Genomic DNA, 53,175 nt, shown 5'->3' on the forward strand with positions numbered 1-53,175 from the left:
GTTCAGGTAGCGTTCGGCGCGACCCAGGGCATCGCCGATCTGGCGATTGCCGTGGTGGGCGTCCTGCAACTCCTGGTTGGCGGCCAGGTTGCTCTGGGTCGACTGCCGGTAGATTTGCAGCGCTTCGTGCGCGCCGCCCCAGAGGTCGCGGTAGCGTACCCGGCTACCGGGCTGCACCACTCCGGTGGAATCCAGGTCGTGCAGGCTCATCATCACCCGCGGGGTGAGGCTGTAGAAGTCGCCGGCGCGGTCCGGCTCGTAGGTCAGCACGCGGGCGATGCGCAGGGACTTGCGGCCGATGTCGACGCTGTCGCCGATCTTCAGGTCGAGGCTGGCGAGCAGGCGCGACTCGACCCAGATGTCGCCCGGTGCCGGGCGGCCGCCCTCGACTTCCGGCTGCAGGGGGGCAGGCGCGCTCTTCAGTTCGCCACGCAGGGGATAGCTGTCGCCGACGGCCTTCACGCTGCTCAGCTGGATACCATTGTCGGTGGCCACCACGCTGGAGAATTCCACGCTCTGCGCGTGCTGCAGGCCGAGCTTGAGGCCGCGGTCGATCTGTTCCCGCTGCGCCGGCTGGGTGCCGGTGAGTACCAGGTCCGCGCCGAGGAATTCTGCGGCGCGCACCAGCATGGCGCCGTTCAGGCGCGCGCTGAAATAACCGATGGCAGAGCTGGCCGCCACCGCCACCAGCAGGGCGAAGAACAGCACGCGCAGCTCGCCGCTGCGCCCCTCGCGCCATAGCTGGCGCAGGGACAGGCGGAACAGGTTGGGCAGCGACAGTGGCTTCATCGGCTCTCGTCCGTCAGGGTTCGACGTGGTCGATCAGGTGGCCGCTTTCCAGGCGGATATGGCGCTGGCAGCGGTGGGCGAGGCGTTCGTCGTGGGTCACCAGGACAAGGGTGGTGCCGCGCTCGCGGTTCAGTTCGAAGAGCAGGTCGCTGATGCGCTCGCCGGTGTGGGTGTCGAGGTTGCCGGTCGGTTCGTCGGCGAACAGTACGTCCGGTTCGGCGGCGAAGGCACGGGCGATGGCGACCCGCTGTTGTTCGCCACCGGAGAGCTGGCGCGGGTAGTGGGTCAGGCGCTGGCCGAGGCCGACGCGTTCCAGCAATTCGCGGGCGCGCTGCTCGGCGTCTTTCCGGCCGTCCAGCTCCAGCGGCAGCATGACGTTCTCCAGCGCATTGAGGCTGTCGAGCAACTGGAAGGATTGGAAGACGAAGCCTACGTGGGCGGCGCGTACGCGCGCGCGCTGGTCTTCATCGAGGCTGCCGAGGGTGTGGCCGAGCAGGACGATCTCGCCGCCGCTGGGTAGATCCAGCCCGGCGAGCAGGCCGAGCAGGGTGGATTTGCCCGAGCCGGAGCTGCCGACGATGGCGAGACTGTCACCGCGGACGAGGTCGAGGGAGAGGTCGTGAAGGATGGTCAGCTTGCCTTCCGCGCTGGAAACAACCTTGCTAAGGTTCCGCGCGGTGAGAATGCTTTCGCTCATGGAGAATCCGATGCGTGCATGGCTAAAGGGCGGCTGCCTGGCGTTGCTTCTGATCACGCAGCAGGCCGCGGCGCAGACGCTGTTGGTCGTCGGCGATAGTATCAGCGCCGGTTTGGGACTGGATACCAGCCTGGGATGGGTCAACCTGCTGGACAAGCGTCTGAAGGAGCAGGGTTTCGACTACCAGGTGGTGAATGCGTCGATCTCCGGCGACACCACCGCAGGAGGCCTGGCGCGGCTGCCGGCGCTGCTTTCGGAGCAGAAGCCGAAGCTGGTGGTGATCGAGCTGGGCGGCAACGATGGCCTGCGCGGAATGGCGCCGGCGCAATTGCAACAGAATCTTAGCGGCATGGTGGAGCAGTCGCAGAAGTCGGGCGCCAAGGTAATCCTGCTCGGCATGCGCCTGCCGCCCAACTACGGGCAGCGTTACACCGACGCGTTCGCCAAGGTCTTCGACAGCGTGGCGAGTGAGCAGAAGATTGCGCTGGTGCCGTTCTTCCTTGAAGGGGTAGGGGGTGTGCAGGACATGATGCAGGCCGACGGCATCCATCCGGCGGTGGCGGCGCAGCCTAAGCTGCTCGACAACGTGTGGCCGACGCTCAAGCCTTTGCTGTAATAGCTTGGAGCGCGAGAAACCACAGAATCGAGGCTTCCCCGCGCCCGGCCTTTCGGCTATGTTTGCGCACCCTTCTGGAACCCCCTATGTCGCGCCCCGCCTGGACCCTCTTCGCCTACCAGCTGATCGAGCCCGATGAGCAGCTGGACCTGTTCGCCTGCCGCGAGGTCCGGGTTCATCTGGTCGCACGCCAGCTGGAGCTGGGAACCCCTGCAGACCGCACGCTGTGCGGCAGCCTGCTGCCGGCGCAGCCGATGTGGCGCGGAGCCGAGAAGCCTCTGCTGCGCGATCGGCGCATCTGCGCGGCCTGCCTGAAACAACTCGAAGAGGAAAAGCGCGGCGCCCGCAGTTCCTGGCTCGTCTGATATCTCCCGTTGACGGGGCTTGCGGTGGTAAACTGGTCACCCTTTGCTCATTGCCCACGTCAAGGATCCTCGGATGTTGTCGCGCGTCATTGCCGCCTGCTCGCTGTCCCTCGCCGCGCTGCTCTCGGCCGGCCCCGTTTCCGCCATTGAATTGCCGCTGCCGGCGCCGGGCGACGATATCGTCGGCCAAGTCCAGGTGATCAAGGCCAAGTACGAAGACACCTTCGCCGACCTGGGCGAGAAATACGGCCTCGGCTACTCCGAGATGATCGCCGCCAACCCGGGCGTCGATGCCTGGCTGCCGGGCGTGGGCACCGAGGTCATCATTCCGACCCGTTTCGTCCTGCCGGCCGGTCCGCGCGAAGGCGTGGTGATCAACCTCGCCGAGTACCGCCTGTACTACTTCCCCAAGGACAAGAACGTCGTCTACACCTACGCCCTGGGTATCGGTCGTGAAGGTTGGGGTTCGCCGGTGGGCAGTACCAGCGTGATCGCCAAGACCAAGGACCCGGCCTGGTACCCGCCGGCGTCGATCCGCGCCGAACACGCCGCCGATGGCGACCCGCTGCCGACCGTTGTGCCGCCCGGCCCGGACAACCCGCTGGGGCCGTACAAGATGAGCCTGGGCTTCCACGGCTACCTGATCCACGGTTCGAACAAGAAGTTCGGCATCGGTACCCGCACCAGCCACGGTTGCTTCCGCATGTACAACTGGGACGTGACCCAGCTGTTCTCGATGATTCCGGTGGGCACCAAGGTGCGCATCATCAACGAGCCGTACAAGTTCGGTCGCAGCGAAGGAAAGATCTACCTTGAAGCCCATGCGCCCATCGATGACAACGGCGACCCGTCCGTGGTCGACAAGCACACCGCGGTGATCAACGCCCTGCTCAAGCGCGAAGACATCGCCAGCCAGATGCAGATGGACTGGAACGTGGTGCGTGAAGTAGTTGCCGCCGAAGATGGCCTGCCGGTCGCCATTGCCCAACCGCAGCAAGTGCAGCAGGGTGGCTCGGTTGCTGCCACTGTTGACCAGGATGCCGTGCCGCTGCAGTAACTCGCAGCGTGCACTAAGAAGCCCGCCGACCGTTATCGGTCGAGCGGGCTTTTTGTTGCCCGCCTGTTTGTCGCGGAGACAAACTGCGGGCATAAAAAAACCGACCCCGAGGGGTCGGTTTTTTCGAACAGATCCGAAGATCTATTACTTGCGGCTGGCTTTGTCCAGCATACGCAGGGCGCGCTCGTTAGCCTCGTCAGCGGTCTGCTGGGCTTTCTGAGCAGCGGCCAGAGCTTCGTCAGCCTTGCGATAGGCTTCATCGGCACGGGCTTGAGCGCGAGCAGCGGCGTCTTCAGTAGCGGTCAGACGTGCTTCGGTTTCTTTCGAGTGGCTGCTGCAACCGGTGGCCAGAACAGCAGCCAGAGCCAGAGCAGAGAATTTCAGAACGTTGTTCATCGTGTTCCCCTTAAGGTGGACATTTCCATTAAAAGCAATCTCCCATGACTGGGAAATTAGCCGGACTACATAGTACCCATTACTTGTAGTAAGTAAACTGACCAAGCGCAAGTACGGCACTTTTTTTTCATGTTACGGGTGCTGTTAGCAGTTGTGCGAGGCCGATTTGGGCAAAAACTGTCCAATCTGGCAAAGGAGTGTTGCTAACAGGTGTCAAGCGGGGCCTGGGGCGAGTTTCCGGGCTGCGGAACCATGCTGTCAGAAGACTGTCGACAATGGTCGAACAACTGTTTAATCGCCGTTGCGCATTTGTCCTTCTGACAACTTGCAATTAGGTCGCAACAGGTGAAGATAGTGTGAAGGGAAAAACGAAAAAGCCCGGCTAATTGCTTAGCCGGGCTTTTTCATGAATCTGGCGGTGAGGGAGGGATTCGAACCCTCGATACGATTTCTCGTATACACACTTTCCAGGCGTGCTCCTTCAACCGCTCGGACACCTCACCAGATTTCTCGACAGCGCTGTGTCTGTCGAGGCGCGCACTTTACTCAAAGGTTTCCTCCTTGGCAAATCTTTTTTGAAAATTTTTTCCAAGGGATTCATCGGCTTAAGGAGCATGATCGGGATCGCGGGTATACTGGCGCCTTCTGAGACATGCTCAGGTACGTAGGAAAGCGCATGGCCAGCTGGGACATCTTCTGCAGCGTAGTCGACAACTATGGCGATATCGGCGTCACCTGGCGGTTGGCCCGCCAACTGGCCGGAGATCATCGCCAACAGGTGCGCCTGTGGGTCGACGACCTGGCGGCCTTCCTGCGCATCTGCCCGACAGCCGATGGCGCGGCTGCTTCGCAACAGCAATCGGGTGTGGAAGTTCGGCTGTGGCCGAAACCCTGGCAGGACTCTCCCGCGGCGGACGTGGTGGTCGAGGCCTTCGCCTGCGAAATGCCGGCTGCCTATATAGAGACGATGCGCGAGCGACAGAGGCCTTCCCTATGGCTGAACCTGGAATACCTCAGTGCCGAGTCCTGGGTGGAGTCTTGCCATGGCTTGCCGTCGATGCAGGCCAACGGGCTGCAGAAGTACTTCTATTTCCCTGGCTTCACTGCTGCGACCGGCGGGCTGCTGCGCGAGCGCGACCTGATTGCCCGGCGCAATGCCTTCCAGGCCGATCCAGCGGCCAGCCTGCGTTTCCTTGAAGGTCTCGGTGTGCACCCGCAGGACTACGAGCGGCGCGTTTCCCTGTTCGCTTATGAGAATGCCGCGCTGGCTGGCTGGCTGGATGCGTTGGCTGGAAGTACTACCGCCACCTTGTTGTTGGTGCCAGAGGGCAGGGTGCTTGCTGATGTCGAGCGCTGGGCGGGGCAGGCTCTGGGAGTTGGGGAGCAGTACCGTAGGGAGGCGCTGCGGGTGCAGGTGCTGCCGTTCGTGCGTCAGGAAGACTACGACTCGCTGCTGTGGAGTTGCGATTTCAATGCGGTGCGCGGCGAGGATTCGTTCGTGCGGGCGCAGTGGGCAGCGCGGCCATTCGTCTGGCACATCTACCAGCAGGACGAGGATGTCCACCTGGAGAAGCTGGAAGCTTTCCTGGCCCTGTTTGGCGAAGGAATGGACGAAACGCTGCGGGTGGAGCTGCAGTCGTTCTGGATGGCCTGGAATGGCCAAGGTGACGTCGGCGATGCCTGGCAAAAGCTGGAAAACCGGCTGCCGGAGTGGGCGACGTGGATTGGCGATTGGCAGCGCCGATTGACCGAACAAACCGATCTTGCTGCGGGGCTGGTGCGTTTTTATACAAATTGGCTATGATATGGCCCCTGATTTTTGTCTCCAATCCAATCGGATAATCGTATGAAAACCGCACAAGAGTTCCGCGCTGGCCAGGTTGCCAACATCAATGGCACCCCCTGGGTAATCCAGAAGGCCGAGTTCAACAAATCCGGCCGTAACTCTGCGGTCGTCAAGATGAAGCTGAAGAACCTGCTGACCGGCGCCGGCACCGAGACCGTGTTCAAGGCCGACGACAAGCTGGAGCCGATCATCCTCGATCGCAAGGAAGTGACCTACTCCTACTTCGCGGACCCGCTGTATGTCTTCATGGACACCGAGTTCAACCAGTACGAGATCGAAAAGGGCGACCTGGAAGGCGTGCTGACCTTCATCGAAGACGGCATGACCGACGTCTGCGAAGCCGTTTTCTACAACGAGAAAGTCATTTCCGTTGAACTGCCGACCACCATCGTTCGCGAAATCGTCTACACCGAGCCGTCTGTCCGTGGTGACACCTCCGGTAAAGTGATGAAGACCGCCCGCCTGAAGAACGGTGCTGAAGTCCAGGTTTCCGCCTTCTGCGAAATCGGCGACTCGATCGAAATCGATACCCGCACTGGCGAGTACAAGTCCCGCGTCAAGGCCTGAGCCTGATCCGAGACAGAAAAAAGCCCGGCTTATGCCGGGCTTTTTCGTTTCTGCGGTTTGGGATCGTGAGCGCTGTATCAGACGCTGACGTTCAGGCGCACGTCGATATTGCCGCGAGTAGCGTTGGAGTAGGGGCAGACCTGGTGGGCCTTGGCGACCAGCTCTTCGGCCTCGGCCTGGTCCAGGCCCGGCAGGTTGATGTTCAGCTCCACTTCCAGACCGAAGCCGCCGGGGATCTGGCCGATGCCGACCTTGCCGGTGATCGAGGCGTCCGCCGGGATCTGCTTCTTGCTCTGGCTGGCAACGAACTTGATGGCGCCGATGAAGCAGGCCGAGTAGCCGGCAGCGAACAGCTGTTCCGGGTTGGTCGCTTCGCCGCCCGCGCCGCCCAGTTCACGCGGGGTGGACAGTTTCACGTCGAGGATGCCGTCCGAGGAAACGGCGCGGCCATCACGGCCTCCGGTGGCGGTAGCGGTGGCGGTGTAGAGGGCTTTGATGGTTTGCATGGTGGTCTCCGGTTCGCTGTCAGGTGTGTCTGGTCGGGAATGTCTTGCTGCTTAATATCTTGTGCGCTAATCAGTTAGTGAGGTCAAATTTAGTTCGATTTAATTTAGCGCGCAAGATAATTATTGGAAGATTTCTGACTAAGGAACCTGCAGCTTTGGCATAAGCCCCGGATTACGGGGCTTGCAGATGTCCGCGCAGGTCCACGAGCTCCTCCTGAAGGCGCTTCAGACTGCCCAACGTTAGACCGCTGCTGGCCAGGATGCAGGCCGGAATGCTCTCCGCCCGTCGGCGCAGATCACGGCCCTTTTCGGTCAGGCGCAGCTGCACTACGCGTTCGTCCGCCTGGCTGCGGGTGCGGGTTATCAGGCCTTCGGCTTCCAGGCGCTTGAGCAGGGGGGTGAGCGAGCCGGGGTCGGTGAGCATGCGCGAGCTGATTTCGCCCACGGTGATGCCGTCTTCTTCCCACAGCACCAGCATGGCGATGTACTGCGGGTAGGTGAGGCCCAGCTCTTGCAGCAGGGGTTTGTAGACCTTGGTCATCTGCAGGGAGGTGGAGTAGAGGGCGAAGCACAGCTGGTTATCCAGCTTGAGGGTTTCGCAGGTCGGGTCTTGCTGGGTCATGGCGTGCTCCTGCCCGGGGTGCTCGAAGCGAAGAGGTGATTGCGCATTAATTTAGCGCGATGGTTAATTCTTGAACAGCGCTTCCGCAAGCGCAGCATCCCAGGGGGGCGGGAAACCGAAACGCTCCAGCAGGAAGGCCAGCAGACGTTCGCTGCGTGGATGCGTGCCGCGCTCCAGGCGCAATGCGTGGATGACGCCGGGCTCCGGCTCGGGAAGGCCGTTCTCGCAGAACAATGGCAGGAGCTGGCCGCTGATCAGGTATTCGCTGCATAGCCAGGTGGGCAGGTGAGCGAGGCCGATGCCTTGCAGCGCACCTTCCACCAGCGTTTCGGCATTGTTGGCGGTCATGCGCAGTCGGCGTGGACGCAGGTGCTGCAGCTTGCCGTCGATGAGAAAACGCCAGGCCAGCGGCGGCGCCAGGCCTTCCCAATCGAGGCCGATATGCTCCGATAGCTCCAATGGTGAGGCCGGTCTGGCGTGCTGCTGCAGGTAGGTGGGGCTGGCGCAGACGATACGCCGCATGGGCGCCAGACGCGTGGCAACCAGGCGGCTGTCGGGCAGGGTGCCGATGCGCAGCACCAGGTCGACCTGGCCGAGGTTTTCCCCGCGGGTGTCGGTGAAGCTGTCGATCAGCCGCAGTTGCACGTCCAGGCCGGGGTTGGCGGTGAGGAAGTCCGCCAGCGCCGGTGCCAGGTGGCGGCGACCGAAGGGCACCGGCGCGTCGATGCGGATCAGGCCTTCCGGCGCGGTGCTCAGGGACACCGCTTCCGCTCGCGCCTGGCGCAGCTCATTGACTATCCGCCGCGCCCGCTCGGCGAACGCCAGGCCTGCCGGCGTGGCGCGCACGTTGTGGGTGCTGCGCACCAGCAGGGTGGAACCCAATCCCTGCTCCAGTGCGTCCATGCGCCGTGCCACAGCGGAAGGGGTGAGTTGGCGCAGGCGGCCGGCGGCGGAGAAGCTGCCGTTGTCGAGCACGTCCAGGTAGAGGTCGAGCTGGTCTTCGAGGCTGGAAGGAGTCATGGTGCGTTGTGGTTTTGCGAAAAAGACAAAGCCATTGTGCTGCGCTTTGCGTTTCCCATCCAGCCGGAGTTTTCTAGCATGGACGCCTCGTTGTGGAGGTGCGTCATGTGGGATCTGGTCTTGGACTTTCTGCTCGGCGTCTTACTGGGCAGCCTGGGTGGACTGTTTGGTATCGGCGGCGGGCTGCTGGCGATTCCGGCGCTGGGCGTGCTGTTCGGGCTGGATCAGCAGCTGGCGCAGGGCACCGCGCTGGTGATGGTGGTGCCGAACGTGCTGCTGGCGATCTGGCGCTATCACCAGCGCAATCGAATCGATTTCGCTCCGGCCGGCGTCCTGGCGCTGACCGGCCTGGTCTGCGCGTTCTTTGCGTCCAGCATTGCGGTGAACCTGGATGCTCGCAGCATGCGTGCCGCCTTTGTGGTCTTCCTCGTGCTGCTGGCGCTGTATCTGCTGGTGCGTCTGTTCCAGCGCGTTCCCCTGGGCGGCAGCACGCCGCGCTACGGCTTGCCGTGGATCGGCGTGCTGGGGCTGGGTGCTGGTTCTCTCGGCGGGCTGTTCGGCGTGGGCGGTGGTGTGCTGGCGACACCGGTGCTGACCTCCGTCTTCGGCCTGACCCAGGTGATTGCCCAGGGTCTGGCGCTGGCGCTGGCGGCGCCCAGCACGGGGGTAGCGTTGGCGACCTATGCAGCGCATGGCCACGTGGACTGGCGCATGGGCAGCGCGCTGGCGCTGGGCGGACTGGTGAGCATTTCCTGGGGCGTACGCCTGGCCCATGCGCTGCCCGAGCGTCAGCTGCGTCTGGCCTTCAGCGCTTTCCTGATCGTCTGCGCAGTGCTGCTGGCAGTTCGTTGAGCCGTGTTACGAACGGAAGCCTTCGACGATGTACTCGGCCAGCTTGTCGGTCACCGGGGTCATCTTCTGCCCGCGTAGCAGCACGATGCTGGCGTTGGGGAGCATTGGCAGGCCCTCGTCCTCGCCGATGATGCGCAGATTGCCAGTGAGCAGACTCTGCAGTTGAGCCGTGACCGCCAGCCCCGCGCTGGCCACGGCGAACAGCGCCGACAGGCTCGGGCTGCTGTAGGCGATGCGGTAGTCCACTTCCATCGCCTCCAGCGCATTGCAGGCCCAGGCGCGGCAGAAGCAGGCGGTGTTGAACATCGCCAGCGGCAGTGGGCGCTGCTCCTGCGGGCAGAAGCTCTCGGCCGCCATCCAGACGAAGGACTCCTGGCGCAGCAACTGGCCGATCTCGGTACCCGGCTCGCGGGTGACGATGGAAAGGTCCAGGTCGTTGCGCATCAGCAACTGCGCGGACGACTCGCAGTGCACTTCGACCTGCACCAGCGGGTAGGCCTCGGCGAAGCGCGAGAGAATACTGGGCAGGAAACGCATTACATAGTCGTCGGGTGTGCCGATCTTCACCGAGCCGACCATGTGTGGCTGGCGGAAGGTGTTGAACACCTCGCCTTGCAGCCGCAGGATGCGCCGCGCGTAGCCCAGCAGGATTTGTCCCTCCGGCGTCAGTCGGACTTGGCGGCCGTCGCGCTCGAACAGGCTGCGTTCCAGCACGTCTTCTTCCAGGCGTTTCATCTGCATGCTTACCGCCGACTGGGTGCGGTTGACCATCTCGGCTGCGCGGGTGAAGCCGCCGTGGTCGGCGATGGCGACGAAGGTGCGCAGCAGTTCGCTATCGATGCTGGGGAAGCTGCTCATTCATCAATCTCCGAGATGGGTCGCATAAGAATGATTCGTTGGATTGATCTTAGCGCGAGCGGGAAACTGCATCCAACCCCACAGGGAGGAAAGCATGATGAAAGGTCAACTTGGTTTCGTAGCAGCGTCCTACCATGTCCACAAAGTCTCCCCCGTTCCGCTTTGGAAGCGCGCCATGCAACGTGTCCTGCATTGGCACGAACTGGCCCGCCAGCGTCGTGAGCTGGCGACCATGAGTGATGAGGCGCTCAAGGATATCGGCCTGAGCCGCGCGGACATCCAGCAGGAAGTCGAGCGCCCGTTCTGGATGGATTATGTCCGCCGTTGAGTTGCTCCATTTGAACTGACCGGGTGGCATGGCCCTCGCCGTGTCGCCCGCGTCCATGACTGCAGAACCATGACAAGGAAGCCCATGTCCACGCCGTATCACCTCGCTCAGGTCAACATCGCCAAGGCCCGTGCCCCGTTGGATCATCCCCTGATGAAAGGCTTCGTCGACCAGCTCGATCACATCAATGCCCTCGCCGAGCGCAGCCCCGGTTTCGTCTGGCGCCTGCAGACGGAGGAGGGCGATGCCACCTCGATTCGCGTCTACGACGACCCGCTGATCATCGTCAACCTGTCGCTGTGGGAGTCGGTCGAGGCGCTCAAGGATTACGTCTACACCGGCGAGCATCTGCAGGTACTGCGCAGCAAACGCGACTGGATGGAGCGCCTGCCTTCGCCAAGCCTCGCGCTGTGGTGGCTGCCCGAAGGCGAGCTGCCGGATGTGGCGATGGCCCGCGACCGCCTGGAGCGTCTGCGGCTGGAGGGCCCCTCGGCGGAGGTCTTCACCTTCGCACGTCCCTTCCCGGTACCCACGTCGCTCGGGGAACCCGCCTGATGCAGTCAGGCGCTGCGATTGGCTTTACGCTCTAGGGCTCGCCCAGACCCGGAGTCCACGATGCCGACCGTCGAATCCCTGTCCCTCAAGCAGGCCCGCCGCCTCGCCCTGGCTGCCCAGGGCTTCACCCTGCGCAAGCCTGGCGGCGAGGTGCAGCGCCGCCATGTGCGAAGCCTGCTGGAACGACTGGGCGTCCTGCAGATCGACTCGGTGAACGCGCTGGTGCGCTCGCACTATCTGCCGTTGTTCTCGCGGCTGGGCCATTACTCTCCCACGCTGCTGGAAGAGGCTGCCTGGAGCGGCGGACGGCATCGCCGGTTGTTCGAATACTGGGGGCATGAAGCTTCGTTGCTGCCGCTGGAGCTCTATCCCCTTATGCGCTGGCGCATGCGTCGCGCGGCCGAGGGACGTGGCATCTACCAGCAACTGGCGCGCTTCGGGCGCGAGCAGCAACCGGTGATCCAGCGGGTACTCAGTGCCGTGCGCGAACAGGGCGCGCTGGGGGCCGGCAGCCTGACCACCCGCGAGGAGCGTGCCGGCCCCTGGTGGGACTGGAGCGACGAGAAGCACGCGCTGGAGTGGTTGTTCGCCGCGGGTGAGGTGACGGTCGCCGGGCGGCGCGGTTTCGAGCGTCTGTACGACTTGCCGGAGCGAGTCCTCCCGACCGACCTGCTGCAGCAACCCGAACTGCATGAAGACGAGGCTCAGCGCCAACTGCTGCTGCATTCGGCACAGGCGCTGGGCGTGGCTACCGAGAAAGATCTGCGCGATTACTTCCGCCTGGACCCTGCCGACAGCAAAGCGCGGCTGGCCGAGCTGGTGGAGGAGGGTGAGTTGTTGCCGGTGCAGGTCCAGGGTTGGCAGGCGCCAGCCTACTGTCTGGCGAACCCGGTGATTCCGCGCAAGGTGCGCGCCAGTGCCTTGCTCTCGCCGTTCGATTCACTGGTATGGGAGCGCGCCCGCACCGAGCGTCTGTTCGACTTCCGCTATCGCCTGGAGATCTACACGCCTCAGCACAAGCGGGTGTACGGCTACTACGTGTTGCCGTTCCTGTTCGACGAGCACCTGGCCGCGCGGGTCGATCTGCGCTCCGATCGCGCCTCCGGGAAGCTGGTGGTGCATGCCGTCCATGAGGAAGAAAAGGGGCTGAGCGAAGAGGGACACGTCGCGCTGGCGCAGCAATTGGGCGAGATGGCGGGTTGGCTCGGCCTGGAGCGGGTGGTGGTGAACTGCCGGCGGCCGTCCGGCGAACGCCTGCAAGAGCTGCTGGCGCGGGCCTGAAAAGAAACGGGCCTCCGCAGAGGCCCGTCGGGATCACTTGCCGCTGGCGATGCGCTGGCGGATATGGTCCGCGCGCTGCTGCGAGCCGGGGTGCGAGTCGAACATGCTGCTCTCCTTGCCGCCGCTCAACTTGGCTAATTTGTCGAAGGCGGTGGCCAGGCCTTCAAGCGGGATGCCGCGCTTCTTCAGCAGGTCGAAGGAGTAGTCGTCGGCTGCCGATTCCTGGGACTGGGAGAATTGCGCATTGACCAGTGCTTCGCCGATCTCGCCCAGCTGCGACTGCGACAACGCGGATACGGTGGCATTGCCGGAGGCGGCAGCGGCGTTGCGTGCGGCAGCGGCTGCGTAGGCGGTCTGGGTGGCCTTCTTGATGTGGCCCAGGGCGACGTGGCCGATCTCGTGGCCGAGCACGCCTTCCACCTCGTTGTCGTTCATCAGGTCCATCAGGCCGGAGTAAACGCGTACGCAGCCGTTGGCCATGGCGAAGGCGTTGACGTCGTCGGTGAGGTAGACCTTGTAGTTGACCGCGGTGCCGTTGAGCGGGTTGCCCAGAGCGGCAGCGATCTTGTCCAGGCGCTGGGTGTAGGGGCTGTTGGTCGGGGCGATCTGCGCTTCAGCGTCCTGTTTGGCGCAGGCTTCATCGGCGACCTGCTTGATTTCGGCGTCGCTCAGGGTGGCGGCTTTCATCGCCATCATGCCGGACTGCACGAGGCTGTCGGTGTTCATGTTCTGGCAGCCGGAGAGCGCGGCGGTGGCGCCGATGAGGAGCGCGAGCAGGGAGCGGTGCAGTTGCATCGGTATCTTCCTTGGTTGACGGTTTCCATGGCGCGGCGACTGCCGCGCGGGGCGCCACTCTAGGTAGGCGCCCCGGCATCGTCAATTGCAGAAGTGGTTTTAGGGCTGCTCCGAGACCTGTGTCGGATTCAGCGGCGAACCTGTTTCAGGGTTTCCGCGATGAGGAAGGCCAGCTCCAGCGACTGGTCCGCGTTCAGGCGCGGATCGCAATGGGTATGGTAGCGATCGCTCAGGCCATCCTCGGTGATCGGCCGCGCGCCGCCGATGCACTCGGTGACATTTTGCCCGGTCATCTCGATGTGGATGCCGCCGGCGTAGCTGCCCTCGGCCTGATGCACCTCGAAGAACTGCCGGACCTCGGTGAGGATGCGCGCGAAGTCGCGGGTCTTGTAGCCGCTGGAGGCCTTGATGGTGTTGCCGTGCATGGGGTCGGAACTCCACAGCACCTGCTTGCCTTCGCGCTGCACGGTCTGGATCAGGCGCGGCAGGCCGTCGCCGACCTTGTCCGCGCCCATGCGCACGATGAGGTTGAGGCGGCCGGGGTCGTTGTCCGGGTTGAGGATGTCGATCAGGCGGATCAACTCCTCGCTGTCCATGCTCGGGCCGACCTTCACGCCGATGGGGTTGCCAACGCCGCGCAGCATCTCCACGTGGGCGCCATCGAGCTGGCGGGTTCGGTCGCCGATCCACAGCATGTGCGCCGAGCAGTCGTACCAACCGCCGGTGAGACTGTCGCGACGGATGAAGGCTTCCTCGTAGTTCAGCAGCAGCGCTTCGTGGGCGGTGAAGAAACTGGTCTCGCGCAGTTGCGGCGCAGTATCCAGGCCGCAGGCGCGCATGAAAGCGAGGGTCTCGTCGATGCGGTCGGCCAGTTGCTGGTAGCGCTCGGACAGCGCCGAGTTGGCGATGAAGTCCAGGTTCCACTGGTGTACCTGGTGCAGGTCGGCGAAGCCGCCGCCGGCGAAGGCGCGCAGAAGGTTCAGCGACGCGGTGGACTGATGGTAGGCCTGCAGCAGGCGTTCCGGGTCTGGCACGCGGCTCTTCTCGTCGAAGCCGATGCCGTTGACGATGTCCCCACGGTAGGCGGGCAGGGTCACGCCACCGATGGTTTCATCGTTGGCTGAGCGCGGCTTGGCGAACTGCCCGGCCATGCGCCCGACTTTCACCACCGGACAGCCGGCGGCAAAGGTCATCACCACGGCCATCTGCAGCAGCACCTTGAAGGTGTCGCGGATCTTCGCCGCGGAGAACTCGGCGAAGCTTTCTGCGCAGTCACCGCCCTGCAGCAGGAACGCACGGCCGGCGGTGACCTCGGCGAATTGCCGGCGCAGCTCGCGTGCCTCGCCGGCGAACACCAGCGGCGGGAAGCTGGCCAGGGTGCGCTCGACTTCGCTCACGCGGTTGGCGTCGGGGTAGGCGGGCTGTTGCTGGATCGGCTTGCTTCTCCAGCTATCGGGGCTCCAGGGCAGGCTCATCGGCGGGGTCTTCGCGGCTGTGGACGGTATCCGCCCATGGTATCAGCTCGGCTTTTGCCCCGCGCGTGGTCGCTGGCGCGTGAGGAAGAGGGGGACATCCTTGTCCAGGGGAACACGGGTCTTCGCGACTCGTTGGCGCGATCAGCCGCCTGCGCAGCACGCGGGTGCGAACTGATGTGGGAAAGGGTGTCGTTGGGCGGGATCGCGAAGGGCGTTGCGCTGGAGCATGCTCGGTTGTGCCTCTTGGGCTGTTATTCTTGCGCCTTTGCCGACCGGGCGGTCGTGGCTGGCCGTCTTGATTCGAAGGATTATTGCGTGCGCGAGCCCCTGTATTTCAATGGCAATCCGTGCCGTTCGCTGCTCCTGGCGGACCGCATTGTCACGGCCGTTTCTGCCGGGAACCGGCCATGAGCGAGGAACTGCTGAGCGAAGAGTTGCTGATCGTCGAGGAGCGCGATGACTTCGGCGTAATCCGTGTCGTGGAGAGCGGCGCTTTCCGCTACCTGGAGTTCGGCGACGAGGTCGAGCAGAGCTGCGTGCTGATGGGCGATCCGAGCTGGCTGGAGTATGACTACTCGCGCGCCATGCTGGTCGGTGCGTTGTGCCATGCGCGCCCGCGCCGGGCGCTGTTCCTCGGTTTCGGCGCGGGTAGCCTGACCCAGGCCTGCCTGAAGTACCTGCCGCTGGAAGAGGTGGAGGCCATCGAGCTGCGCCCCTCCATCCCGCGCCTGGCCCGCGAGCACCTCGGGCTGGTGGAAGACCAGCGCCTGAACCTCCGCATCGGCGACGCCGTGCAGGAGCTTGCCGAGTGCGAGCCTGCGGACCTGATCTTCCTCGATCTCTACACCGATACCGGGCCGGCGCCGGCGCACATCGGCTGGGATTTCCTCGGAGCCTGTCGCGAGCGCTTGAAGCCCGGCGGCTGGCTGGTGATCAACCAGTGGAGCACCGACGATGGCCGGCCTCTGGGCGCTGCATTGCTGCGGGGGCGCTTCAACCGGCACTACTGGGAATGCCCGGTGCCGGAGGGCAACGTGATCGTCTTCGTCCCTGCCGAACTGGACCAGGAACTGAACCTGCGCGGCCTGAAGAAACGCGTCGGCCAGCTGGAGCCGAAGCTGGGCTATTCGCTGCGCACCTACATCGAGTCACTGCGCCCGGCGCAGTGACTCTCCGCATCCCTCAAGGGATCTGGTAGCTGAAGGCGAAGTTCAGCCGCGGGCTGCGCTCGTTGTTATCCAGCGCACGGTCACCGAATGGCTTGGCGACTTCCATCGATACCAGGTAGTGCTTGCGGTTGGAGAAGCGCACGCCCAGCGCCGCCGAGCCGAGCTTGCCTTCGCTCAGGCCGTCCTGGTTGTAGCGGGTGCGCGCGGTGTCGACGACGAAGTACGGCTGGATCTGGTTGAGCACCACGCTCTGCCGCAGGAAGGAATAGTTCACCTCGTAGGAGGCGCCCCAGCCCTTGTCGCCGCTGGCCTGGTCGTCCGGATAGCCGCGGCCGAAGTTGCCGCCGCCATAGGTGACCTGCTCGGAATCGGGCAGCACGTCGTCGCTCCACTGGAAGGCAGCGCTGACTACGCCCTGCCAGTTGGAGCCGAACTGGTCCTGCTGCGCGCCAAAGCCGAGCAGGCGGGTGAAGTTCTTCTTGATCGGCTCCGGCGCTTCCGCGCCCATGCCGTTAAGGCCCTGGTAAACCGCCACGCTGCCGGCGCGCACGCGCTTCTCGGCGAACTGCTGGACGACGGTTTCAATGCCCACTACGCGAAGTTTGCTCTTCTGTTCGATGCGGAAGGGGATGGCCGGGTAGACCAGGTCGTAGGTGCTGGTGTCGTTGACCGTGTAGCCGCGCAGGTTGAGGTCCCAGGTCAGGTCGCGGCGCAGTACCAGCGGGATGCCCAGGCCGGCGCTGACTCGCTCGTTCTGCCGCTTGCGCTCGAACTCCAGGCCGCTGGCCAGGCGCAGGTTCTCGCCGGGGCGCGAGTTGTACTTGCTGTAGCCGGCCAGCAGCTGCAGGCCGTTGTCACCCAGCAACTGGCTGTAGTTCCAGGCGCGGTAATACTCGTGGTCGTCGCCGGGCGGGTAGAGGTAGCTGAACTGCAGCTGCTCGCCCCAGCCGAGCATCGACATCACCTCGGCGTTGAACAGGCCGCGCTGCTCGCCGCGGCGCGAGTCAAGGTTCATCCCGGTATCGAAGCGCTTCTGCTTGCCGGCCAGTTCCAGCACGGCGCCGCCGTCGTTGGTGGTGGGCGGATTGAGCGCCATGGCCATCTGCATGCCCGGCACCCGGCTCATCAGCACGCTGAAGCGCTCGAAGGTTTCGCGAGTCAGGGGTTTTTCCGCCTTCAGCTTCTCGATCCAGCGGTCGACGCGCATCTGGTGTACACCCAGGTCGCCCGCGGCGCGGACCTGGCTGATATGGCCCTCGACCAGCACGATGCGCGCGACACCGCTGCGGAAGTCCTGGTTGGGCACGTAAGCGAAGGAGATGAAGTAACCGTCGTCCTGGTAACGCTGGGTAATGGCCTTGGCCGCGGCCACCAGTTCGCTGACTGCGATGGTGCGCTTGGTCAGGGGCTCCAGCAGGGGTTTCCAGGTTGCGACTGGGTAGTGCTTGCCGCCGGCCAGTTCGATGCGCTTGATGCGGATGCGCTGCTGGAGGATCTGGGCGGGCTGGGTGGCCGAAGGTTCCGGCGCGGTGACCTTGGGGGCGCTGGGGCGAATGTCGCCGCCAGGAAGGTTGGGGCGGGGCAGTGTCTGTTCGATATCGGAGCCGGGGAGCTGGATGGGGCGCTCGGCCCAGGCGAAAGGTGCAGCCAACAACAGGGGCAGGACAGCAAGTTTGCGCATCTGGCTCCTCCATGAGACCGACTTCGATAAAGGACCAGGAGCCGTGGGCGGCTCCTGGTAACCACAGTATGGGTGTAATTCGGATTATTGCTTGGGCGTACCGATCGCCAATCCACCACCCAGTCCGCCGGTCACACCACCCAGCGCGCCACCCACGGCGCCCAGCGTATTGCCCAGCAGGCCTCCCTGACCGCTGGTACCGCCAGTCGTACCGGCGCCTGCGCCGACCGCCACGCCCGAACCCTGGGTGTTGCTGCCGATGCCCACGCCTGCCCCGGCGACCAGGCCGCCGCCACCGGTGAGGCTGCTGGTCACGCCGCCGAGAGTGCCGGCGACACCGTTGACCAGACCACCCACCGGGTTGCTGCCGCCAGTGGCGCCCCCCAGAGAGCCGGTGAGGCCGCCCACTGCGCCGGTCACGCCGCTGACCAAGCCGCCCACCGGGTTGCTCCCGCCGGTGGCGCCGCCCAGGGAGCCGGTAAGGCCGCCCACTGCACCGGTCACGCCGCTGACTACACCCCCCACCGGATTACTGCCACCGGCAGCGCCGCCCAGCGAGCCGGTGACGCTGCCCAGCAGTCCGCCGCCGGGGTTGCTGCCATTGACCAAGCCGCCGGAAGCGCTGACGGCCTGACCCACATTGCTGACGACTCCGCCGACCGGCGCCAGAGCAGGATTTGCACTGGCCACCTGGTTGCCTGTCTGGGTCACAACGCCGCCGACGGTGGTCAACAGGTTGTTCACCGGCGTTCCCAGTCCGGTGGCGGCGCCGACGCCGCGAGTGGTTCCTTCGACCGTGCCGACCAGACCGGCGGTGGTTCCGCTCAACTGGGTGGTCAGTTGGCTCAGTGGGCCGGTGGTGACCGCGCCACTGAGGGAATCGCCGAGCATGGTGATCTTGCCGCCGACGCCATCCACCAGGCCGCCGACCTGGCCGGTCAGGCCGTTGAGCGGAGTATTGGCCAGCACCGGCGCATCGCCGATGGCGGCCACGGTATCGCCCAGGCTGCTGACTGCGCCACCGGTGTGGCTGACCAGACCTGTGGCGCCAGCGACGGTAGTCCCGATGGCATTGGGGTTGTTACCCAGTTGGCCGAGGCCGTTGGTGACGCCGGTGCCGACGCTGTCTACCCCGGCGCCGACTTCCTGGACCAGGGTGCCGGCGTTCTGCGTGACTCCGTTGCCCAGTAGCGGCAGGTCGACGGTCTTCACTACGGCGCCGACGGTGCCCACCGTGTCGCCGACATTGGAGACCGCTTCGCCGGTATTGGTCAGGATATTGCCGGTGGTGCTCGCCGGCGGGGGAGTGGTGGTGCCGCCGTCGGTGCCTCCATTGTCGCCGCCACCTGTGCCACCTGTGCCACCCGTACCACCGGTGCCACCGGTTCCGCCCGTGCCGCCTGTGCCACCACCGGTTCCCCCGGTGCCGCCGCCGGTGCCGCCACTGCCGCCGCTGCCATCTCCGCCGGAACCGGAACCGGAACCGTCATCGGTAGTGCTGCTATCGGACGCGCGGTGATGACTGCTGCCGCCGTGGCTGCTGCAACCTTGCAGGGAGAGCGCAACGACGAGAAGGGAAAGTGCGAAAACACGAATCGGACCTGACATAGCGAATTCCTCCATGAGAACGTCAGTCAGCTGGCTGCCCGGTTCGGTATCCCGGCGAGTCGCTGCGCTGCTCTGGAGTCAGTTCTAGAGGTTTGTTTTCAGGCGCGAAATTGGAACTTGTATATAGCCGTTTTGTGTTTGGCAGGTCATTGAATCAAAAGGGAAAACTAAAGGATTATGGCGACTTGCCAGGCGTTTTTAATACCTTGGATATAGTGCTTTTCGCACGATGGTTCCGTTTTGCAATTTCGTGCTGCGCTCATTTGCCTCGGAATTGGCCTTCCCGTCGCTCCAGCATGGCATTCAAACCCTCCTGCGCATCCTCGGTGGACAGCAGTTCGCTGGCCATCTCCGGCAACAGTCGCGCCGCTGCCTCCTCGCCTTCATCGAGGCTGCGGCGCGCGGAGGCCAGGGTTGCGCGGATGCCCAGCGGCGCCTGGGAGGCAACTCGCTGGGCCAGCCAGAGTGCGCGGGGCATCAGCTCTTCCGGCGCGGTGACTTCTTGCACCAGGCCTATGCGATACGCCTCGTGGGCGTCGAAGGGATCGCCGGTGAGCAGCCAGCGCATCGCGTTGCCCCAGCCGGCCACCTGATGCATGCGCAGGGTGGCGCCGCCGAAGGGAAAGATGCCGCGTTGCACTTCGAGCTGGGCAAAGCGCGCATTACTGGCGCACAGGTTGATATCGGCGGCGAGCATCAATTCGATGCCCAGGGTGAAGCAGTAGCCCTGTGCAGCCACCAGCAGCGGCTTGGTCAGGCGCCGGCCGCCGAAGGTGCCCCAGGGATCGGCCGAGCCTTCGGGCATGGTCCAGCCGGTGCGAAAGGTCTCGCCGATGTTGGCCAGGTCCAGGCCGGCAGTAAAGTGATCACCATGGGCGAAAACCAGGGCGCAGCGCAGGTCGTCGTCGCGCTCGTACTCGCCGAAGGCCAGCACCAACTGGGTGAGCATCTCCAGGTCGAAGGCGTTGCGCTTGTCGACCCGGTTCAGGCCGAGCAGCAGGATGTGGTCATGGCGTTCGACGGTGATGCGCGGTGCGCTGCTGGCGGTCATTGGCGGGCTCCGGTCGGGTGGCTTGCACGGTATAGCCGGCAGGCACGGGGTTGTCCATGGAACGACCGTTCGCCGGCCATGTTCCGAAAAGAAACACATTGGTCAGGTTTTTCCGGTATGATACGCGCCGGCCAAACGCTGGCCTCGTTTCGGATCCCGCATTCTCCCGCAGTTTCACACTCGGGCTATGTGTCCGCAGTGCGGACTTCCTTGACGCATTCTTCCAATCTTCATTTCGCAAATCCCCGCTTCCAGCTGCCTGGGTGACTTCACTGTCGTACAGGGCATGCGCAGCTCGGCTATTGGGTCTTTGCGGATGTACTTAGAGGCAAAACCCATGACCCAGGAAACCGCCGGCTTCGCCGCGCTCGGTCTTCACCCCAATGTTCTCGCTGCCATTGCCGCTGTCGGTTATGAAGAGCCATCGCCGATCCAGGCCCAGTCGATCCCGGTGATCCTCGAAGGTCACGACATGATCGGCCAGGCCCAGACCGGTACCGGCAAGACCGCTGCCTTTGCGCTGCCGATGCTGTCGCAGATCGAGCCGAGCCGTCGCGTCCCGCAGGTGCTGGTACTGGTACCGACCCGCGAGCTGGCCCTGCAGGTTGCTACCGCTTTCGAAACCTATTCCAAGCAGATGCCGGGCGTCGGCGTGATTGCCGTCTACGGCGGCGCGCCCATGGGCCCGCAGCTCAAAGCCCTGCGCCAGGGCGCCCAGGTCGTGGTCGCCACGCCGGGCCGCCTGTGCGACCACCTGCGCCGCGACGAAAACCTGCTGTCCACCGTCAAGAGCCTGGTGCTCGACGAAGCGGACGAGATGCTCAAGCTCGGCTTCATGGATGACCTCGAAGTGATCTTCGAAGCCATGCCGTCCAGCCGCCAGAGCGTGCTGTTCTCCGCGACCCTGCCGGCCTCGATCCGCAGCATCGCCGAACGCCACCTGAAAGAACCCAAGCACGTCCGCATCGCCGCCAAGACCCAGACCGTCGCCCGCATCGAGCAGGTGCATCTGATGGTTCACGCCGACCAGAAGCCGGCCTCGATCCTGCGCCTGCTGGAAGTCGAGCAATTCGACGCGCTGATCGGCTTCGTCCGCACCAAGCAGGCCACCCTGGACATCGCCGAGCTGTTGGAGCGCCAGGGCTACCGTGCCGCCGCGCTGAACGGCGACATGCCGCAGGCCCAGCGTGAGCGCGTGATCGAGTCGCTGAAAGACGGCTCGCTGGATATCGTCATCGCTACCGACGTTGCTGCCCGCGGCCTCGACGTGGCGCGCATCACCCACGTACTGAACGTGGACATGCCCTACGATCCGGAATCCTACGTACACCGTATCGGCCGTACCGGCCGCGCCGGTCGTGAAGGCCGCGCCCTGCTGCTGGTGACTCCGCGTGAGCGCCGCATGCTGCAGGTGATCGAGCGCGTGACCGGGCAGAAGGTTGGCGAAGTTCGCCTGCCGGACGCCGAAACCGTCCTCGAAGCGCGCCTGAACCGCCTGGCCACGGGCCTGCAACCGCTGCTGGCCAACGCTGTTGCCAGCCGTGGCGCGGTGCGTGACGAGCTTTGCCGTCGCCTGGGTACCGACATGGACACCCTGGCCGCCGTGCTGCTGGCCAAGCTGACCGAAGGCAAGGCGCTGGACCTGGAATCGGTCCGCCGCGAACAGCCGCTGACCCCGGCCGCCCCGCGCGAGCGCAGCGACCGTTACGAGCGCAGCGAACGTGGCGATCGCCCCGAGCGCGGCGACCGTCCGGAGCGCAGCGGCGCGCCGCGCACCATGGCTCCGCCGTCCGAAGGCAAGGCCCGTTGCCGTACCGCCCTGGGCGCTCGTGATGGCGTGCAGGCGAAGAACCTGCTGGGCGCCATCCTCAACGAGGGCGGCCTGTCCCGCGAGGCCATCGGCCGTATCCAGATCCGCGAGACCTTCAGCCTGATCGAGCTGCCGGAAGAGAACCTCGACCGTCTGCTGACCAAGCTCAAGGACACCCGCGTTGCTGGCAAGGCTCTGCGCCTGCGTCGTTACCGCGAAGACTGATTCGTCAGTCACAGCGCATGAAAAAGCCCCGCCATTGGCGGGGCTTTTTCGTTTCCGGGGGAAGGAGCTGTCGGCATTTGGCTGCTGTTGTAGGAGCGAGCTTGCTCGCGAACTGCTTGACGCCAGCGCCGCCGGGAAAATGTTCGCGAGCAAGCTCACTCCTACAGCCAGTGCTCAGCCGAAGCGGTAGATATCCATCCCTAGCGCGCCGAGGGTGAAGCCTGCGTGCTCGACCTTCATCGTCGAACCGCCTGCGCCACGGGCGAAGTACAGCGGCAGCAGGTGCTCATCGCGCGGGTGGTTGCGCACCGCATGCGGCGCTTGCTGGCGGTAGTCGAGCAGGGCGGTTTCGTCGTCGGCTTCCAGGTGCTCCACCATCCAGTCGCGGAAGGCCTTCGCCCAGGGCGTGATGACTTCCGGGCCGGCGTGCCAGTCCAGTTCGCCCAGGTTGTGGGTGATGCTGCCCGAACCGATCAGCAGGATGCCTTCCTCGCGCAGCGCACGCAGGGCCGCGCCAATTCGGTGCTGCATGGGCGCGCCGAGACGGCTGGGGAGGGACAGCTGGACGACGGGGATATCGGCGTCCGGATACATCAGGCTCAGCGGCACCCATGCGCCATGGTCCAGCGGGCGTTCGGGATCGAGGATGGCCGTCAGACCGTCCTCGGCCAGCAACTCGACCACACGCCGGGCCAGGTCCGGCGAGCCGGCGGCCGGATACTGCACGGCATAGAGTTCGGGCGGGAAGCCGTAGAAATCGTGCCAGGTGTCCGGCTTGGGCGATGCGGTCACGCGCATATCCGCGGTTTCCCAGTGGGCTGAGACAACCAGGATGGCTTTCGGGCGTGGCAGCTCGCGGGCCAGGCGCTTCAGGGGCGCATCGCTGGCGCCGGGCTCCACGGCCAGCATGGGGGAGCCGTGAGAGATGAACAGGGCAGGGAGCATGGCGAACCTCGCTACTTGAATGCCTCTATGTTTACGCGAGTAAAGATCGAAATCCAGTATAGGTTTTTGACCGAAATAATCGTTTATGTCGATTGTTATGGCCGCGCTTACCCTTGAAGCGCATCGTCGTGGAAGTGCCAACTCGGTTGCAGAGTCATGGAGGCAGTCGCCATAGAGCGCTTTGGCAGGATGTCAGTCGGATGATGCGTTAGAGTTTGCGGAAATTTCCGAAGCGAATGGCGAATTCGGCTATGCAGCAAGTTGAACAAGTCCTAATGCTCGAGATCGGCGACTGCCTCCGCCTGGAGGACGGCACCGAGATATGTGTGCAGAGGGTCCGTGGTGACCAGGTGCGGCTGAAGATCCTAGAAGCCGGAGATAGTCAGCGCGAGCGGCGTGGCGCCTGGTGGCGCTCGCTGATGCCGTGTGCGATGCGCAGTGTTTGAACAGGTGACCTATGCAGCATGAATTCTGGCAGTCGCGCTGGGAGCGCAATGAAATCGGCTTCCACCAGCAATTGGTGAACCCCGGCTTGCAACGTCACTGGCCGAACCTGGAGCTGCCCGAGGAATCGCAGGTGCTGGTGCCGCTGTGCGGCAAGAGCCTGGACATGCTCTGGCTAGCGCAATGGGGTTATCGCGTGCTGGGTGTCGAACTGGCCGAGCGGGCCGCCGTCGACTTCTTCGCTGAGTTGGGTGTCACCCCGCAGACCACTGACGACGGCGCTTTGCGGCGTTACAGCTACGAGCGCCTGGAGATTCTCCAGGGGGATTTCTTCGACGTCACGGCCGGGCAGGTGGCCGGGTGCAGTGGCCTTTACGACCGCGCGGCGCTGATCGCTCTGCCGCCGGACCTACGTGCCGACTATGCGGCGCACCTGCAGCGTATCCTCCCGTATCAGGCTCGTGGGCTGGTGGTCAGCCTGGAATACCCCCAGGCCGAGATGGATGGCCCGCCGTTTGCCGTTCTGGCGGAGGAAGTGAGCGGGCTCTTCGCCGAGGACTGGGAAGTGGAGGAGGTTGAGCGTGTGGACGTGCTGGTGGAAAACCCGAAGTTCCTCAAGCGTGGCGTCAGCCACCTGGACGAAGTGGTGTTCGCGCTGCGTCGAGGTTGAGTTGCAGGCATGAAAAAGGGCGACCCGAGGGTCGCCCTTTTTGGATTGCCTTGAAGCTTAGCGGCCAGCGGCGCGCAGGGCTTCGATGCGGTCTTCCAGCGGCGGGTGGCTCATGAACAGGCCGGCGAGGCCGTGCTTGAGGTTCCCATTGATGCCAAAGGCCTGCAGCGTGTCGGGCATCTGCACCGGCACGCCCTGTTCGGCGCGCAGGCGCTGCAGGGCAGCGATCATCGCGCCAGTGCTGGCCAGGCGGGCGCCGGCCTCGTCCGCGCGGTATTCGCGTTTACGCGAGAACCACATGACGATGATGCTGGCGAGGATGCCCAGGACCAGCTCGGCGAAGATGGTCGCGACGAAGTAGCCGATACCCGGGCCGTCTTCGTTCTTCAGGATCGCCTTGTCGACGAAGTTGCCGAAGATGCGTGCGAAGAACATCACGAAGGTGTTCACCACGCCCTGGATCAGTGCCAGGGTGACCATGTCGCCGTTGGCCACGTGGCCGATCTCGTGGGCCAGCACGGCTTTCACCTCTTCGGGGGAGAAGCGCTCGAGCAGGCCTTGACTGACCGCGACCAGAGCGTCGTTGCGGTTCCAGCCGGTGGCGAAGGCGTTGGCCTCGTAGGCGGGGAAGATACCGACTTCCGGCATCTTGATGCCGGCCTCGCGGGACAGTTCTTCCACGGTCTGCAGCAGCCACTGCTCGTGGCGGGTGCGCGGCTGGCTGATGATCTCGGTGCCCGTGCTCATCTTCGCCATCCACTTGGAGATGAATAGCGAAACCAGGGAGCCGGCGAAGCCGAAGACGGCACAGAAAATCAGAAGGCTACCGTAATTCTGGCCGGTGAAACGGTCCACGCCGAGCAGTTTCAGGGTGATGCTGGCGATCACCAGAACAGCCAGGTTGGTGGCCAGGAACAACAGGATGCGCATCATGGCGTAAAGCTTCTCCTCACGGTGACATTGGCGAAAACCGCAGTGGGTCGCGGCTTTCCGGATCGCCGGGCACAGGCAGGCACGGGATCGCTGAATAGTATGCGGGGTATATACGGTTGGCCCCCAGGCGATTCAACTCGGGGACTATTTCAACTTGTGTCGCCTGCCCGTACTACGGGCGCCCCGGATCGCTCTCGAAGAGTAGACGGGTCAGCCGCGCGATGCGTTCACCGTGCCGGGCGGCCAGTGCCTCGCGCAACTGGTTGGCCAGCGTGGCCTGGTCGCGGCGCACGCTGGGCGGCAGTTCCTCGCCGTCGCGCACCGCATGGGGGACAACGCGGGTCAGGCGCATGAAGGCCTTTTCGCTGAGCACCGCCTGATCCAGCGCTTCGTAACGAATGGTTGCCTCGAAGCGCAGATAGCCTTCATCGGCCAGCCACAGCAGCGCGCCCAGGCAACTCTGGTGTCGGGTACTGGGCAGGCCGAACTCGTCGGGCTCTTCCCGCCCGATCAGGTCCTCGACATAGAGGGCGATCTTGCGCGGGAAGGCCTGGTAGAGGGTCAGCAGGCCGGAAGCGGCATCCTTGTAGAAGTCGTCGATCTGCAGGTCCATTTATGCGCTGGGATTCACTGGCGATGAGTTATTGGCGGTAGCTTTTCAGGAAGCTGCCGATGCGTCCGATGGCCTGCTCCAGGTCATCGACACGCGGCAGGGTAACCACCCTGAAGTGATCCGGCCAGGGCCAGTTGAAAGCGGTGCCCTGAACGATGAGCAGCTTCTCGGAAAGCAGCAGGTCGAGGACGAATTTCTCGTCGTTGTGGATCGGGCAGACCTTCGGATCGATGCGCGGGAAGGCATAGAGCGCGCCCATGGGCTTCACGCAGCTGACACCGGGAATGTCGTTGAGCAGCTCCCAGGCGCGGTTGCGCTGTTCCAGCAGGCGCCCACCCGGCAGCACCAGGTCGTTGATGCTCTGGTAGCCGCCCAGGGCGGTCTGGATCGCATGCTGGCTCGGCACGTTGGCGCACAGGCGCATGTTGGCCAGGATATCCAGGCCTTCGATGTAGCTCTGCGCCTTGTGTTTCGGCCCGGAAATGGCGATCCAGCCGGAGCGGAAGCCCGCCACGCGGTAGGACTTGGACAGGCCGTTGAAGGTCAGGCAGAGCACGTCCGGCGCCAGCGACGCGGTGGAAATGTGCTGGGCCTCGTCGTAGAGGATCTTGTCGTAGATCTCATCGGAGAAGATCACCAGGTTGTGCTGGCGCGCCAGTTCGACGATGTCCAGCAGCACTTCCTTCGAGTAGACCGCGCCGGTGGGGTTGTTCGGGTTGATCAGCACCAGGGCCTTGGTGTTGTTGGTGATCTTTGCCTTCATGTCGGCGACGTCGGGGAACCAGCCGGCCTGCTCGTCGCACAGGTAGTGCACTGGTTTGCCGCCAGAGAGGGCGACGGATGCGGTCCACAGCGGATAATCGGGCGCTGGGATCAGCACCTCGTCACCGTTGTTGAGCAGCGCCTGCAGGGCCATGACGATCAGCTCGGACACGCCGTTGCCCAGGTAGATGTCCTCGATGCCGACGCCTTCCACCTGCTTCTGCTGGTAGTACTGCATCACTGCTTTGCGCGCACTGAACAGACCCTTGGAGTCGCTGTAGCCTTGGGCGGTCGGCAGGTTGCGGATGACGTCCTGGAGGATTTCATCCGGCGCCTCAAAACCGAACGGCGCCGGGTTGCCGATGTTCAGCTTGAGGATGCGGTGGCCTTCCTCTTCCAGGCGTTTAGCGTGCTTGAGCACGGGCCCGCGAATGTCGTAGCAGACGTTGGCGAGCTTGTTCGATTTGGTGACCTGCATGATCTGGGATTCCGAAATTGTCCGCGGCCGGCGACTTGGCAGGCTGTAACGCGGGTGACAGACTGGCGTCAAATGATGGGTTCGGAAGTGCTTTTCCCTGGTATCGACCCTGAAAATCGACAGGAAAACAGTGGAATTCTCGAAAAAGTAGAGTTTTTAAGGCTTTTCTATCGCGAGAACGTCTCTGTGCGGCAGATTCTGAACATGACGTTAACCACGCGCATCATACGTGCGGCCCGATTCCCGGAAAAGGAGGCATCGGGCATTTTTTCCATTAATGGAGGCAGATCGATGGAAAAGCTGGAAAAGCCCCTGGATTCCTGGCGTGACGAACTCACCGACGAGCAGTTCCATGTCTGCCGTCTGGGCGGCACCGAGCGTGCCTTCACCGGCGAATACCACGACACCAAGACTCCCGGTATCTACCACTGCGTGTGCTGCGGCACTGCGCTGTTCGACTCCGACGCCAAGTACGACTCGGGCAGCGGCTGGCCGAGCTACTTCCAGCCGGTGAATGGCGAGGTGGTCAAGGAACTGGAAGACTTCAGCCACGGCATGCATCGCATCGAAGTACGCTGCGGCAAGTGCGATGCGCACCTGGGGCACGTCTTCCCTGACGGCCCGCGGCCGACTGGGCTGCGCTACTGCATCAACTCGGCATCGCTGAAGCTGGTGCCGAAAGAGTGACCTCAAGGCCCGCCACGAGCGGGCCTTTTCTTTGGGGCTCTTCGTAGGAGCGAGCTTGCTCGCGAACAGCCCGGCTCCGTTATCCCTCGGTAACCTTGTTCGCGAGCAAGCTCGCTCCTACAGGAATGCTGATGTTGCCGTATTCATCGGGTGATTCGCGATCAATTGAATTGCGTGCAATTTAATTGATCACTATTCTTGGGTTTCCCACTTCCCAGGAGCCATGTCCGATGAGCGATGCACTGCTGAACATTCCCGTGACCACCATCAAGGGCGAACAGAAAACCCTCGCAGACTTCGGCGGCAAGGCCCTGCTGGTGGTGAACACCGCCAGCCAGTGCGGCTTCACCCCGCAGTATAAGGGGCTGGAAAAGCTCTGGAAGCAGTACAAGGACAAGGGCCTGGTGGTGCTTGGCTTCCCCTGCAATCAGTTCGGCAAGCAGGAGCCGGGCAACGAAGGCGAGATCACCCAGTTCTGCGAGCTCAACTTCGGCGTGAGCTTCCCGCTGTTCAAGAAGATCGATGTCAACGGCGCCGAAGCCCACCCGCTCTATGTGCAGCTGAAGAAGCGCGCTCCCGGCCTGCTGGGCAGCCAGGGCATCAAGTGGAACTTCACCAAGTTCCTGATCGGCCGGGACGGGCAGCTGGTCAAGCGTTTCGCCCCGACCACCAAGCCTGAGCAACTGTCCGCCGAGATCGAAGCGCTGCTGTGATGAAAGACGCTGTATCCCTGCCGGCTGAACTGCAGCTGGACAACCAGCTGTGTTTCCGCCTGTACGCCGTGTCCCGCGCGGTGATCCGTGGCTACCGGCCGATGCTCGAGGCGCTCGGTCTGACCTACCCGCAGTACCTGGCCATGCTGGTGCTCTGGGAGTGGCAGGCCGAGCCGCCGCAGCAGCCGTCGGTGAAGGCGCTCGGCGAGCGCCTGATGCTCGACTCGGGCACCCTCACTCCGTTGCTCAAGCGTCTGGAGCAGTTGGGCCTGGTGCAGCGCCGCCGTGCGCAGCATGACGAGCGTGAAGTGCACCTGGGGCTGACGGCCGAAGGAGTTGTACTGCGCGAGAAGGTACTACCGCTGCGTGAAGAATTGCTGTGCCGCAGCGGCATCGATCTGAGCGTCACCGGCGGCCTGCGCGAACAGCTGGATAGCCTGCTGCTGCAGTTGTCGAAGCTGGACGCCTGACTCAGCTGCGCGGCTGTGGTCCGGTCCAGCGTTCGAGGATGGCCGCCAGCTCGTCGCGGTGGAAGGGCTTGGCCAAGTAATCGTCCATGCCGGCGGCGCGGCACCGCTCACGCTCCTCCGGCAGGGCGTTGGCGGTCAGGGCAACCACCGGCAGGTCCGGCCAGCGGCCGCTTTCGCGGATTTCACGGGTGGCCTGGTAGCCGTCCATTACCGGCATGTTGCAGTCCATCAGCACCAGGTCGAAGTCGGCGCTGTCGAGTTGCTTCAGCGCCTCCTCCCCGTTGATGGCAATGCCCACCTGACAGCCCAGTTTTTGCAGAAGGCCGCGCGCGACCAACTGGTTGACGGGATTGTCTTCCACCAGCAGCACGCGGGCGGAGAACTGCTCTGGCGAGGTGGCGCCAACTGTCTTCGATGAGGGCAGCGGCTGGTGCTCGAAGGCCTGCTTCAGCGCCTGGTAGAGCACTGCGCGGGACAACGGCCGCGCCAGTTGTCGCAGCGGGGCGAGGCGCTGGGCCAGCTCGGGTTCGAGGAAGTTGCCGTAAGCGGTGACCAACAGCACCGGCCTGGTGACGTTCTGGCGCAGCACGACCAGGCAATCCGGGCAGTCTGAGAGCAGTGCGTCCAGCTCTACGTTGGCGAGGCTTTCATCGATGTCCAGGCGTTGATAGTCCACCCCCCATTCCGGCAGCCAGTTCTGCAGCAGCGCAGCCAGCCCGCTGCTGGCTGCGCATTGCACGATGAGCTTGCCGTTCAGCTTCGCCAGCGGCTGCGGCGGCTCCAGCGCCTGCAGGGGGAGGGTGACGATGAATTCGCTGCCAATGCCGGGCTCGGAAGTGACGCTCAGCTCGCCCTTCATCGCCTCGCAAAGCTTGCGCGTCAGCGCCAGGCCAAGCCCGGTGCCGCCGTACTGGCGGGCGATGCCGGCGTCGGCCTGGGTGAAGGGCTGGAAGATCTTCTGCAGGGCCTCGGGTGCCACGCCGATGCCGGTGTCGCGTACGCTGATGCGCACGCCTTCATTCCTGGTTCCGATGCCCAGCGGCTCGACACGCACGTCCACACGGCCGAGGCGTGTGAACTTGAGGGCGTTGGACAGCAGGTTGCTGACCACCTGGCGCACCCGCGTCGGGTCGCCGGAGAGTTGCGCCGGCAGTTGTGGGCTGATCAGGCAAGTGAGCTCCACGGCAGGGCCGGCGTTCTGCGACAACAGGCTGGCGGTGTCTTCCACCAGAGTGCCGAGGTCGAAGGGAATCTGCTCCAGCTCCAGTTGGCCGGCTTCGAACTTGGATAGGTCGAGCACATCGTTGAGCAATTCCACCAGCACTTTGCCCGAGTCGTGGGCAATGGATAGCTGCTGGTGCTGTTCGGCGGTCAGCGGGCCGTCCAGCGCCAGGCCGAGCATGCCCAATAGGCCATTGAGCGGGGTGCGGATCTCGTGGCTCATGTTGGCCAGGAAGTTGCCACGCGCCTGGGCCATGGCCAGGGCGGTCTGCCGCGCCTGTTCCAGCTCCTGGTTGGACAGTGTCAGGCGTGCGTTGGCCGCCTTCAGTTCGGCGGTGCGCGCGGCGACGATGCTTTCCAGTTCTTCCAGGTATTGGGTCAGGCGGTCTTCGGCATCGCGGCGCTGTTCCATCTCCACCGAGATGCGATTGAGCTGGCGGTTGGTGACCTCCACCAGCACGCCGATTTCGTCGCGCTCATGGCCGCGCGGGCAAGGCAGGCGCAGGCGCGAGGGTGAGCGCGGGTCATGGCGGGAGAGGGCGTCGATCAGGCTCACCAGCGGCTTGGTCAGCAGGGCATAGAAGAGCACCAGCAGGATCAGCGAGAGCAGCAGGCTGCGGACGAAGCCGGAGATGAAGGTCATCCCGGCACGGCGCAGGAAATCGTTGCCAAAGACGAAGGTGTCGATCTCAAGGCGCAGGACGCCAAGGGACTCGGCCGGTGCATGCTCGACGAACAGCGGTTCCTCGTAAGAGCGCTGCTCGCCGAAGAGGAAGTCGCTGAGGCCGCGCAGGTGGCTTTCCGCCGGCGGCCGGTCGGCGCTGGCCAGGGGCACGTTGGCGTTGTCGATGATCTCGGCGCGAATCACCGCGGGCGAGCGCAGCAGGCCCACGACCAGCTCCTGGGCCAGTTCGGCGTCGATGTTGTAGGCGATGCGCGCGGCGGGGTTATGGCTGACGTCCAGCAGGGCGCGCACTTCGCGGTTGATGGAGGCGTCCTGGCTGGCATAATCGACGCCTACCTGGATGAGGCTGAGCAGGGTGCCCAGGATGAACGCCACCAGCACCGTCAGGCTGGCCTGCTTGAACGAGAGGCGATGTGTAAGCGCAATATCCATGGTTGCGGAGCGTCGCCTCGCAGAAGCTTTCCTGCGGCGTAGCATAGCCCATCGGAACCGTCTGTCGGGATAGTCCGAAGGCGATGAAATTCCGGGGTCTGCCCTCGAAACTACGCCTTGAGAATATGGAGACAAGCGTGGATTCCCGTCTGAACGACTTTCTCGCCCGCGCCGAAGTGCTGATGGCGCGCCTGGACCCTTTGCTTCCCGCCGTCCGTGAAACGGTTGATTGGCAGCACAGTCTGGCGGCGCGCTGGTACCGTGACGGCCGCAGCGGCTACCTGCAGCCGCTGAAGGTCTGCCTCGACCTGCGCCTGGACGACCTGCTGGGCGTCGACCGGCAGCGCGAGCAACTTGCCCGCAACACACGGCAGTTCGTGGCTGGCCAGCCGGCCAATCATGCGTTGCTGTGGGGCGCCCGAGGCACCGGCAAATCCTCGCTGGTGCGCGCGCTGCTGGCGGAGCTGGCCGGTGAGGGGCTGCGTCTGATCGAGATCGAACGCGACCACCTGGCCGACTTGCCGCGTGTGGTCGAACTGATTCAGGGGCTGCCGCAGCGTTTCGTGCTGTTCTGTGACGACCTGTCGTTCGATGCGGGCGAGGGCGATTTCCGCGTCCTCAAGAGCGTGCTCGACGGCTCGCTGGAGCAGGCTCCGGACAACGTGCTGCTCTACGCCACTTCGAACCGGCGCCATCTGGTTTCGGAAAAACAGAGCGACAACGAGAACTGGAAGATGGTCGACGGCGAGTTGCATCCCAACGAAGCCGTCGAAGACAAGATCGCCCTGTCCGACCGCTTCGGCCTTTGGCTGTCCTTCTACCCCTTTACCCAGGAGCACTTCCTGAGCGTGGTGCGCCACTGGGTCGAGTCGCTCGCGCAGAAGTCCGGGCTCGCCGCCTGGACCTGGGACGAGGAACTGGAGAAGGAAGCCATCCGCTGGGCACTCGGCCGCGGCAACCGTAATGGCCGCTGTGCCTATCAATTCGCCCGCTATTGGGTGGGTCGACAATTGCTGGAAGGAGACACCCCATGATCGATCTGCAACAGGCCGGTGCCGGCCTTGGCGGTTATGCGCTGCTGGCCGCCCAGGCGGAGTCGCTATTCGCCGACGAGCGCGACTTCATCGCCAACGCCTCGCAGTTTTCCGCGTTCCTGTTCAATGAGTTGCCGGACCTGAACTGGGCCGGCTTCTACCTGAACCGCAACGAAGAGCTGGTGCTCGGCCCGTTCCAGGGCAAGGTCGCTTGCGTGCGCATCCCCTTCAGCAAGGGTGTGTGCGGCGCCGCGGCACGTACTCTTGAAACCCAGCGTGTGGAAGATGTGCACGCTTTCCCCGGCCACATTGCTTGCGACAGCGCCTCCAACAGCGAGCTGGTGGTGCCGCTGGTGAAGGAGGGGCGCCTGATCGGCGTATTGGATCTCGACAGCCCATCGGTCGGTCGCTTCAGCGCAGAAGACCAGGCCGGTATCGAGCGCCTGGTGGAGATTTTCCTGCGTCTCTCTGACTGCTGATCGTTCGCTGGCAACAAAAAGCCCCGCCTAGGCGGGGCTTTTTCGTAGGCGCGAACTTTTGTCCGCGCTTCGCGGGCATGGCCCGCTCCCACAGAGGGTGGCAGGTCAGCGCTTGGCCAGGATCTTGGCAATAATCTGCAGCTCGCCCTGGACGATCTCGGCCAGGGCAGGGCGGGCCAGGGTGCGCTCGAAGTGTGCGGCCAGCTTCGGCCAGCGCTCGGCATCCAGCTCTTCCTCGCCGTGGCGCAGGTTTACCAGTTGGCAGGCGATGGCGATGTCAGCGAGGCTGAAGCGGTCATCGATGAACCACTGCTGCTCGCCCAGGCATTTCTCCAGGTAATCGAAGTGCTCCGGGAGCTTCTCCTGCATGGCACCTTTTACCGCCACTTCATCGCAGACCTTGCCCATCAGCGGCTTGAGCAGACGGTTGCGGAACACGGTGAAGGTGGTCAACGGCGCCAACTCGTAGTCGGCGTACTTTTCCAGCCAGTTGATCCGCGCGCGGGACTCGGCTCCTGTGCCGCACAGCGGGTCGCGCTGCGGGTCACGGTCTTCGAGGTAATGGCAGATGACGCTGGAGTCGGCGAGGGTGAAGTCACCATCACGGATGGCCGGCACGCGGCGCAGCGGGTTCAGTTCGCGGTACCAGTCCGGCTGGTTGAACGGGTTGACGTTCTCCAGTTGGTAGTCGAAGCCTTTTTCGGCCGCGAACAGGCGGACTTTGCGGACGAATGGGGAAAGCGGGGCGCCGAAGACGACGAGGCTCATGCAAGGCTCCTGGGGCGAAGGTGGCCGGGTTTTTGATTCGACGACGAATCAGTCGTAAAGGTTCTTCTTCTTCCAGATATCGTCTTCGTCCAGCGCCTTGAGGCCGTCGCCCAGCTCGCTCGGTTCGTCCGGGGCGGGCTGCGAGGTTTCCAGCACCAGGGCGTTGGCGTGGGCTAGCTGGGCTTCCATCTGCTTGAGCTGCGCCTGGTAGCGGCCGATCTCCGGCTGCTTCTGCAGGTATTGCGCGCCGCGTTCGAAGGCCAGGCGTGCCTGGCGCGGCTGGCCTTGCTGGAGTGCCTGCTGGCCGAGGTTACCGAAGAACTCTATATGGAGGAGGGTGAGCAGGTGGCGGATTTCCTTCACCCACTTCTGTGCTTCGGCGCGCGGTAGCATGTTGTCCTGAGCGCAGCGCGTGAGCTGGGCATGCAGCGCTTCAAAGAGGAATCGCACGTCCTTGGCCTTGGCCTCGGTGAGAATCGGCTGCGGCGCATTCTTGACCGGGATGGTCTCGCCCTTGGCGAGCAGGCCACGCAGCTCTTCGATGCGCTGCTTCAGCGCGGCATTCTGTTTATCGACAGTGAGGAGGCGCTCGCTGAGGTTGAGCTCGAAGCCGCTGAGCAGCAGCTTTAGCGCCGGCGACATGAACTGGCCGGGCAGTGACTCGGACACATCGGCGCAGCGCCGGCAGCGGTCTGACAGATCAGCTTTCAGGCGCGCCTGCTCCAGCTTGCGGTTTTCCACCAGATGATTGATGTAGCCGATGGCGACCAGCAGGGCGATACCGACGAGAACCAGGACCGTAATGACGATTGGCGACACCGTGGAGTGCTCCGGATGTTTTTCCCGAGTGTAATGTCTTAGTGATACTGCTGATAGCGGCAGCTCAGTTTTTACTCAGAAGTCTTTGATTTAAAAAATATTTCTTTGGAGGGTTGACGACCTTACAAAGCGTCCCTAGAATGCGCGCCACTTCGACGCGAAACGCAGAACATGCTGGAACGGCGAAGTCGGAAAGATGTTAAGTTCCGGGCCGCGTCCCCTTCGTCTAGTGGCCTAGGACACCGCCCTTTCACGGCGGTAACAGGGGTTCGAGTCCCCTAGGGGACGCCATTGCGGGAATAGCTCAGTTGGTAGAGCACGACCTTGCCAAGGTCGGGGTCGCGAGTTCGAGTCTCGTTTCCCGCTCCAGATTCTCGATCATCGCCAAGGCGGTGACCGAAAGATGAAATGGCGTTACCCTTCGGCGAAAGCTGAAGGTTGCAACAAGTTGCTGCGGGAATAGCTCAGTTGGTAGAGCACGACCTTGCCAAGGTCGGGGTCGCGAGTTCGAGTCTCGTTTCCCGCTCCAAAATCGAAACGCCGTCCATCAGGACGGCGTTTTCGTTAACCACCGGCGAACGCTGAAGGTTACAGCAAGTTGATGCGGGAATAGCTCAGTTGGTAGAGCACGACCTTGCCAAGGTCGGGGTCGCGAGTTCGAGTCTCGTTTCCCGCTCCAGAATCGAAACGCCGCCCAGTTGGGCGGCGTTTTCGTTTGTGCGGAGAAACAACGCCCATGAAAAAGCCCGCATATAGCGGGCTTTTCGTTTCTGGCATTTGGCGCTACGTCGCAGCGGCTGGCGCGTCGCACCAGCGGACCGTCAGTGCTTCGGCGCGTCATCCGGCAAGGCCAGCACCTGCTTCTCGCGGTTCCAGTCAAAGGGCTCGCCGTTTTCTTCGGCTTCGAAGCGACGCTCGTCGAGCTGCTGGTACATCTGTAGTTCTTCGTCGGGCATGTAGTGCAGACAATCGCCGCCGAAGAACCACAGCAGGTCGCGCGGGATCAGGTGGGCGATCTGCGGGTAGCGATGGAAGATCTGGCTGATCAAGTCCTGGCCCAGGTACTGGGCGCCTTCCGGATCGCGCGGCAATTCCACCAGCAGCTCGTCGAAGCGCTCAAGAAACAGGCCGTGGTTGTCCTCGGGAACCTGCTCGGCTTCGCCCAGGGCGCCAAGGATCATGCGCAGGTGGTTGAGCAGGGCGATGTGGTGGTCGAGATAGGCGCTGGCCATGGGATTCCTCTGGAGCTGTGTGCAAACGGCCGGGGAGTATATCGGTTTTCGCTGTCGCTGCCGCCGGAGCGATCAGCGGAGCGGGCGCATCTGGATCTGCCGGCGTTGGTTGTCGATCTGCTGGCGTTGCTGGTCGAGTATCCGCTGCTGCTGTTGCAACTGCTGTTGCTGCAGCTCGTTCTTCTGCCGCTGGATCATCTGGTCGCTCTGCCTGCGCTGCTCATTCCAGCGCTGCTGGTTGTCCTGCTGGCGCTGCAGGTCCTGCTGCTGCATCTGCAGGCGCTGGTCCTCGTAGTTCAGGCGTTGGCTGTCGAGCTGGTTCTGCCGCAGCTGCTGCTGACTGCGCAGGCTGTCCTGCTGTTGCTGGATCGGGTCGATGACCGGGCTGGGCGCGGGTGCCGGGCGCGGGCGGCTGGGGTAGAGCCAGGGATCGGCGTGGGCGCTACCGGCCAGCAGCATTGCCAGCAGTAGGAGGGGAGGGGATCGACGCATGGTGCGGTTCTCCATTGCGGTGATTGTTTGAGTGTGCACCCGATAGCTCGAACTGGCATTGCTTTGCGTCGGACAAAAAGAAGGGCGCCCGAAGGCGCCCCGGGGGTGGATGGCGTTGGTCAATCGGCCTTGCCGGCCAGTTCTTCCTTGGAGAAGTCGTCCACGTCGATCACCGCGCGGCGAGCGCGTTCGGCGGCGTGCAGGGTTTCCGCTTCCGCGGCTTCCAGCACGCCCGCCTCGGCGGCGGCATCGATGGGCGACTGCCCTGGCTTGGGATTGACGCCGTGCTCCTTGAGCGCCTTGTGCAGCTTCTTCTGCAAGGGCGCTGCGGCAGCTAGCTGGTCGTAAGCGAAGGTGAGCTTGGCGACCGGATCATCGGGGCCACTGGGTAGATGTGCACCGGCGAGGATTGCCTGCAGCGCCGGGTCGCTCAGCGGGCGGCCGAGGATGTGGGCGATCTCGGCATCCAGCGCGTCGCTCGGGCCACGGTGGCGACGGCCCAGCGGCAGCACCAGCACGCGCAGCAGGCAGCCGAAGGCGCGGTTGGGGAAGTTGTCGATCAGGTCGGCCAGCGCGGCTTCGGCCTTCTCCAGGTTTTCCTCCATGGCCCAATGCAGCAGCGGATGCAGGTAGTCCGGGTTGTCCAGGTCGTGGTAACGCTTGAGCGCGGCGGAGCCCAGGTAGAGGTGGCTCAGCGCATCGCCCAGGCGTGCGGACAGGCGTTCGCGGCGCTTCAGCTCGCCGCCGAGCATCATCATGCTGAAGTCGGCGAGCAGGGCGAAGGACGCGGCCAGGCGGTTAAGCGCGCGGTAGTAAGGACGGCTGATGCGGTCGCCCGGCACGTGGTCGAAGCTGCCGAAGCCCAGGCCCAGCAGCAGGCTGCTGGCGGCGTTGCTGACGGCGAAGCCGACGTGGTTGAGCAGCAGTTCGTCGAACTCGCGCTCGGCCTGGTCCTGGTCCTCGCGGCGGGCCAGTTCCATCTCCTTGAGCACGTACGGATGGCAGCGGATGGCGCCCTGGCCGAAGATCATCAGGTTGCGCGAGAGGATGTTGGCGCCCTCGACGGTGATGAAGATCGGCGCTGCCTGCCAGGAGCGGCCCAGGTAGTTGTTCGGGCCCATGATGATGCCCTTGCCGCCGTGGATGTCCATGGCGTGGGCGATGCACTCGCGGCCGCGTTCGGTGAGGTGGTACTTGAGGATCGCCGAGAGCACCGAGGGCTTCTCGCCCAGGTCCACCGCGTTGGCGGTGAGGATGCGCGCGCTGTCCATCATCCAGGCGTTGCCGCCGATGCGGGCGAGGGCTTCCTGGATGCCTTCGAAGGCCGACAGCGGCACGTTGAACTGCTCGCGCACCTGGGCATAGCGGCCGCTGACATAGCTGCCGGCCTTGGCGGCGCTGGTGCCCACCGCCGGCAGGGAGATCGAGCGGCCCACCGACAGGCAGTTCATCAGCATCATCCAGCCTTTGCCGATCATTTCCGCGCCGCCGATGATGTACTCCAGCGGCACGAACACGTCCTTACCGGAGTTGGGGCCGTTCATGAAGGCGGCGCCCAGCGGCACGTGGCGGCGGCCGATCTGCACGCCGGGGGTGCTGGTGGGAATCAGCGCCAGGGTGATGCCGAGGTCCTCTTGCTCGCCCAGCAGGTGGTCCGGGTCATGGCACTTGAAGGCCAGCCCGAGGAGGGTGGCTACCGGGCCGAGGGTGATGTAGCGCTTCTCCCAGGTCAGGCGCAGGCCGATGACTTCCTCGCCTTCCCACTGGCCCTTGCAGACTACCCCGACGTCGGTCATGCCGCCGGCATCGGAGCCGGCCTGCGGGCTGGTCAGGGCGAAGCAGGGAATTTCCTCGCCGGTCGCCAGGCGCGGCAGGTAGCGCTGGCGCTGGGCATCGGTGCCGTAGTGCAGCAGCAGCTCGGCCGGGCCGAGGGAGTTGGGCACCATCACGGTGGAGGCGAGGTCACCGCTGCGGGTGGCCAGCTTCATCACCACCTGGGAGTGGGCGAAGGCGGAGAAGCCCTTGCCGCCGTATTCCTTCGGAATGATCAGGCCGAAGAAGCCCTGGCTCTTGATGTAGGCCCAGGCCTCGGGCGGCAGGTCCATGTCCTTGCCGACCTGGTAGTCGTTGATCATCGCGCACAGCTGCTCGGTGGGGCCGTCGACGAAGGCCTGCTCTTCTTCGGTCAGTTGTGCCTTGGGGTAGCCCAGCAGGGTGTGCCAGTCCGGACGGCCGCTGAACAGCTGGCCATCCCACCACACGGTGCCGGCCTCGATGGCCTCGCGCTCGGTCTCGGACATCGGCGGCAGGGTCTTCTTGAACCAGGCGAACAGGCGCGAAGTGAACAGGCTGCGGCGCAGGTCGGTGGCGAGCAGGGTTACCGCGACCACCGCCCAGAGCAGCCACAACAGCACCATCCAGCCATGGGCATGGCTGAACAGGCTCATCAGAGCCAGGTACACGGCGACGATGCCGAGTGCTTTCAGAGGCGCGGCGCGGCGATGCGCGAGCCAGGCAACGCCGAGGATCAGAACCAGTAACCAGACGAGCAGCATGCGGATTCCTCCATGACAGCCCAACGCGGCAACAGCAGGCCGTAGCGGGCTTGGTAACGAGAGTGCGCGAGCACAGCGGCAGGTATTCCCTGTAGGAGCCCCTTCACAATGCACCGGAAGCTTAGCTGGCCGAATCGGACCGATGGCCGCATGGCCGGACAGCTTGGCCGGATCGCCTTGTCGGGCTGGCGCTTGCGCTGGTTAGACTGGTGCCGCCATCAAGGATGAAAGCCCGGAGACAGCGCCATGCAGCAATACCTCAAGCCCAGCCGCTTCGTTGATAGTGACCACCCTCGGGTAATCGAGTTCGCTCTAAATCACCGGGGCGACGGCGGTAGTCCGCTGGAGCAGGCGGTGGCCCTGTATTACGCGGTGCGCGACCAGATTCGCTACAACCCCTACGTGTTCAGCCGCGACCCGCAGACGCTCAAGGCCAGCCATGCGCTGGAGGCCGGGCAGTCCTACTGCGTGCCCAAGGCCACGCTGCTGGCGGCCTGCGCCCGGCATTGCGGCATCCCCGCGCGCATCGGCCTCGCCGACGTGAAGAACCACCTGGCCACGCCGCGCCTGCTGGAACTGCTGCGCAGCGAGGTGTTTGCCATGCACGGCTACACCGAGCTGTTCCTCGAGGGCCGCTGGGTCAAGGCCACGCCGGCCTTCGACATCGGCCTGTGCGAGGCCTTCGGCGTGCTGCCGCTGGAGTTCGACGGACGCAACGACAGCGTCTTCCACCCCTTCAACCGCGACGGCGAACGGCACATGGAGTACCTGCGCGACCACGGCCAGTTCCCCGATGTGCCCGAGGAGTTCTTCTTCGGCTACCTCAAGCAGTGCTACCCGCACTTGTTCGCCGGCGACGACGCGCTGCCTGCAGGTGACCTGCGCAGCGAAGCGGCTCAAACATGAACGCAAGCGCCCCCATGAACGCAATCGATAGTGACCATCAGTAGATGAGTCTTTTTTCCTGGCGCCGTTGTCGGTAGGGTGCCGTCATCCGAAGTCACGCCTTCAGCTCGTGCCTTCATCCGATGACGACGACAAGAGAGGCGCAGCATGCTCAAGATCTGGGGCCGGAAGAACTCCTCCAATGTGCGCAAGGCGCTCTGGTGCGCGGAAGAGGCGGGCCTGGCCTACGAGCGGATCGACGCCGGCGGCGCCTTCGGCGTGGTCAACGACCCGCCATACCGTGCGCTGAACCCCAATGGCGTGGTGCCAACCCTGGAGGACGAGGGCTTCGTCCTCTGGGAATCCAATACCATCGTCCGCTACCTCGCCGCGCGCTACGCGCCGCAGTTCTACCCGCAGGACCTGCAGCAACGCGCAAGCGCCGAGAAATGGATGGACTGGACCACCTCGTCCCTGGCGACGCCATTCCGCACCGTGTTCTGGGGAACCGTGCGCACACCGCCTGAGCAGCGCGACGTGGACGCCATTCAGGCCGCGATCGACATCTGCGCCAACCTGCTGGCCATTCCCGAGGCGACCCTGGCGCAGCAGCCCTACCTCACCGGCGAACAATTCGGCATTGGCGACATTCCGCTGGGCTGCTTCATCTATGCTTGGTTCGAAATGCCCATCGAGCGCCCGGCCCAGCCGCACCTGGCGGCCTGGTACGAACGCCTGAAGGCGCGCCCGGCCTACCGTGATGCGGTGATGACCGCCCTGACCTGAACGACTGCGCGCACCGCCAGGGTTGCAATCCGCGCGGCGTAGCCTTATCAAACAGGCCTTTTTCCAAAGACATGCGTCTTTCCACCGACTTGCAACGGGAAAACCCATGAGTTCCGCGCTGTCCATCCGTCAACTGACGAAGACCTACGGCAACGGCTTCCAGGCCCTCAAGGGCATCGATCTGGACGTCGCCGAGGGCGATTTCTTTGCCTTGCTGGGCCCCAACGGCGCCGGCAAATCCACCACCATCGGCATCCTCTCCACGCTGGTGAACAAGACCAGCGGTACAGTCAATGTGTTCGGCCATGACCTGGACAAGGACCCGTACGGTTTGAAACGCTGCCTGGGCGTGGTGCCCCAGGAATTCAACTTCAACCAGTTCGAGAAGGTGTTCGACATCGTCGTCACCCAGGCCGGTTACTACGGCATTCCGATGAGCGTGGCCAAGGGTCGCGCCGAAAAATATCTGACCCAGCTGGGCCTGTGGGATAAGCGCAACTCCGCCTCGCGCGAGCTCTCCGGCGGCATGAAGCGCCGCCTGATGATCGCCCGCGCGCTGGTGCACGAGCCGCGCCTGCTGATTCTCGACGAACCCACTGCCGGTGTGGACATCGAACTGCGCCGCTCGATGTGGAACTTCCTTACCGAGCTCAACGGCGAAGGGATCAGCATCATCCTCACTACGCACTACCTGGAGGAAGCCGAGCAGTTGTGCCGCAACATCGCGATCATCGACCACGGCACCATCGTGGAGAACACCAGCATGCGCAAGCTGCTGAACAAGCTGCACGTGGAGACCTTCTACCTCGACATGCAGGGCACCCTGAGCGAGGCGCCGAAGCTGGACGGCTACCCGGTGCGCCTGGTGGATGACCATACACTGGAGGTGCAGGTGGACAAGTCCCTGGGCATCAATGGCCTGTTCGTCCAGCTCAATGCCCTGGGCCACCAGGTGCTGAGCCTGCGCAACAAGAGCAACCGCCTGGAGGAGCTGTTCGTGTCGCTGGTGGAGAAGAATCTGTCGAAGGTGGCGGTATGAGTCACGAACTGCGCGCCAATTGGGTCGCCCTCAACACCATCGTCTACCGCGAAGTCCGCCGCTTCCTGCGCATCTGGCCGCAGACCTTGCTGCCGCCGGCGATCACCATGGTTCTGTACTTCGTCATCTTCGGCAACCTGATCGGCCGGCAGATCGGCGACATGGGTGGCTTCACCTACATGCAGTACATCGTGCCGGGGCTGATCATGATGTCGGTGATCACCAACTCCTACGGCAATGTGGTGTCGAGCTTCTTCGGCAGCAAGTTCCAGCGCAACATCGAGGAACTGCTGGTCTCGCCGGTGTCGCCGCACACCATTCTCCTCGGCTTCGTTTGCGGCGGTGTGCTGCGCGGGCTGGCGGTGGGCGTGATCGTCACCCTCCTGTCGCTGTTCTTCACCGACCTGCAGATCCATCACCTGGGCATCACCGTGCTGGTGGTGGTGCTGACGGCCGGGATTTTCTCCATGGGCGGCTTCGTAAACGCCGTGTTCGCGCGCAACTTCGACGACATCTCCATCGTCCCGACCTTTGTGCTGACGCCGCTGACCTACCTGGGCGGGGTGTTCTACTCGATCACGCTGCTGCCGCCGTTCTGGCAGACCGTGTCGCTGGCCAACCCGATCCTGCACATGGTCAACGCCTTCCGCTACGGCATCCTCGGCGTGTCGGACATCCGTATCGGCACGGCGGTGGTCTTCATGCTGGTGGCGACTGTGCTGCTGTACATCTTCTGCGTGCGGCTGCTGGTGAGCGGGCGCGGCATGCGCCAGTGAGCGCTTCGTTGCGCTGATGGAAAAGGCCCCAATCGGGGCCTTTTCTTTTTCGGAGCATTCGGTGCGTTGCCGCGAAGGCTCTTGATCTTGTAGGAGCGAGCTTGCTCGCGAACTCGCCCAACGCGGGAGCTGTCGGCAAGTCCGTTCGCGAGCAAGCTCGCTCCTACGAAAGGCGCTACTGCGGGAACTCGATGACGAACCGCGTCCACCCCTGCGCCGACTCGCAGCGAATCTCCCCGCCATGGGCGCGGACGATGGAGCGGCAGATCGCCAGCCCCAACCCGGCATGTTCGCCCTGGCCTTCGCGGCGAGCCGGGTCGGCGCGGTAGAAACGGTCGAACAAGCGCGGCAGGCGCTCAGCGGGAATCTCCCGTCCCGGGTTCTCCACGCTCAGGCGGTCCGGTTCCAGGCGTACGCGAATCTGCCCGCCGTCCGGGGTGAAGCGCAGGGCGTTGTCCAGCAGGTTGGCCAGGACCCGGCGCAGCAGTGCGCGGTCGCCCTGCACTGACAGCTCGCCATCGCGCTCCAGGCGAATGGATTTTTCCTCGGCCAGCGGTCCGTAGAACTCCAGCAACTCGTCCACCTCGCCGGCCAGCGCCAGGGGCTGGCTGTTGGGCGTGAGCAGGCCGTGGTCGGCCTTGGCCAGGAACAGCATGTCGTTGACCATCGCGGTGAGCCGCTCCAGCTCTTCCAGGTTGCCGTGCAGCGCCTCGCGGTAGTCCTCCAGGCTGCGCGAGCGCGACAGCACCACCTGGGTCTGGGTCAGCAGCCCGGTGAGAGGCGTGCGCAGCTCGTGGGCGATGTCAGCGGAGAACGCCGAGAGGCGCTGGAAGGCCTCTTCCAGGCGCGCCAGCATGGCGTTCAGCTCGCCGGCCAGGCCGCGCAGTTCCTGCGGCATTTGCCCGGCATCCAGGCGAGTGGTCAGCGAGTGCGCGCTGACCTGCGCCGCCACCTCGCTCATGCGCCGCAGCGGGCGCAGGCTGGCGCGGGCGGCCCAGGCGCCGAGCAGGGCGGTGGCCAGGGCGGAGAGGCCCATGGTCATCCAGATCAGCCGCTGCATGCGCTGCAGGAAGTGCTGGTGGTGGGTGATGTCGAGGATCAGAGTCAGCTGGGGCCCCTTGGGCTGGCCAGCCTCCAGTGGGGCTTGCAGCTCGCGGTAGGCTGGGGCTTCGTTGCTGCTCATGTTCATCGCCGGCAACTGCCAGAACCAGGACTGGCCATCAGGCCCCTGCAGGCGCAGGCCGAGGTCGGGGTGGCGGCGCAGCTCGCGGCGCAGTTCGGCGGTGTGCGGCGCCAGCTGTTCCGGGCCGCGAACATCGTCCAGCAGGTCGCGGAAGATCGTCAGCTTGCCGGCCATCAACTGGTGATCCAGTTCGATGAAGTGCGCTTCGCTGGCGCGGCTGAAGACGATCCCGGCCAGCAGCGACACGGCGGCGGTGCACGCGGCAAACAGCAGGCTCAGACGCAGGCCGAGGGAGAGGCGCGCGCTCATGCTTCGCGCTCTTCCAGCACGTAGCCCATGCCGCGCACGGTGTGGATCAGGCGCTGCGGGAAGTCGTCGTCGACCTTGGCACGCAGACGGCGGATGGCGACTTCGATGACATTGGTGTCACTGTCGAAGTTCATGTCCCATACCTGGGAGGCGATCAGCGACTTGGGCAGCACCTCGCCGCTGCGGCGCAGCAGCAGTTCCAGCAGGGCGAACTCCTTGGCGGTCAGGTCGATGCGCTTGCCGGCACGCTGCACGCGACGACGCAGCAGGTCCAGTTCGAGGTCCGCCAGTTGCAGGGTGGTTTCCTGGATTTGCTGGCCGCCACGACGCAGCAGCGTGCGCACGCGGGCCAGTAGTTCGACGAAGGCGAAGGGCTTCACCAAATAGTCGTCGGCGCCCAGTTCCAGGCCGCGCACGCGGTCCTCCACGGCATCGCGGGCGGTGAGGAACAGCACCGGCACGGCGCTGCCGGTCTGGCGCAGCGCCTGGAGAATCTGCCAGCCATCGCGGCCGGGCAGCATCACATCGAGGATCAGCAGGTCGTGTTCGCCAGCCAGGGCCAGTTGCAGGCCTTCATCGCCGTCGGCGGTCAGGTCGACGGCGAAGCCGGCCTCGCTCAGGCCCTGCTGCAGGTACTGGCCGATGCGCGGTTCGTCTTCGACGATCAGGAGTTTCATCCGGGTATCCATTCAGGCGCTCGGGGCGCAGCTGTCATCAGGGTAATGGGGCGGTCAGCGAACTGACAGTGTGGGTATTGCAGACTGGCGATGTGTTCATTTTCCAGTGACATCGAGGAACCTGCCATGCACCTGATCATCTCCACGCTGTTTGCCGTGCTGTTCTTCCCCGCCACGCCAGCCTGGGCTGACGGGGGAGGGGACATCACCTTCCAGCGCATGCAGGAACAGGCCGCCACGGTGCGCCAGGCCTGCTGAATCCGATTCATCGTGCTGCCCCTTGCCCGCCCTCTGGCGGGCTTTTTTTCGCCTTCCTTATACCCTGCGCGGCGCGGGAGAGCGCCAAGCTGACAGAGTTGTAATCTTCCCGACAGGTAACCCTCAGCCGCCGGCAGCGACCATGGCCACAGACCTTAAAGGAGAGTCGCCATGTCCCTGCGTCATCTGCTCCAAGCCTCCGTCCTCGGCCTCGCCGCCGCCATCAGCCTGCCGGCCCTGGCCGACGCCGGGCACGCCTACGACTTCGGCAAGCCGGCCAAGGCCGCCCAAGCCACCCGCACCGTCGATATCAAGCTGGGCGAGATGTTCTTCGAGCCCGAAAGCATCGACGTGAAGCCGGGCGAGACTGTGCGCTTCGTCATCCACAACACCGGCAGCCTGCTGCACGAATTCAACCTGGGCAGCGCCGCCATGCACGCCGGCCACCAGAAGGAAATGCAGCAGATGATGGATTCCGGGATGCTCACCCCCACCGGCATGCAGCACGACATGAGCCGGATGGACCACAGCAAGATGGGCCATGGCGATAAGCCGATGGGCCAGATGATGAAGCACGACGACCCCAACAGCGTGCTGGTGGAGCCGGGCAAGACCGCCGAGCTGACCTGGACCTTCAGCAAGGCCACCAGCCTGGAGTTTGCCTGCAACATTCCGGGGCACTACCAGGCCGGCATGGTCGGCAAACTGACCGTCAGGCCCTGAGCGGGAGCGCCGTGATGATCCGCGCACGGGAATGGGCTCTGGGGGCGCTGCTGCTGGCACCGTTGGCGGTGCAGGCGGGCGTGTATGACCTGACGATTGGCAAGGGCGAGCTGAAACTGTCCGACGGTACCCGCGAGGCGCTCACGGTGAATGGCCGCACGCCTGCGCCGGAGCTGCGCTTCAAGGAGGGCGAGGACGTCGAGCTGCGCGTCACCAACACCCTCGACCGCGACACCTCGCTGCACTGGCACGGGCTGATCCTGCCCTACACCCAGGATGGCGTGCCGGGCATCAGCTTCCCCGGCATCAAGCCTGGCGAGACCTTCACCTACCGCTTCACGGTGAGGCAGTCCGGCACCTACTGGTACCACGCCCACAGCGACTTCCAGGAGATCGAGGGACTCTACGGCCCGCTGGTGATCGAGCCGAAGGCGCGCGAGCCGTACCGCTACGACCGCGAGTACACCCTGCTGCTGGCCGAGTGGCACGACACCCGCCCGGAAACCGTGTTCGCCAACCTGAAGAAACAGAGCGACTACTACAACCGCAACCAGCGCACCCTCGGCGACTTCATCGCCGACTCCAGCGCCAAGGGATTCATGGCGACCCTGCGCGACCGCCTGGACTGGGGCGGCATGCGCATGACGCCGACGGACATCGCCGACATTGCCGGCTTCCGCTTCCTGGTCAATGGCCAGGACAGCGAGCAGAACTGGACCGGCCTGTTCAAGCCCGGCGAACGGGTGCGGCTGCGCATCATCAACGGCTCGGGCATGAGCTACTTCGACCTGCGCATTCCCGGCCTGAAGATGACCGTGGTGCAGGCCGACGGCAACGACGTGCAGCCGGTGACGGTGGACGAACTGCGCATCGCCGTGGCCGAGACCTACGATGTGATAGTGCAGCCGCAGGAGGATCGCGCCTACACCTTCTTCGCCGAGGCCATGGACCGCAGCGGCTACGCCCGCGCCACCCTGACCCCGCGCGCCGGGTTGCAGGCCGAGGTGCCGGCGCTGCGCGAGCGGCCACTGCTGACCATGGCCGACATGGGCATGAGCCACGAGGGCATGGACCATGGCGGGATGGCGGTGGCTGGCCCTGAGGCCGCGGATATGTCCGGCATGGATCATTCCAGCATGGCCGGCATGGACCACTCGCAGATGACGGGCATGGATCACTCGGCCATGGCCGCACCGAAGTCCGACTACGCACCGGGCAGCGGGCTGACGCCGCAGCCGGCCGAGCCGGGCAATCGCCTGCTGGTCTACGCGGACCTCAAGGCCATGCGCCCCTATGCCGACTACCGCGCGCCGGACCGTACCATCGAGTTCCGCCTGACCGGCAACATGGAGCGCTACTTCTGGTCCATCGACGGCAAGAAGTACTCCGAGGCCGAGCCGATCCGCCTGACCTACGGCGAGCGGGTGCGCATCCGCTTCGTCAACGACACCATGATGACCCACCCCATGCACCTGCACGGCATGTGGATGCAGCTGGACAAGGGCAACGGTCGCTTCAACCCGCTCAAGCACGTGGTCAGCGTGGCGCCGGGCAGCACCCTGGACGTCGACGTGCCCGCCGATGCGCTGGGCGAATGGGCCTTCCACTGCCACCTGATCTACCACATGGCCGCCGGCATGATGCGCAAGGTCATAGTCGAGCCGGCTCCCGCCAGCGCCAGCCTCTGAGGAACCGCCATGAAACGCATAGCAACGGTGGCCTGCGCGGCGACCCTGGGCCTGGCCTTGCCCGCTGAAAGTGCCGAGATGGACGACATGCCCATGGGCTCGCTGCTGATACAGCGCCTGGAAAGCCGCTTCCACGGCAACGACCAGGCGCTGGGCTGGGAAGCCCAGGGCTGGTACGGCACCGACTACCAGAAGCTGCGCCTGAAACTGGAAGGCGAGCGCGACGCCGGCGGCCCGACCACCGACAACGAAGTGCAGCTGCTCTACCAGCGCATGGTCGCGGACTTCTGGGACTGGCAGGTGGGCGTGCGCCACGACGACCAGCCGGGACCGTCGCGCAGTTATGCGGTACTGGGTATCCAGGGCCTGGCGCCGCAGTGGTTCGAGGTGGACGCCAACCTGTTCCTCAGCGAGCGCGGCGATCCATCCCTGCGCCTGGAGACCGAGTACGAACTGCTGCTGACCCAGCGGCTGATCCTCGAACCCTCGCTGGAATACAACCTGGCGCTGGCCGATGACCGCGACATCGGCGTGGGCGCCGGGGGCAGCGAACTGGAGGCTGGCCTGCGTCTGCGCTACGAAGTGCGCCGGGAGTTCGCGCCGTACTTCGGCTACGTCTGGAGCAAGACCTACGGCCGCAGCGGCGACCTCGCCCGCGCGGAGGGCGAGGACGACGAGGAGGCGTACTGGGTCGCCGGTGTGCGCATGTGGTTCTGATTGGCTCTACGTAGGATGGTGTGGAGCGAAGCGATACCCATCGATTCGGTACGCAGGCAGCATGGGTATCGCTGCGCTCCACGCCATCCTACAAAGGCATACGCCTTACACGCCTAAGTGCCCGGTTTGTCCGCCGCCTGCTGAAAGGGCCGGCGGATTTGTATACACTCGCCGCCTCGCGCCACCACCCGCATCGCCGATCCAGCAGGTCATCCCCATGCAGCATCCCGCCGAACACTCGCCCCTGGGCAAATCCAGCGAATACGTCTCCACCTACGCGCCGGAGCTGCTGTTCCCGATCTCCCGCACCACCAAGTGGGCGGAGCTGGGCCTGACCGCCCAGACCCTGCCGTACCAGGGCGTGGACCTGTGGAATTGCTACGAGTTGTCCTGGCTCACCGCATCGGGCAAGCCGGTGGTGGCCATCGGCGAATTCGCGATTCCGGCGCAGTCGCCGAACATCATCGAGTCCAAGTCCTTCAAGCTTTACCTCAACTCGCTGAACCAGACCGCCTTCGACAACGCCGAGGCCGTGCGCGCGGTGATGGAGCGCGACCTGTCCACTGCTGCTGGCGCACCGGTGGGCGTGCGTGTGCGTGGGTTGGACGAAGTGGCGGGCGAGGGCGTGGCCGTCATCGTGGGCACCTGTGTCGACGACCTGGACATCGCGGTGGCGAGCTACGACCACCCGCGCCCGGAGCTGCTGCGCTGCGATGACACCCGCCGTGTCGACGAAGTGCTCTACAGCCACCTGCTCAAATCCAACTGCCCGGTCACCGGCCAGCCGGACTGGGGCACGTTGGTCGTGGAATACAGCGGTCCGGTGCTGGATGCCGCGAGCCTGCTGGCCTATGTCGTGTCCTTCCGCCAGCACCAGGATTTCCACGAGCAGTGCGTCGAACGCATCTACCTCGACCTCCAGCGCCTGCTGCAGCCGACCCGGCTGACCGTTTACGCGCGCTACGTGCGCCGTGGCGGTCTGGACATCAACCCCTACCGCAGCAGCGAGGCGGTGCAGCCCGACAATCGCCGGCTGGTGCGCCAGTAACTCTCAGCACGCCTGCAAAACGCGGATACGAAAAACCCGGCCGAAGCCGGGTTTTTCATGTCGGAGCGTCTGTCAGGGGCAATCAGATCCCCATGTTCGCCAGGCTCTGCACGATGGAGCGCAGCGTGCCGGCCAGCGTCGGATGGCTCGCCTCGAAGCGCTCCACGGCCAGGTTGACGTTGTCCATCAGGGTCTCGTCGGCCAGCGCCTCTTCGTTGGCCAACTGCAATTCGATGTCCTTGATCAGGGCTTGCAGCGATTCGCGCTCATCCGCGTTAAGCGGCGGCTGGTGTTGCAGCTGGTCGCGCAGGGCCTGGAGCTCTTCCTGGAGGCGTTGTGTCGGCATGGTGGTGTCCTTCTGCGGTACGTACCCAAAGATGGACCTCGCCCGACGGGGAAAAGGTCCATCGCCATGCCTTTGAGCTTAACTCGCTGCGCGCACCCTTGCCTGATGCCGATCAATTCGCAGGAGGCGTTCTAGCAACGGGAAGAAGTGCTCCAGCTCCGGTGTGCGCATGGCCGGGTCCTTGCCCAGGTCATCCAGCCGGCGCAGGGTCAGCGCGTCCTGGGAGAAAGACGCGTTGAGGAAGGCGCTGGAGCCGCGCTCATCGAACGGTCCACCCTGCAGCGCCAGGCTCTGCCGCGAAGCCCAGGACAGGCCGGCGTGGTAGGCAGGGTCGACCGCGCAGAGGTAGCGCTTGGCGGCCACGTGCAGGCGGATCGGCTGCCAGACGGATTCGGGCAGCAGCTCGCGCAGCAGGTTGGCGCCGAGCTCCTCGTGGCGCTGGTCCTTATCCTCGATCATCTGCGGGTCTTCATAGAGGTGGCCGATGTCGTGGAGCAGGGCGGCGATCACCAGGCTGTCGGAACAACCCGCGCGCTCGGCCAGGGTGGCGCACTGCAGAGCATGCTCGGCCTGGCTGACGGCCTCGCCGTAGGGCTCGGCGCCGTGGCTGGCGAAGCGCTCGGCCAACTCGTCGAGGAAGCGGTGGCGCTCGTGCTTCATGGCTTTTCTCCTTTCAGGCGGCGGCTGGCGATGTCCTGCAGGCAGGAATCCAGCTCGCCCAGATGATCGATGACCGAGTGCACGCCGAGGCGGTACAGGCCCAGCGTCGCCTGGGCGCGCAGGCGGTCGCGGTCGAGGTTGCCGAGGGCGTCCCAGTCTCCCGGCGCGTGCCCGCAAAGGGGGCCGCTGGCGGCCAGGCCGATGGTCCACAGGCCGGCGTTGAGGCCCGCCTGGAGCAGGCGCGGCTGGCCGCTGACCAGCACGCAGCCGTCCAGGTGCGGGCTGTCCAGCTGCATCAGCGCCTGCCAGCAGGAGTCCGGTGCGGGCCATTGGCGACCGGCGATGTCCAGGCCGGTGGCGAGGCGATCGTCCAGGGCAGCGGCCAGGTGCAGCGTGGTGGCGTTGGGCAGCTCATCGAGCCAGGCGCAGGGTACGCCGCGCTGGTGCAACGCCTGCAGGGCGTCCAGGGCGCCGGGAGTGGCCTCGGCGTGGGCCTGGGCGGCTTCGTCCAGGGCGGCCTGGAAGCGGTTGCGCTCCTGCGGCTCGGCGCAGCGGCCCAGGGCAAGGTCCAGCGCATCCTGCGGGGGTAGGGCGAGGGCGCTGGTCAGGCGTTCCGGCGGACAATCGAGGCAGGTGCGTTGCAGGGCAACCGGCAGCGTCCTTGCGCCAAAGTCCACCAGGTCGCCCGACAGTCCGAACAGCAGGGACGTGAAGCGCGGAAGGTCGGCGGTCGCAGGCATGGTGGGCTTTTCTGATAATTGGTCTAGGCCAGGCTAGCGGGCCAATGTGACGGTCCGATGAAGTCCGCTGCCAGACCGCTATAATCGCCGCGCCTTTTTGCGGAAGACGCCCATGCCGGTCGAACCCACGCCTCATTACCTGCGCATCCGTGACCAGCTGGCGCAGGACATCGCCAATGCCACCCTGAGCCAGCGCCTGCCCGCCGAGCGCGAGTTGGCCGAGCGCTTCGGTTGCACCCGCGTGACCCTGCGCGAGGCGCTGCAGCAGCTGGAGACCGAGGGCGTGCTGTACCGCGAGAACCGCCGCGGCTGGTTCGTCTCGCCGCCGCGCATCCGCTACAACCCGACTCGCACCACGGGCTTCATGGATTACGTCGAGGCCCAGGGCCGCGTGCCGCGTACCGAGGTCCTGGCTGCCGAGCGCCGCGCCGCCGGACCTGCACTGGCGCGCCGCATGGGGCTGGACGAAGAGGCCGGGGTATTCCACATACTGCGCCGCCGCTGGGTTGACGAGCGGCCGGTGATGCTCGAGGAAATCACCCTGGACGCCAGCTGGTGCCCCGGCCTGCTCGATCACGGGTTGGATACCTCGCTCACCCGCGTGCTGCGCGAGGAGCTGGGATTGAGCCTGTCGTGCTCCGAGCTGGCCATGCACTCCACGGCGCTGGTGGAGGCGCGGGCGACGCCGCTGCAACTGACGCCGGGCTCGCCGGGGCTCTACGTGGAGCGTGCCAGCTATATCGAGGACGGCCGGCTGGTGGAGTGGGACCAGGAGTTCTGGCGCTCCGATGCGTTGGAAATTGTCATCGACGCACGGTATCCCGACTGAAGTGGCACTATGCTTTCAACTGGAAGCAAGCGAAACGGCATCCAGCGCCCGTGAATCGAAATCCTGCGAGATCGGTCCGGGTCTGCAAAACCGTTGCGCCTCTATATAATCTGCCCGCATAGCGGGGCCGCCATGGCTGGCCCGATTCACATTCACTGGAGAATTCCCGATGCGCCCACTTGGCGTCCAATGGACGAAACGCTGCTTCAGCCTGCTCGCCGCCGCCGGCCTGGCCACCATCCCCTTCCTGGCGCAGGCTGCCAGCGAAGACGACCCGTGGGAAAGCATCAACCGTCCGATCTTCACCTTCAACGACACCCTGGACACCTACGCCCTCAAGCCGCTGGCCCAGGGTTACCAGTACGTCACCCCGAACGTCGTGCAGGATGGCGTGCACAACTTCTTCGGCAACATCGGTGACGTGAAGAACCTGGTCAATGACCTGCTGCAGTTGAAGTTCCGCGATGCCGGCGTCGACACCAGCCGCCTGCTGTTCAACACCACTTTCGGCCTGGCCGGTTTCATCGACGTGGCCACCCACATGGGCCTGCGCCGCAACGACGAAGACTTCGGCCAGACCCTCGGCCATTACGGCGTGGGCAGCGGCCCCTACGTGATGCTGCCGCTGCTCGGCCCGAGCACGCTGCGCGATGCGCCTTCGCTGATCCCGGACTCCTACACCGGACCGTATCCGTATATCGACAACGTGCCGGTTCGTAACAGCATGCGTGCCGTGGACGTGGTCGACACCCGTGCCGACCTGCTCAAGTCCGAGAAGCTGATCAGCGGTGACAAGTACACCTTCATCCGCAACGCCTACCTGCAGAACCGCGAGTTCAAGGTCAAGGACGGCGAAGTCGAAGACGACTTCTGATCGGCCCTGCGCGAATACCTTTCCTGTCCTCCAGCCCGCGCCATTCGTGGCGCGGGCGGTGCCTGCTTGAACCCTTGAGCGGATGGGAGTAGTGTCTGCGCCTTGTCGCGACCGACCCGCGCCGCTGTTCCCTAGAATGAGCGCCAAACCACAACCCCGGCGCCGTTTGCCTGGATGACCCATGCACAAAGCCAGTGCCTCGCTGCTGATTATCGATGACGACGACGTCGTCCGCGAAAGCCTCGCCGCCTACCTGGAAGACAGCGGATTCAAGGTCACACAGGCCACCAACGGCCTGGAAGGCCTGAAAGTCTTCGAGCACGAACTCCCCGATCTGGTGATCTGCGATCTGCGCATGCCGCAGATGGACGGCCTCGAGCTGATCCGTCGCGTCACCGAAATGGCGGTGGAAACCCCGGTGATCGTGCTCTCCGGTGCCGGCGTCATGAGCGACGCCGTCGAGGCCTTGCGCCTTGGCGCCGCCGACTACCTGATCAAGCCGCTGGAAGACCTCGCTGTCCTGGAGCATTCGGTACGCCGTGCCCTGGATCGCGCCTTCCTGCGCTCGGAAAACCGCCGCTACCGCGAGAAGCTGGAAACTGCAAACCGCGAGCTGCAGGCCAGCCTGAACCTGCTCCAGGAAGACCAGAACGCCGGTCGCCAGGTGCAGATGAACATGCTGCCGGAGACGCCCTGGGAATCAGAAGGCCTGGCCTTTTCCCACCAGATCATCCCATCGCTGTACCTGTCGGGTGACTTCGTCGATTACTTCCGCGTGGACGCGCGTCGCATCGGCTTCTACCTGGCCGACGTTTCCGGCCATGGCGCTTCGTCCGCCTTCGTCACCGTGCTGCTGAAGTTCATGACCACGCGGCTGCTGTATGAATCCAAGCGCAACGACATGTTGCCGGAATTCAAGCCGTCGGACGTTCTCGGTCATATCAACCGCGGGTTGATCAACTGCAACCTGGGCAAGCACGTGACCATGCTCGGTGGCGTGATCGACCTGGATACCGACCGCCTGACCTACAGCATC

Annotated in this window: 55 protein-coding genes, 5 tRNA genes and 1 pseudogene (2 of these 61 running past the window's edge); 33 read left to right on the top strand and 28 right to left on the bottom strand. The window is 64.5% G+C overall.

Annotation, left to right across the window (positions count from 1 at the left end; genetic code table 11):
• Both IB274_RS15625 and IB274_RS15630 read right to left on the bottom strand, forming a co-directional pair.
• On the bottom strand, positions 1–789 hold the 5' end (the start) of the coding sequence (locus IB274_RS15625; protein ID WP_192432848.1) for an ABC transporter permease. It extends 1,713 nt beyond the left edge of the window; 789 of the gene's 2,502 nt are visible here — the first part of the coding sequence; it begins with the start codon at positions 787–789; the stop codon falls past the left edge of the window.
• Between the two features lie 13 nt (positions 790–802).
• Complete coding sequence (locus tag IB274_RS15630; protein WP_192432849.1) at positions 803–1,486, bottom strand: ABC transporter ATP-binding protein; 684 nt, start codon at positions 1,484–1,486, stop codon at positions 803–805.
• A 10-nt stretch (positions 1,487–1,496) separates the two neighbouring features.
• On the opposite strand from IB274_RS15630, the gene IB274_RS15635 reads away from it, so the two are divergent.
• The 3 genes from IB274_RS15635 to IB274_RS15645 all read left to right on the top strand — a co-directional run bounded on the left by IB274_RS15635 (position 1,497) and on the right by IB274_RS15645 (position 3,524).
• A complete protein-coding gene (locus tag IB274_RS15635; protein ID WP_192432850.1) occupies positions 1,497–2,102 on the top strand; it encodes an arylesterase in 606 nt (201 codons plus the stop codon).
• Between the two features lie 86 nt (positions 2,103–2,188).
• Positions 2,189–2,467, top strand: a complete 279-nt coding sequence (locus IB274_RS15640) for a hypothetical protein (protein ID WP_017517005.1) — start codon at positions 2,189–2,191, stop codon at positions 2,465–2,467.
• A 73-nt stretch (positions 2,468–2,540) separates the two neighbouring features.
• Positions 2,541–3,524, top strand: a complete 984-nt coding sequence (locus IB274_RS15645) for a L,D-transpeptidase family protein (protein WP_045211466.1) — start codon at positions 2,541–2,543, stop codon at positions 3,522–3,524.
• Between the two features lie 144 nt (positions 3,525–3,668).
• On the opposite strand, the gene oprI is transcribed toward IB274_RS15645, so the two are convergent.
• Both oprI and IB274_RS15655 read right to left on the bottom strand, forming a co-directional pair.
• A complete protein-coding gene (oprI, locus tag IB274_RS15650; protein ID WP_017517003.1) occupies positions 3,669–3,920 on the bottom strand; it encodes an outer membrane lipoprotei OprI in 252 nt (83 codons plus the stop codon).
• A 413-nt stretch (positions 3,921–4,333) separates the two neighbouring features.
• Positions 4,334–4,423, bottom strand: a tRNA-Ser gene (locus IB274_RS15655).
• Between the two features lie 173 nt (positions 4,424–4,596).
• On the opposite strand from IB274_RS15655, the gene earP reads away from it, so the two are divergent.
• Together earP and efp are read left to right on the top strand one after the other, a co-directional pair.
• Positions 4,597–5,724: an elongation factor P maturation arginine rhamnosyltransferase EarP gene (earP, locus tag IB274_RS15660; protein WP_192432851.1), complete on the top strand. Its 1,128-nt coding sequence runs from the start codon at positions 4,597–4,599 to the stop codon at positions 5,722–5,724.
• A gap of 42 nt (positions 5,725–5,766) precedes the next feature.
• Positions 5,767–6,333, top strand: coding sequence for an elongation factor P (gene efp, locus IB274_RS15665; RefSeq protein ID WP_138521874.1), 567 nt, complete (start codon positions 5,767–5,769; stop codon positions 6,331–6,333).
• Positions 6,334–6,410: 77 nt separating this feature from the next.
• On the opposite strand, the gene IB274_RS15670 is transcribed toward efp, so the two are convergent.
• The 3 genes from IB274_RS15670 to IB274_RS15680 all read right to left on the bottom strand — a co-directional run bounded on the left by IB274_RS15670 (position 6,411) and on the right by IB274_RS15680 (position 8,481).
• Entirely contained in the window at positions 6,411–6,839 is a 429-nt protein-coding gene (locus IB274_RS15670; protein WP_138214829.1) for an organic hydroperoxide resistance protein, read from the bottom strand.
• 172 nt (positions 6,840–7,011) lie between these two features.
• Complete coding sequence (locus IB274_RS15675; protein WP_192432852.1) at positions 7,012–7,461, bottom strand: MarR family winged helix-turn-helix transcriptional regulator; 450 nt, start codon at positions 7,459–7,461, stop codon at positions 7,012–7,014.
• 63 nt (positions 7,462–7,524) lie between these two features.
• Positions 7,525–8,481, bottom strand: a complete 957-nt coding sequence (locus tag IB274_RS15680; RefSeq protein WP_192432853.1) for a LysR family transcriptional regulator — start codon at positions 8,479–8,481, stop codon at positions 7,525–7,527.
• 105 nt (positions 8,482–8,586) lie between these two features.
• On the opposite strand from IB274_RS15680, the gene IB274_RS15685 reads away from it, so the two are divergent.
• The gene (locus tag IB274_RS15685; protein ID WP_192432854.1) at positions 8,587–9,333 is read left to right on the top strand and encodes a sulfite exporter TauE/SafE family protein; all 747 of its coding nucleotides are present in this window, start codon (positions 8,587–8,589) and stop codon (positions 9,331–9,333) included.
• A gap of 6 nt (positions 9,334–9,339) precedes the next feature.
• Here the strand turns inward: IB274_RS15685 and IB274_RS15690 are convergent, their stop codons facing one another.
• Positions 9,340–10,191, bottom strand: coding sequence for a LysR family transcriptional regulator (locus IB274_RS15690; protein WP_192432855.1), 852 nt, complete (start codon positions 10,189–10,191; stop codon positions 9,340–9,342).
• 94 nt (positions 10,192–10,285) lie between these two features.
• Between IB274_RS15690 and IB274_RS15695 the strand changes: the two genes are divergently transcribed.
• From IB274_RS15695 to IB274_RS15705, 3 genes are all read left to right on the top strand, one after another.
• On the top strand, positions 10,286–10,519 hold the full coding sequence (locus tag IB274_RS15695; RefSeq protein ID WP_401089064.1) for a DUF1127 domain-containing protein: 234 nt from the start codon (positions 10,286–10,288) through the stop codon (positions 10,517–10,519).
• Positions 10,520–10,603: 84 nt separating this feature from the next.
• Positions 10,604–11,074, top strand: a complete 471-nt coding sequence (locus IB274_RS15700) for a DUF3291 domain-containing protein (RefSeq protein ID WP_192432856.1) — start codon at positions 10,604–10,606, stop codon at positions 11,072–11,074.
• Positions 11,075–11,134: 60 nt separating this feature from the next.
• Positions 11,135–12,355, top strand: a complete 1,221-nt coding sequence (locus IB274_RS15705) for a winged helix-turn-helix domain-containing protein (protein ID WP_192432857.1) — start codon at positions 11,135–11,137, stop codon at positions 12,353–12,355.
• A gap of 33 nt (positions 12,356–12,388) precedes the next feature.
• On the opposite strand, the gene IB274_RS15710 is transcribed toward IB274_RS15705, so the two are convergent.
• Together IB274_RS15710 and IB274_RS15715 are read right to left on the bottom strand one after the other, a co-directional pair.
• Entirely contained in the window at positions 12,389–13,150 is a 762-nt protein-coding gene (locus IB274_RS15710; protein WP_192432858.1) for a M48 family metalloprotease, read from the bottom strand.
• Between the two features lie 128 nt (positions 13,151–13,278).
• Positions 13,279–14,625 (bottom strand): class II 3-deoxy-7-phosphoheptulonate synthase, encoded by a 1,347-nt coding sequence (locus IB274_RS15715; RefSeq protein WP_138214821.1) that lies wholly within the window; start codon positions 14,623–14,625, stop codon positions 13,279–13,281.
• Positions 14,626–15,032: 407 nt separating this feature from the next.
• Between IB274_RS15715 and IB274_RS15720 the strand changes: the two genes are divergently transcribed.
• Positions 15,033–15,794 carry a spermidine synthase gene (locus tag IB274_RS15720; protein WP_192432859.1) on the top strand — a complete coding sequence of 254 codons (762 nt, stop codon included), beginning with the start codon at positions 15,033–15,035 and terminating at the stop codon, positions 15,792–15,794.
• Between the two features lie 13 nt (positions 15,795–15,807).
• Here IB274_RS15720 and IB274_RS15725 read toward each other — a convergent pair whose 3' ends face one another.
• The 3 genes from IB274_RS15725 to IB274_RS15735 form a co-directional block, all read right to left on the bottom strand.
• Entirely contained in the window at positions 15,808–17,475 is a 1,668-nt protein-coding gene (locus tag IB274_RS15725) for a ShlB/FhaC/HecB family hemolysin secretion/activation protein (RefSeq protein WP_192432860.1), read from the bottom strand.
• An 84-nt stretch (positions 17,476–17,559) separates the two neighbouring features.
• Entirely contained in the window at positions 17,560–19,083 is a 1,524-nt protein-coding gene (locus IB274_RS15730; RefSeq protein WP_192432861.1) for a collagen-like triple helix repeat-containing protein, read from the bottom strand.
• Positions 19,084–19,342: 259 nt separating this feature from the next.
• Complete coding sequence (locus IB274_RS15735) at positions 19,343–20,134, bottom strand: crotonase/enoyl-CoA hydratase family protein (protein WP_192432862.1); 792 nt, start codon at positions 20,132–20,134, stop codon at positions 19,343–19,345.
• A 302-nt stretch (positions 20,135–20,436) separates the two neighbouring features.
• Between IB274_RS15735 and IB274_RS15740 the strand changes: the two are divergent.
• A pseudogene (locus IB274_RS15740) lies at positions 20,437–22,169 on the top strand (DEAD/DEAH box helicase).
• 174 nt (positions 22,170–22,343) lie between these two features.
• Here IB274_RS15740 and IB274_RS15745 read toward each other — a convergent pair.
• Entirely contained in the window at positions 22,344–23,114 is a 771-nt protein-coding gene (locus IB274_RS15745; RefSeq protein ID WP_192432863.1) for a DODA-type extradiol aromatic ring-opening family dioxygenase, read from the bottom strand.
• A 457-nt stretch (positions 23,115–23,571) separates the two neighbouring features.
• Here IB274_RS15745 and IB274_RS15750 point away from each other — a divergent pair, with 457 nt between their 5' ends.
• Complete coding sequence (locus IB274_RS15750) at positions 23,572–24,228, top strand: thiopurine S-methyltransferase (protein WP_192432864.1); 657 nt, start codon at positions 23,572–23,574, stop codon at positions 24,226–24,228.
• 57 nt (positions 24,229–24,285) lie between these two features.
• On the opposite strand, the gene htpX is transcribed toward IB274_RS15750, so the two are convergent.
• From htpX to IB274_RS15765, 3 genes are all read right to left on the bottom strand, one after another.
• Positions 24,286–25,161 (bottom strand): protease HtpX, encoded by an 876-nt coding sequence (gene htpX / locus IB274_RS15755; protein WP_081518629.1) that lies wholly within the window; start codon positions 25,159–25,161, stop codon positions 24,286–24,288.
• Positions 25,162–25,333: 172 nt separating this feature from the next.
• On the bottom strand, positions 25,334–25,774 hold the full coding sequence (locus IB274_RS15760) for a hypothetical protein (protein ID WP_192432865.1): 441 nt from the start codon (positions 25,772–25,774) through the stop codon (positions 25,334–25,336).
• Between the two features lie 28 nt (positions 25,775–25,802).
• On the bottom strand, positions 25,803–27,014 hold the full coding sequence (locus IB274_RS15765) for a pyridoxal phosphate-dependent aminotransferase (RefSeq protein WP_192432866.1): 1,212 nt from the start codon (positions 27,012–27,014) through the stop codon (positions 25,803–25,805).
• A 291-nt stretch (positions 27,015–27,305) separates the two neighbouring features.
• Between IB274_RS15765 and msrB the strand changes: the two genes are divergently transcribed.
• From msrB to IB274_RS15780, 3 genes are all read left to right on the top strand, one after another.
• Complete coding sequence (gene msrB, locus IB274_RS15770; RefSeq protein ID WP_081518626.1) at positions 27,306–27,701, top strand: peptide-methionine (R)-S-oxide reductase MsrB; 396 nt, start codon at positions 27,306–27,308, stop codon at positions 27,699–27,701.
• 230 nt (positions 27,702–27,931) lie between these two features.
• Positions 27,932–28,414: a glutathione peroxidase gene (locus IB274_RS15775; protein WP_192432867.1), complete on the top strand. Its 483-nt coding sequence runs from the start codon at positions 27,932–27,934 to the stop codon at positions 28,412–28,414.
• Positions 28,414–28,884: a MarR family winged helix-turn-helix transcriptional regulator gene (locus IB274_RS15780; RefSeq protein ID WP_192432868.1), complete on the top strand. Its 471-nt coding sequence runs from the start codon at positions 28,414–28,416 to the stop codon at positions 28,882–28,884. The genes IB274_RS15775 and IB274_RS15780 overlap by 1 nt, the downstream gene beginning before the upstream one ends.
• Before the next feature lies 1 nt (position 28,885).
• On the opposite strand, the gene IB274_RS15785 is transcribed toward IB274_RS15780, so the two are convergent.
• Positions 28,886–31,267: an ATP-binding protein gene (locus tag IB274_RS15785; RefSeq protein ID WP_401089087.1), complete on the bottom strand. Its 2,382-nt coding sequence runs from the start codon at positions 31,265–31,267 to the stop codon at positions 28,886–28,888.
• Between the two features lie 92 nt (positions 31,268–31,359).
• Between IB274_RS15785 and IB274_RS15790 the strand changes: the two genes are divergently transcribed.
• Positions 31,360–32,256, top strand: a complete 897-nt coding sequence (locus IB274_RS15790) for an ATP-binding protein (protein WP_192432870.1) — start codon at positions 31,360–31,362, stop codon at positions 32,254–32,256.
• Positions 32,253–32,735, top strand: a complete 483-nt coding sequence (locus tag IB274_RS15795) for a GAF domain-containing protein (protein ID WP_192432871.1) — start codon at positions 32,253–32,255, stop codon at positions 32,733–32,735. Before IB274_RS15790 ends, IB274_RS15795 begins: the two co-directional genes overlap by 4 nt.
• A 105-nt stretch (positions 32,736–32,840) precedes the next feature.
• Here IB274_RS15795 and IB274_RS15800 read toward each other — a convergent pair whose 3' ends face one another.
• Complete coding sequence (locus IB274_RS15800; protein ID WP_192432872.1) at positions 32,841–33,503, bottom strand: glutathione S-transferase family protein; 663 nt, start codon at positions 33,501–33,503, stop codon at positions 32,841–32,843.
• 48 nt (positions 33,504–33,551) lie between these two features.
• Positions 33,552–34,322, bottom strand: a complete 771-nt coding sequence (locus IB274_RS15805) for a hypothetical protein (RefSeq protein WP_192432873.1) — start codon at positions 34,320–34,322, stop codon at positions 33,552–33,554.
• A gap of 215 nt (positions 34,323–34,537) precedes the next feature.
• On the opposite strand from IB274_RS15805, the gene IB274_RS15810 reads away from it, so the two are divergent.
• From IB274_RS15810 to IB274_RS15825, 4 genes are all read left to right on the top strand, one after another.
• Positions 34,538–34,613: transfer RNA gene (locus tag IB274_RS15810), tRNA-Glu, on the top strand.
• Between the two features lie 2 nt (positions 34,614–34,615).
• Positions 34,616–34,691: transfer RNA gene (locus tag IB274_RS15815), tRNA-Gly, on the top strand.
• Between the two features lie 84 nt (positions 34,692–34,775).
• Positions 34,776–34,851, top strand: a tRNA-Gly gene (locus IB274_RS15820).
• A gap of 74 nt (positions 34,852–34,925) precedes the next feature.
• Positions 34,926–35,001 (top strand) — tRNA-Gly (locus tag IB274_RS15825).
• 142 nt (positions 35,002–35,143) lie between these two features.
• On the opposite strand, the gene IB274_RS15830 is transcribed toward IB274_RS15825, so the two are convergent.
• From IB274_RS15830 to IB274_RS15840, 3 genes are all read right to left on the bottom strand, one after another.
• Positions 35,144–35,554, bottom strand: coding sequence for a PA2817 family protein (locus tag IB274_RS15830; RefSeq protein WP_192432874.1), 411 nt, complete (start codon positions 35,552–35,554; stop codon positions 35,144–35,146).
• A 72-nt stretch (positions 35,555–35,626) separates the two neighbouring features.
• Positions 35,627–36,046 (bottom strand): PA2816 family glutamine-rich protein, encoded by a 420-nt coding sequence (locus tag IB274_RS15835; protein ID WP_192432875.1) that lies wholly within the window; start codon positions 36,044–36,046, stop codon positions 35,627–35,629.
• A gap of 119 nt (positions 36,047–36,165) precedes the next feature.
• The gene (locus tag IB274_RS15840) at positions 36,166–38,601 is read right to left on the bottom strand and encodes an acyl-CoA dehydrogenase (RefSeq protein ID WP_192432876.1); all 2,436 of its coding nucleotides are present in this window, start codon (positions 38,599–38,601) and stop codon (positions 36,166–36,168) included.
• 246 nt (positions 38,602–38,847) lie between these two features.
• Between IB274_RS15840 and IB274_RS15845 the strand changes: the two genes are divergently transcribed.
• From IB274_RS15845 to IB274_RS15860, 4 genes are all read left to right on the top strand, one after another.
• Positions 38,848–39,507, top strand: coding sequence for a transglutaminase-like domain-containing protein (locus IB274_RS15845; protein WP_192432877.1), 660 nt, complete (start codon positions 38,848–38,850; stop codon positions 39,505–39,507).
• Positions 39,508–39,654: 147 nt separating this feature from the next.
• On the top strand, positions 39,655–40,272 hold the full coding sequence (locus IB274_RS15850; protein WP_192432878.1) for a glutathione S-transferase: 618 nt from the start codon (positions 39,655–39,657) through the stop codon (positions 40,270–40,272).
• Positions 40,273–40,378: 106 nt separating this feature from the next.
• Positions 40,379–41,311, top strand: coding sequence for an ABC transporter ATP-binding protein (locus IB274_RS15855; protein ID WP_192432879.1), 933 nt, complete (start codon positions 40,379–40,381; stop codon positions 41,309–41,311).
• Positions 41,308–42,087, top strand: a complete 780-nt coding sequence (locus IB274_RS15860; RefSeq protein WP_192432880.1) for an ABC transporter permease — start codon at positions 41,308–41,310, stop codon at positions 42,085–42,087. The genes IB274_RS15855 and IB274_RS15860 overlap by 4 nt, the downstream gene beginning before the upstream one ends.
• Positions 42,088–42,262: 175 nt before the next feature.
• Here the strand turns inward: IB274_RS15860 and IB274_RS15865 are convergent, their stop codons facing one another.
• A complete protein-coding gene (locus IB274_RS15865) occupies positions 42,263–43,579 on the bottom strand; it encodes a heavy metal sensor histidine kinase (RefSeq protein ID WP_192432881.1) in 1,317 nt (438 codons plus the stop codon).
• Positions 43,576–44,256 carry a heavy metal response regulator transcription factor gene (locus IB274_RS15870; RefSeq protein WP_081518606.1) on the bottom strand — a complete coding sequence of 227 codons (681 nt, stop codon included), beginning with the start codon at positions 44,254–44,256 and terminating at the stop codon, positions 43,576–43,578. Before IB274_RS15870 ends, IB274_RS15865 begins: the two co-directional genes overlap by 4 nt.
• Positions 44,257–44,382: 126 nt before the next feature.
• On the opposite strand from IB274_RS15870, the gene IB274_RS29845 reads away from it, so the two are divergent.
• The 5 genes from IB274_RS29845 to queF all read left to right on the top strand — a co-directional run bounded on the left by IB274_RS29845 (position 44,383) and on the right by queF (position 48,690).
• The gene (locus tag IB274_RS29845; RefSeq protein ID WP_263866059.1) at positions 44,383–44,514 is read left to right on the top strand and encodes a co-regulatory protein PtrA N-terminal domain-containing protein; all 132 of its coding nucleotides are present in this window, start codon (positions 44,383–44,385) and stop codon (positions 44,512–44,514) included.
• Between the two features lie 171 nt (positions 44,515–44,685).
• Positions 44,686–45,237, top strand: coding sequence for a plastocyanin/azurin family copper-binding protein (locus IB274_RS15875; RefSeq protein ID WP_192432882.1), 552 nt, complete (start codon positions 44,686–44,688; stop codon positions 45,235–45,237).
• Between the two features lie 14 nt (positions 45,238–45,251).
• Positions 45,252–46,925 (top strand): copper resistance system multicopper oxidase, encoded by a 1,674-nt coding sequence (locus IB274_RS15880; protein ID WP_192432883.1) that lies wholly within the window; start codon positions 45,252–45,254, stop codon positions 46,923–46,925.
• A gap of 9 nt (positions 46,926–46,934) precedes the next feature.
• Entirely contained in the window at positions 46,935–47,642 is a 708-nt protein-coding gene (locus IB274_RS15885) for a copper resistance protein B (RefSeq protein ID WP_192432884.1), read from the top strand.
• Between the two features lie 217 nt (positions 47,643–47,859).
• On the top strand, positions 47,860–48,690 hold the full coding sequence (queF, locus tag IB274_RS15890) for an NADPH-dependent 7-cyano-7-deazaguanine reductase QueF (RefSeq protein WP_192432885.1): 831 nt from the start codon (positions 47,860–47,862) through the stop codon (positions 48,688–48,690).
• 82 nt (positions 48,691–48,772) lie between these two features.
• Here the strand turns inward: queF and IB274_RS15895 are convergent, their stop codons facing one another.
• The 3 genes from IB274_RS15895 to IB274_RS15905 form a co-directional block, all read right to left on the bottom strand.
• A complete protein-coding gene (locus IB274_RS15895) occupies positions 48,773–49,036 on the bottom strand; it encodes a DUF4404 family protein (protein WP_192432886.1) in 264 nt (87 codons plus the stop codon).
• 78 nt (positions 49,037–49,114) lie between these two features.
• The gene (locus IB274_RS15900; RefSeq protein WP_192432887.1) at positions 49,115–49,696 is read right to left on the bottom strand and encodes a phosphonate degradation HD-domain oxygenase; all 582 of its coding nucleotides are present in this window, start codon (positions 49,694–49,696) and stop codon (positions 49,115–49,117) included.
• The gene (locus IB274_RS15905) at positions 49,693–50,436 is read right to left on the bottom strand and encodes an HAD family phosphatase (protein ID WP_192432888.1); all 744 of its coding nucleotides are present in this window, start codon (positions 50,434–50,436) and stop codon (positions 49,693–49,695) included. Before IB274_RS15905 ends, IB274_RS15900 begins: the two co-directional genes overlap by 4 nt.
• A gap of 112 nt (positions 50,437–50,548) precedes the next feature.
• Here IB274_RS15905 and IB274_RS15910 point away from each other — a divergent pair, with 112 nt between their 5' ends.
• The 3 genes from IB274_RS15910 to rssB form a co-directional block, all read left to right on the top strand.
• Complete coding sequence (locus tag IB274_RS15910) at positions 50,549–51,265, top strand: UTRA domain-containing protein (protein ID WP_192432889.1); 717 nt, start codon at positions 50,549–50,551, stop codon at positions 51,263–51,265.
• A 169-nt stretch (positions 51,266–51,434) separates the two neighbouring features.
• Positions 51,435–52,139, top strand: a complete 705-nt coding sequence (locus tag IB274_RS15915) for a VacJ family lipoprotein (protein WP_081518597.1) — start codon at positions 51,435–51,437, stop codon at positions 52,137–52,139.
• Between the two features lie 181 nt (positions 52,140–52,320).
• Positions 52,321–53,175, top strand: the 5' portion of a protein-coding gene (gene rssB / locus IB274_RS15920; RefSeq protein ID WP_192432890.1) for a two-component system response regulator RssB. The gene runs 330 nt beyond the window's last position; the window shows 855 of its 1,185 coding nt (coding positions 1–855); it begins with the start codon at positions 52,321–52,323; the stop codon falls past the right edge of the window.

The sequence above is a fragment of the Pseudomonas sp. PDM18 genome (genome assembly GCF_014852585.1).
GTDB lineage: Bacteria > Pseudomonadota > Gammaproteobacteria > Pseudomonadales > Pseudomonadaceae > Pseudomonas.

Excerpts from the sequence above, each read along its gene's own strand:
- IB274_RS15915 (WP_081518597.1), top strand. The coding sequence starts at position 51,435 with ATGCGCCCACTTGGCGTCCAATGGACGAAACGCTGCTTCAGCCTGCTC.
- IB274_RS15775 (WP_192432867.1), top strand. The coding sequence starts at position 27,932 with ATGAGCGATGCACTGCTGAACATTCCCGTGACCACCATCAAGGGCGAA.
- IB274_RS15710 (WP_192432858.1), bottom strand. The coding sequence starts at position 13,150 with ATGCAACTGCACCGCTCCCTGCTCGCGCTCCTCATCGGCGCCACCGCC.
- IB274_RS15780 (WP_192432868.1), top strand. The coding sequence starts at position 28,414 with ATGAAAGACGCTGTATCCCTGCCGGCTGAACTGCAGCTGGACAACCAG.
- IB274_RS15695 (WP_401089064.1), top strand. The coding sequence starts at position 10,286 with ATGATGAAAGGTCAACTTGGTTTCGTAGCAGCGTCCTACCATGTCCAC.
- IB274_RS15905 (WP_192432888.1), bottom strand. The coding sequence starts at position 50,436 with ATGCCTGCGACCGCCGACCTTCCGCGCTTCACGTCCCTGCTGTTCGGA.
- msrB (WP_081518626.1), top strand. The coding sequence starts at position 27,306 with ATGGAAAAGCTGGAAAAGCCCCTGGATTCCTGGCGTGACGAACTCACC.
- IB274_RS15870 (WP_081518606.1), bottom strand. The coding sequence starts at position 44,256 with ATGAAACTCCTGATCGTCGAAGACGAACCGCGCATCGGCCAGTACCTG.
- IB274_RS15850 (WP_192432878.1), top strand. The coding sequence starts at position 39,655 with ATGCTCAAGATCTGGGGCCGGAAGAACTCCTCCAATGTGCGCAAGGCG.
- IB274_RS15840 (WP_192432876.1), bottom strand. The coding sequence starts at position 38,601 with ATGCTGCTCGTCTGGTTACTGGTTCTGATCCTCGGCGTTGCCTGGCTC.
- IB274_RS15880 (WP_192432883.1), top strand. The coding sequence starts at position 45,252 with ATGATCCGCGCACGGGAATGGGCTCTGGGGGCGCTGCTGCTGGCACCG.
- IB274_RS15720 (WP_192432859.1), top strand. The coding sequence starts at position 15,033 with ATGAGCGAGGAACTGCTGAGCGAAGAGTTGCTGATCGTCGAGGAGCGC.
- IB274_RS15675 (WP_192432852.1), bottom strand. The coding sequence starts at position 7,461 with ATGACCCAGCAAGACCCGACCTGCGAAACCCTCAAGCTGGATAACCAG.
- IB274_RS15795 (WP_192432871.1), top strand. The coding sequence starts at position 32,253 with ATGATCGATCTGCAACAGGCCGGTGCCGGCCTTGGCGGTTATGCGCTG.
- efp (WP_138521874.1), top strand. The coding sequence starts at position 5,767 with ATGAAAACCGCACAAGAGTTCCGCGCTGGCCAGGTTGCCAACATCAAT.
- IB274_RS15785 (WP_401089087.1), bottom strand. The coding sequence starts at position 31,267 with ATGCTACGCCGCAGGAAAGCTTCTGCGAGGCGACGCTCCGCAACCATG.
- IB274_RS15900 (WP_192432887.1), bottom strand. The coding sequence starts at position 49,696 with ATGAAGCACGAGCGCCACCGCTTCCTCGACGAGTTGGCCGAGCGCTTC.
- IB274_RS15800 (WP_192432872.1), bottom strand. The coding sequence starts at position 33,503 with ATGAGCCTCGTCGTCTTCGGCGCCCCGCTTTCCCCATTCGTCCGCAAA.
- IB274_RS15885 (WP_192432884.1), top strand. The coding sequence starts at position 46,935 with ATGAAACGCATAGCAACGGTGGCCTGCGCGGCGACCCTGGGCCTGGCC.
- IB274_RS15715 (WP_138214821.1), bottom strand. The coding sequence starts at position 14,625 with ATGAGCCTGCCCTGGAGCCCCGATAGCTGGAGAAGCAAGCCGATCCAG.
- IB274_RS15830 (WP_192432874.1), bottom strand. The coding sequence starts at position 35,554 with ATGGCCAGCGCCTATCTCGACCACCACATCGCCCTGCTCAACCACCTG.
- IB274_RS15865 (WP_192432881.1), bottom strand. The coding sequence starts at position 43,579 with ATGAGCGCGCGCCTCTCCCTCGGCCTGCGTCTGAGCCTGCTGTTTGCC.
- IB274_RS15685 (WP_192432854.1), top strand. The coding sequence starts at position 8,587 with ATGTGGGATCTGGTCTTGGACTTTCTGCTCGGCGTCTTACTGGGCAGC.
- IB274_RS15895 (WP_192432886.1), bottom strand. The coding sequence starts at position 49,036 with ATGCCGACACAACGCCTCCAGGAAGAGCTCCAGGCCCTGCGCGACCAG.
- IB274_RS15730 (WP_192432861.1), bottom strand. The coding sequence starts at position 19,083 with ATGTCAGGTCCGATTCGTGTTTTCGCACTTTCCCTTCTCGTCGTTGCG.
- IB274_RS15760 (WP_192432865.1), bottom strand. The coding sequence starts at position 25,774 with ATGGACCTGCAGATCGACGACTTCTACAAGGATGCCGCTTCCGGCCTG.
- IB274_RS15745 (WP_192432863.1), bottom strand. The coding sequence starts at position 23,114 with ATGCTCCCTGCCCTGTTCATCTCTCACGGCTCCCCCATGCTGGCCGTG.
- IB274_RS15860 (WP_192432880.1), top strand. The coding sequence starts at position 41,308 with ATGAGTCACGAACTGCGCGCCAATTGGGTCGCCCTCAACACCATCGTC.
- IB274_RS15765 (WP_192432866.1), bottom strand. The coding sequence starts at position 27,014 with ATGCAGGTCACCAAATCGAACAAGCTCGCCAACGTCTGCTACGACATT.
- IB274_RS15875 (WP_192432882.1), top strand. The coding sequence starts at position 44,686 with ATGTCCCTGCGTCATCTGCTCCAAGCCTCCGTCCTCGGCCTCGCCGCC.
- htpX (WP_081518629.1), bottom strand. The coding sequence starts at position 25,161 with ATGATGCGCATCCTGTTGTTCCTGGCCACCAACCTGGCTGTTCTGGTG.
- IB274_RS15630 (WP_192432849.1), bottom strand. The coding sequence starts at position 1,486 with ATGAGCGAAAGCATTCTCACCGCGCGGAACCTTAGCAAGGTTGTTTCC.
- oprI (WP_017517003.1), bottom strand. The coding sequence starts at position 3,920 with ATGAACAACGTTCTGAAATTCTCTGCTCTGGCTCTGGCTGCTGTTCTG.
- IB274_RS15725 (WP_192432860.1), bottom strand. The coding sequence starts at position 17,475 with ATGCGCAAACTTGCTGTCCTGCCCCTGTTGTTGGCTGCACCTTTCGCC.
- IB274_RS29845 (WP_263866059.1), top strand. The coding sequence starts at position 44,383 with ATGCACCTGATCATCTCCACGCTGTTTGCCGTGCTGTTCTTCCCCGCC.
- IB274_RS15690 (WP_192432855.1), bottom strand. The coding sequence starts at position 10,191 with ATGAGCAGCTTCCCCAGCATCGATAGCGAACTGCTGCGCACCTTCGTC.
- queF (WP_192432885.1), top strand. The coding sequence starts at position 47,860 with ATGCAGCATCCCGCCGAACACTCGCCCCTGGGCAAATCCAGCGAATAC.
- earP (WP_192432851.1), top strand. The coding sequence starts at position 4,597 with ATGGCCAGCTGGGACATCTTCTGCAGCGTAGTCGACAACTATGGCGAT.
- IB274_RS15635 (WP_192432850.1), top strand. The coding sequence starts at position 1,497 with ATGCGTGCATGGCTAAAGGGCGGCTGCCTGGCGTTGCTTCTGATCACG.
- IB274_RS15640 (WP_017517005.1), top strand. The coding sequence starts at position 2,189 with ATGTCGCGCCCCGCCTGGACCCTCTTCGCCTACCAGCTGATCGAGCCC.
- IB274_RS15700 (WP_192432856.1), top strand. The coding sequence starts at position 10,604 with ATGTCCACGCCGTATCACCTCGCTCAGGTCAACATCGCCAAGGCCCGT.
- IB274_RS15680 (WP_192432853.1), bottom strand. The coding sequence starts at position 8,481 with ATGACTCCTTCCAGCCTCGAAGACCAGCTCGACCTCTACCTGGACGTG.
- IB274_RS15705 (WP_192432857.1), top strand. The coding sequence starts at position 11,135 with ATGCCGACCGTCGAATCCCTGTCCCTCAAGCAGGCCCGCCGCCTCGCC.
- IB274_RS15855 (WP_192432879.1), top strand. The coding sequence starts at position 40,379 with ATGAGTTCCGCGCTGTCCATCCGTCAACTGACGAAGACCTACGGCAAC.
- IB274_RS15845 (WP_192432877.1), top strand. The coding sequence starts at position 38,848 with ATGCAGCAATACCTCAAGCCCAGCCGCTTCGTTGATAGTGACCACCCT.
- IB274_RS15835 (WP_192432875.1), bottom strand. The coding sequence starts at position 36,046 with ATGCGTCGATCCCCTCCCCTCCTACTGCTGGCAATGCTGCTGGCCGGT.
- IB274_RS15910 (WP_192432889.1), top strand. The coding sequence starts at position 50,549 with ATGCCGGTCGAACCCACGCCTCATTACCTGCGCATCCGTGACCAGCTG.
- IB274_RS15645 (WP_045211466.1), top strand. The coding sequence starts at position 2,541 with ATGTTGTCGCGCGTCATTGCCGCCTGCTCGCTGTCCCTCGCCGCGCTG.
- IB274_RS15750 (WP_192432864.1), top strand. The coding sequence starts at position 23,572 with ATGCAGCATGAATTCTGGCAGTCGCGCTGGGAGCGCAATGAAATCGGC.
- IB274_RS15670 (WP_138214829.1), bottom strand. The coding sequence starts at position 6,839 with ATGCAAACCATCAAAGCCCTCTACACCGCCACCGCTACCGCCACCGGA.
- IB274_RS15735 (WP_192432862.1), bottom strand. The coding sequence starts at position 20,134 with ATGACCGCCAGCAGCGCACCGCGCATCACCGTCGAACGCCATGACCAC.